Annotated in this window: 65 protein-coding genes (2 of these 65 running past the window's edge); 44 read left to right on the top strand and 21 right to left on the bottom strand. The window is 64.2% G+C overall.

From position 1 onward, the window contains the following. The 3 genes from MCUHO_RS09625 to MCUHO_RS09635 all read left to right on the top strand — a co-directional run. A protein-coding gene (locus MCUHO_RS09625; RefSeq protein ID WP_067078831.1) for an ABC transporter ATP-binding protein crosses the window boundary here: on the top strand, positions 1-685 show its 3' portion. It extends 32 nt beyond the left edge of the window; 685 of the gene's 717 nt are visible here — the last part of the coding sequence; its start codon lies beyond the left edge, outside the window; it ends in the stop codon at positions 683-685. Further along, positions 678-2,084, top strand: a complete 1,407-nt coding sequence (locus MCUHO_RS09630; protein WP_201786424.1) for a hypothetical protein — start codon at positions 678-680, stop codon at positions 2,082-2,084. Before MCUHO_RS09625 ends, MCUHO_RS09630 begins: the two co-directional genes overlap by 8 nt. A gap of 73 nt (positions 2,085-2,157) precedes the next feature. Beyond that, complete coding sequence (locus MCUHO_RS09635) at positions 2,158-2,550, top strand: hypothetical protein (protein ID WP_067077552.1); 393 nt, start codon at positions 2,158-2,160, stop codon at positions 2,548-2,550. Here MCUHO_RS09635 and MCUHO_RS09640 read toward each other — a convergent pair. The 3 genes from MCUHO_RS09640 to MCUHO_RS09650 are packed head-to-tail and all read right to left on the bottom strand — an operon-like array spanning position 2,540 to position 4,244. Continuing rightward, a complete protein-coding gene (locus MCUHO_RS09640) occupies positions 2,540-2,797 on the bottom strand; it encodes a YigZ family protein (protein ID WP_067077555.1) in 258 nt (85 codons plus the stop codon). The genes MCUHO_RS09635 and MCUHO_RS09640 overlap by 11 nt on opposite strands. Further along, positions 2,794-3,303 (bottom strand): dual specificity protein phosphatase family protein, encoded by a 510-nt coding sequence (locus MCUHO_RS09645; protein WP_067077558.1) that lies wholly within the window; start codon positions 3,301-3,303, stop codon positions 2,794-2,796. Before MCUHO_RS09645 ends, MCUHO_RS09640 begins: the two co-directional genes overlap by 4 nt. Further along, complete coding sequence (locus MCUHO_RS09650; RefSeq protein ID WP_067077562.1) at positions 3,300-4,244, bottom strand: ROK family protein; 945 nt, start codon at positions 4,242-4,244, stop codon at positions 3,300-3,302. Before MCUHO_RS09650 ends, MCUHO_RS09645 begins: the two co-directional genes overlap by 4 nt. A gap of 169 nt (positions 4,245-4,413) precedes the next feature. Between MCUHO_RS09650 and MCUHO_RS09655 the strand changes: the two genes are divergently transcribed. The 3 genes from MCUHO_RS09655 to MCUHO_RS09665 are packed head-to-tail and all read left to right on the top strand — an operon-like array spanning position 4,414 to position 6,798. Beyond that, on the top strand, positions 4,414-4,647 hold the full coding sequence (locus MCUHO_RS09655; RefSeq protein WP_048113041.1) for a FeoA family protein: 234 nt from the start codon (positions 4,414-4,416) through the stop codon (positions 4,645-4,647). Continuing rightward, entirely contained in the window at positions 4,644-6,359 is a 1,716-nt protein-coding gene (locus tag MCUHO_RS09660) for a ferrous iron transporter B (protein ID WP_067077565.1), read from the top strand. The genes MCUHO_RS09655 and MCUHO_RS09660 overlap by 4 nt, the downstream gene beginning before the upstream one ends. A 13-nt stretch (positions 6,360-6,372) precedes the next feature. After that, positions 6,373-6,798, top strand: a complete 426-nt coding sequence (locus MCUHO_RS09665) for a metal-dependent transcriptional regulator (protein WP_067077568.1) — start codon at positions 6,373-6,375, stop codon at positions 6,796-6,798. Positions 6,799-6,810: 12 nt separating this feature from the next. On the opposite strand, the gene MCUHO_RS09670 is transcribed toward MCUHO_RS09665, so the two are convergent. From MCUHO_RS09670 to MCUHO_RS09680, 3 genes are all read right to left on the bottom strand, one after another. After that, positions 6,811-7,050, bottom strand: coding sequence for a KTSC domain-containing protein (locus tag MCUHO_RS09670; protein ID WP_067077571.1), 240 nt, complete (start codon positions 7,048-7,050; stop codon positions 6,811-6,813). A gap of 46 nt (positions 7,051-7,096) precedes the next feature. Then, complete coding sequence (locus MCUHO_RS09675) at positions 7,097-7,309, bottom strand: KTSC domain-containing protein (RefSeq protein WP_067077574.1); 213 nt, start codon at positions 7,307-7,309, stop codon at positions 7,097-7,099. Between the two features lie 64 nt (positions 7,310-7,373). Beyond that, on the bottom strand, positions 7,374-7,772 hold the full coding sequence (locus MCUHO_RS09680) for a hypothetical protein (protein WP_067077577.1): 399 nt from the start codon (positions 7,770-7,772) through the stop codon (positions 7,374-7,376). A gap of 114 nt (positions 7,773-7,886) precedes the next feature. On the opposite strand from MCUHO_RS09680, the gene MCUHO_RS09685 reads away from it, so the two are divergent. Then, complete coding sequence (locus MCUHO_RS09685) at positions 7,887-8,171, top strand: DUF5661 family protein (RefSeq protein WP_067077580.1); 285 nt, start codon at positions 7,887-7,889, stop codon at positions 8,169-8,171. Between the two features lie 77 nt (positions 8,172-8,248). Further along, entirely contained in the window at positions 8,249-8,443 is a 195-nt protein-coding gene (locus MCUHO_RS09690; RefSeq protein ID WP_235808237.1) for a hypothetical protein, read from the top strand. A 150-nt stretch (positions 8,444-8,593) separates the two neighbouring features. On the opposite strand, the gene MCUHO_RS09695 is transcribed toward MCUHO_RS09690, so the two are convergent. Next, on the bottom strand, positions 8,594-9,172 hold the full coding sequence (locus MCUHO_RS09695) for a GNAT family N-acetyltransferase (RefSeq protein WP_067077586.1): 579 nt from the start codon (positions 9,170-9,172) through the stop codon (positions 8,594-8,596). After that, a complete protein-coding gene (locus tag MCUHO_RS09700; protein ID WP_084386026.1) occupies positions 9,169-9,753 on the bottom strand; it encodes a GNAT family N-acetyltransferase in 585 nt (194 codons plus the stop codon). The genes MCUHO_RS09695 and MCUHO_RS09700 overlap by 4 nt, the downstream gene beginning before the upstream one ends. A 284-nt stretch (positions 9,754-10,037) precedes the next feature. On the opposite strand from MCUHO_RS09700, the gene MCUHO_RS09705 reads away from it, so the two are divergent. The 6 genes from MCUHO_RS09705 (at position 10,038) to cgi121 (ending at position 16,158) form a co-directional block, all read left to right on the top strand. Beyond that, a complete protein-coding gene (locus MCUHO_RS09705) occupies positions 10,038-11,063 on the top strand; it encodes a type II glyceraldehyde-3-phosphate dehydrogenase (RefSeq protein ID WP_067077591.1) in 1,026 nt (341 codons plus the stop codon). A gap of 54 nt (positions 11,064-11,117) precedes the next feature. Then, positions 11,118-12,065, top strand: a complete 948-nt coding sequence (locus tag MCUHO_RS09710; RefSeq protein WP_067077594.1) for a tyrosine--tRNA ligase — start codon at positions 11,118-11,120, stop codon at positions 12,063-12,065. Positions 12,066-12,120: 55 nt separating this feature from the next. Next, positions 12,121-12,849 carry a serine protein kinase RIO gene (locus tag MCUHO_RS09715; protein WP_235808271.1) on the top strand — a complete coding sequence of 243 codons (729 nt, stop codon included), beginning with the start codon at positions 12,121-12,123 and terminating at the stop codon, positions 12,847-12,849. Between the two features lie 23 nt (positions 12,850-12,872). Next, the gene (locus tag MCUHO_RS09720) at positions 12,873-13,415 is read left to right on the top strand and encodes a KH domain-containing protein (RefSeq protein ID WP_067077602.1); all 543 of its coding nucleotides are present in this window, start codon (positions 12,873-12,875) and stop codon (positions 13,413-13,415) included. 76 nt (positions 13,416-13,491) lie between these two features. Continuing rightward, a complete protein-coding gene (locus MCUHO_RS09725) occupies positions 13,492-15,630 on the top strand; it encodes an ATP-dependent DNA helicase (RefSeq protein ID WP_067077605.1) in 2,139 nt (712 codons plus the stop codon). A 6-nt stretch (positions 15,631-15,636) separates the two neighbouring features. Continuing rightward, positions 15,637-16,158: a KEOPS complex subunit Cgi121 gene (gene cgi121 / locus MCUHO_RS09730; RefSeq protein WP_235808238.1), complete on the top strand. Its 522-nt coding sequence runs from the start codon at positions 15,637-15,639 to the stop codon at positions 16,156-16,158. On the opposite strand, the gene MCUHO_RS09735 is transcribed toward cgi121, so the two are convergent. Beyond that, a complete protein-coding gene (locus MCUHO_RS09735) occupies positions 16,149-16,646 on the bottom strand; it encodes a MogA/MoaB family molybdenum cofactor biosynthesis protein (protein WP_067077611.1) in 498 nt (165 codons plus the stop codon). The two genes, cgi121 and MCUHO_RS09735, sit on opposite strands and share 10 nt — an antisense overlap. 95 nt (positions 16,647-16,741) lie before the next feature. Between MCUHO_RS09735 and MCUHO_RS12660 the strand changes: the two genes are divergently transcribed. The 10 genes from MCUHO_RS12660 (at position 16,742) to pdxT (ending at position 25,576) form a co-directional block, all read left to right on the top strand. Beyond that, positions 16,742-16,942 (top strand): hypothetical protein, encoded by a 201-nt coding sequence (locus MCUHO_RS12660; protein WP_153020032.1) that lies wholly within the window; start codon positions 16,742-16,744, stop codon positions 16,940-16,942. A 965-nt stretch (positions 16,943-17,907) separates the two neighbouring features. Further along, positions 17,908-19,191 carry an ORC1-type DNA replication protein gene (locus MCUHO_RS09740; protein WP_067077614.1) on the top strand — a complete coding sequence of 428 codons (1,284 nt, stop codon included), beginning with the start codon at positions 17,908-17,910 and terminating at the stop codon, positions 19,189-19,191. A 4-nt stretch (positions 19,192-19,195) separates the two neighbouring features. Further along, positions 19,196-19,687, top strand: coding sequence for an Lrp/AsnC family transcriptional regulator (locus MCUHO_RS09745; RefSeq protein WP_067077617.1), 492 nt, complete (start codon positions 19,196-19,198; stop codon positions 19,685-19,687). Positions 19,688-19,697: 10 nt separating this feature from the next. After that, the gene (locus tag MCUHO_RS09750) at positions 19,698-20,858 is read left to right on the top strand and encodes an aminotransferase class I/II-fold pyridoxal phosphate-dependent enzyme (RefSeq protein ID WP_067077620.1); all 1,161 of its coding nucleotides are present in this window, start codon (positions 19,698-19,700) and stop codon (positions 20,856-20,858) included. 623 nt (positions 20,859-21,481) lie between these two features. Then, positions 21,482-22,492: an adenylosuccinate synthetase gene (locus MCUHO_RS09755; protein ID WP_201786425.1), complete on the top strand. Its 1,011-nt coding sequence runs from the start codon at positions 21,482-21,484 to the stop codon at positions 22,490-22,492. Then, entirely contained in the window at positions 22,489-22,674 is a 186-nt protein-coding gene (locus MCUHO_RS09760) for a methytransferase partner Trm112 (protein ID WP_067077625.1), read from the top strand. The genes MCUHO_RS09755 and MCUHO_RS09760 overlap by 4 nt, the downstream gene beginning before the upstream one ends. 8 nt (positions 22,675-22,682) lie before the next feature. Then, positions 22,683-23,207: a DUF7524 family protein gene (locus MCUHO_RS09765; protein WP_067078834.1), complete on the top strand. Its 525-nt coding sequence runs from the start codon at positions 22,683-22,685 to the stop codon at positions 23,205-23,207. Continuing rightward, on the top strand, positions 23,186-24,106 hold the full coding sequence (cbiB, locus tag MCUHO_RS09770; protein WP_067077628.1) for an adenosylcobinamide-phosphate synthase CbiB: 921 nt from the start codon (positions 23,186-23,188) through the stop codon (positions 24,104-24,106). Before MCUHO_RS09765 ends, cbiB begins: the two co-directional genes overlap by 22 nt. Positions 24,107-24,111: 5 nt before the next feature. Further along, positions 24,112-25,008, top strand: a complete 897-nt coding sequence (gene pdxS / locus MCUHO_RS09775) for a pyridoxal 5'-phosphate synthase lyase subunit PdxS (protein ID WP_067077631.1) — start codon at positions 24,112-24,114, stop codon at positions 25,006-25,008. Next, a complete protein-coding gene (gene pdxT / locus MCUHO_RS09780; protein ID WP_067077634.1) occupies positions 24,998-25,576 on the top strand; it encodes a pyridoxal 5'-phosphate synthase glutaminase subunit PdxT in 579 nt (192 codons plus the stop codon). The genes pdxS and pdxT overlap by 11 nt, the downstream gene beginning before the upstream one ends. 21 nt (positions 25,577-25,597) lie before the next feature. On the opposite strand, the gene MCUHO_RS09785 is transcribed toward pdxT, so the two are convergent. Then, positions 25,598-25,981 (bottom strand): ArsR/SmtB family transcription factor, encoded by a 384-nt coding sequence (locus MCUHO_RS09785; protein WP_067077637.1) that lies wholly within the window; start codon positions 25,979-25,981, stop codon positions 25,598-25,600. Positions 25,982-26,403: 422 nt separating this feature from the next. Between MCUHO_RS09785 and MCUHO_RS12805 the strand changes: the two genes are divergently transcribed. The 13 genes from MCUHO_RS12805 to MCUHO_RS09845 all read left to right on the top strand — a co-directional run bounded on the left by MCUHO_RS12805 (position 26,404) and on the right by MCUHO_RS09845 (position 36,374). Continuing rightward, on the top strand, positions 26,404-26,553 hold the full coding sequence (locus tag MCUHO_RS12805) for a hypothetical protein (protein WP_162492839.1): 150 nt from the start codon (positions 26,404-26,406) through the stop codon (positions 26,551-26,553). Positions 26,554-26,651: 98 nt separating this feature from the next. After that, positions 26,652-27,557 (top strand): permease, encoded by a 906-nt coding sequence (locus tag MCUHO_RS09790; protein ID WP_067077640.1) that lies wholly within the window; start codon positions 26,652-26,654, stop codon positions 27,555-27,557. 57 nt (positions 27,558-27,614) lie between these two features. Beyond that, a complete protein-coding gene (locus MCUHO_RS09795; RefSeq protein ID WP_011842872.1) occupies positions 27,615-28,694 on the top strand; it encodes a permease in 1,080 nt (359 codons plus the stop codon). A 10-nt stretch (positions 28,695-28,704) separates the two neighbouring features. Then, entirely contained in the window at positions 28,705-28,974 is a 270-nt protein-coding gene (locus MCUHO_RS09800; protein ID WP_011842873.1) for a hypothetical protein, read from the top strand. Next, a complete protein-coding gene (locus MCUHO_RS09805) occupies positions 28,971-29,204 on the top strand; it encodes a thioredoxin family protein (protein WP_011842874.1) in 234 nt (77 codons plus the stop codon). The genes MCUHO_RS09800 and MCUHO_RS09805 overlap by 4 nt, the downstream gene beginning before the upstream one ends. A gap of 33 nt (positions 29,205-29,237) precedes the next feature. Further along, entirely contained in the window at positions 29,238-29,480 is a 243-nt protein-coding gene (locus MCUHO_RS09810) for a thioredoxin family protein (RefSeq protein ID WP_067077643.1), read from the top strand. A 1-nt stretch (position 29,481) separates the two neighbouring features. Further along, positions 29,482-30,336 carry a putative zinc-binding protein gene (locus MCUHO_RS09815; protein WP_011842876.1) on the top strand — a complete coding sequence of 285 codons (855 nt, stop codon included), beginning with the start codon at positions 29,482-29,484 and terminating at the stop codon, positions 30,334-30,336. Positions 30,337-30,479: 143 nt separating this feature from the next. Beyond that, a complete protein-coding gene (locus MCUHO_RS09820; RefSeq protein WP_067077646.1) occupies positions 30,480-31,445 on the top strand; it encodes an ABC transporter ATP-binding protein in 966 nt (321 codons plus the stop codon). Next, entirely contained in the window at positions 31,442-32,197 is a 756-nt protein-coding gene (locus MCUHO_RS09825) for an ABC transporter permease (RefSeq protein WP_011842878.1), read from the top strand. Before MCUHO_RS09820 ends, MCUHO_RS09825 begins: the two co-directional genes overlap by 4 nt. Before the next feature lie 53 nt (positions 32,198-32,250). Further along, positions 32,251-32,655: a DUF2703 domain-containing protein gene (locus MCUHO_RS09830; RefSeq protein ID WP_067077649.1), complete on the top strand. Its 405-nt coding sequence runs from the start codon at positions 32,251-32,253 to the stop codon at positions 32,653-32,655. Between the two features lie 248 nt (positions 32,656-32,903). Continuing rightward, the gene (locus tag MCUHO_RS09835) at positions 32,904-33,986 is read left to right on the top strand and encodes an ABC transporter substrate-binding protein (RefSeq protein WP_067077652.1); all 1,083 of its coding nucleotides are present in this window, start codon (positions 32,904-32,906) and stop codon (positions 33,984-33,986) included. A 7-nt stretch (positions 33,987-33,993) separates the two neighbouring features. Then, on the top strand, positions 33,994-34,635 hold the full coding sequence (locus tag MCUHO_RS09840; protein ID WP_011842881.1) for a class I SAM-dependent methyltransferase: 642 nt from the start codon (positions 33,994-33,996) through the stop codon (positions 34,633-34,635). 2 nt (positions 34,636-34,637) lie between these two features. Further along, positions 34,638-36,374, top strand: a complete 1,737-nt coding sequence (locus tag MCUHO_RS09845; RefSeq protein ID WP_067077655.1) for a radical SAM protein — start codon at positions 34,638-34,640, stop codon at positions 36,372-36,374. On the opposite strand, the gene MCUHO_RS09850 is transcribed toward MCUHO_RS09845, so the two are convergent. From MCUHO_RS09850 to MCUHO_RS09860, 3 genes are all read right to left on the bottom strand, one after another. Continuing rightward, positions 36,371-37,204: an ABC transporter ATP-binding protein gene (locus tag MCUHO_RS09850; protein ID WP_067077658.1), complete on the bottom strand. Its 834-nt coding sequence runs from the start codon at positions 37,202-37,204 to the stop codon at positions 36,371-36,373. The genes MCUHO_RS09845 and MCUHO_RS09850 overlap by 4 nt on opposite strands. Next, positions 37,201-38,388, bottom strand: a complete 1,188-nt coding sequence (locus MCUHO_RS09855; protein WP_235808239.1) for a FecCD family ABC transporter permease — start codon at positions 38,386-38,388, stop codon at positions 37,201-37,203. The genes MCUHO_RS09850 and MCUHO_RS09855 overlap by 4 nt, the downstream gene beginning before the upstream one ends. A gap of 276 nt (positions 38,389-38,664) precedes the next feature. Further along, positions 38,665-39,354 (bottom strand): nucleoside-triphosphatase, encoded by a 690-nt coding sequence (locus MCUHO_RS09860; RefSeq protein ID WP_067077661.1) that lies wholly within the window; start codon positions 39,352-39,354, stop codon positions 38,665-38,667. 227 nt (positions 39,355-39,581) lie between these two features. Between MCUHO_RS09860 and MCUHO_RS09865 the strand changes: the two genes are divergently transcribed. The 3 genes from MCUHO_RS09865 to MCUHO_RS09875 are packed head-to-tail and all read left to right on the top strand — an operon-like array spanning position 39,582 to position 41,258. Beyond that, on the top strand, positions 39,582-40,253 hold the full coding sequence (locus MCUHO_RS09865) for a DUF5714 domain-containing protein (RefSeq protein WP_067077664.1): 672 nt from the start codon (positions 39,582-39,584) through the stop codon (positions 40,251-40,253). 38 nt (positions 40,254-40,291) lie between these two features. Beyond that, positions 40,292-40,777, top strand: coding sequence for a peptidylprolyl isomerase (locus MCUHO_RS09870; RefSeq protein WP_067077667.1), 486 nt, complete (start codon positions 40,292-40,294; stop codon positions 40,775-40,777). A gap of 10 nt (positions 40,778-40,787) precedes the next feature. Continuing rightward, positions 40,788-41,258, top strand: coding sequence for a ribonuclease III domain-containing protein (locus MCUHO_RS09875; protein ID WP_067077669.1), 471 nt, complete (start codon positions 40,788-40,790; stop codon positions 41,256-41,258). Here MCUHO_RS09875 and MCUHO_RS09880 read toward each other — a convergent pair. The 4 genes from MCUHO_RS09880 to MCUHO_RS09895 form a co-directional block, all read right to left on the bottom strand. Beyond that, on the bottom strand, positions 41,242-42,540 hold the full coding sequence (locus MCUHO_RS09880) for an L-lactate MFS transporter (RefSeq protein ID WP_067077672.1): 1,299 nt from the start codon (positions 42,538-42,540) through the stop codon (positions 41,242-41,244). The genes MCUHO_RS09875 and MCUHO_RS09880 overlap by 17 nt on opposite strands. Before the next feature lie 6 nt (positions 42,541-42,546). Then, positions 42,547-44,436 carry an acetate--CoA ligase gene (gene acs, locus MCUHO_RS09885; protein WP_067078836.1) on the bottom strand — a complete coding sequence of 630 codons (1,890 nt, stop codon included), beginning with the start codon at positions 44,434-44,436 and terminating at the stop codon, positions 42,547-42,549. A gap of 343 nt (positions 44,437-44,779) precedes the next feature. Beyond that, the gene (locus tag MCUHO_RS09890) at positions 44,780-46,804 is read right to left on the bottom strand and encodes a sodium-translocating pyrophosphatase (protein WP_067077684.1); all 2,025 of its coding nucleotides are present in this window, start codon (positions 46,802-46,804) and stop codon (positions 44,780-44,782) included. Between the two features lie 89 nt (positions 46,805-46,893). Further along, positions 46,894-48,297, bottom strand: a complete 1,404-nt coding sequence (locus MCUHO_RS09895) for a DNA-directed DNA polymerase II small subunit (protein WP_067077687.1) — start codon at positions 48,295-48,297, stop codon at positions 46,894-46,896. Positions 48,298-48,411: 114 nt separating this feature from the next. On the opposite strand from MCUHO_RS09895, the gene MCUHO_RS09900 reads away from it, so the two are divergent. Together MCUHO_RS09900 and cofH (MCUHO_RS09905) are read left to right on the top strand one after the other, a co-directional pair. After that, a complete protein-coding gene (locus tag MCUHO_RS09900) occupies positions 48,412-49,080 on the top strand; it encodes a S24/S26 family peptidase (protein ID WP_067077690.1) in 669 nt (222 codons plus the stop codon). Positions 49,081-49,108: 28 nt separating this feature from the next. Then, on the top strand, positions 49,109-50,188 hold the full coding sequence (cofH, locus tag MCUHO_RS09905; protein WP_067077693.1) for a 5-amino-6-(D-ribitylamino)uracil--L-tyrosine 4-hydroxyphenyl transferase CofH: 1,080 nt from the start codon (positions 49,109-49,111) through the stop codon (positions 50,186-50,188). 19 nt (positions 50,189-50,207) lie between these two features. Here cofH (MCUHO_RS09905) and MCUHO_RS12415 read toward each other — a convergent pair whose 3' ends face one another. Beyond that, a complete protein-coding gene (locus tag MCUHO_RS12415) occupies positions 50,208-50,384 on the bottom strand; it encodes a DUF1805 domain-containing protein (protein WP_084385989.1) in 177 nt (58 codons plus the stop codon). A gap of 109 nt (positions 50,385-50,493) precedes the next feature. Between MCUHO_RS12415 and cofH (MCUHO_RS09910) the strand changes: the two genes are divergently transcribed. Then, entirely contained in the window at positions 50,494-51,594 is a 1,101-nt protein-coding gene (gene cofH, locus MCUHO_RS09910; RefSeq protein ID WP_084385990.1) for a 5-amino-6-(D-ribitylamino)uracil--L-tyrosine 4-hydroxyphenyl transferase CofH, read from the top strand. A 125-nt stretch (positions 51,595-51,719) separates the two neighbouring features. Beyond that, positions 51,720-51,881 (top strand): DUF1328 domain-containing protein, encoded by a 162-nt coding sequence (locus MCUHO_RS12420; protein ID WP_011842905.1) that lies wholly within the window; start codon positions 51,720-51,722, stop codon positions 51,879-51,881. 137 nt (positions 51,882-52,018) lie between these two features. Here the strand turns inward: MCUHO_RS12420 and MCUHO_RS09915 are convergent, their stop codons facing one another. The 3 genes in view from MCUHO_RS09915 to MCUHO_RS09925 are tightly spaced (each overlapping or abutting the next) and all read right to left on the bottom strand, a layout consistent with a single transcriptional unit that may run on beyond the window. Further along, positions 52,019-52,570, bottom strand: a complete 552-nt coding sequence (locus MCUHO_RS09915; RefSeq protein ID WP_067077699.1) for a flavodoxin family protein — start codon at positions 52,568-52,570, stop codon at positions 52,019-52,021. Continuing rightward, positions 52,567-53,022 carry a GIY-YIG nuclease family protein gene (locus MCUHO_RS09920; RefSeq protein ID WP_067077702.1) on the bottom strand — a complete coding sequence of 152 codons (456 nt, stop codon included), beginning with the start codon at positions 53,020-53,022 and terminating at the stop codon, positions 52,567-52,569. The genes MCUHO_RS09915 and MCUHO_RS09920 overlap by 4 nt, the downstream gene beginning before the upstream one ends. Continuing rightward, positions 53,015-53,400, bottom strand: the 3' portion of a protein-coding gene (locus MCUHO_RS09925; RefSeq protein ID WP_067077705.1) for an MBL fold metallo-hydrolase. It continues 217 nt past the right edge of the window; the window shows 386 of its 603 coding nt (coding positions 218-603); the start codon falls outside the window, past its right edge; the stop codon is at positions 53,015-53,017. Before MCUHO_RS09925 ends, MCUHO_RS09920 begins: the two co-directional genes overlap by 8 nt.

The following is a 53,400-nucleotide window of genomic DNA, read 5'->3' on the forward strand; positions in this document are numbered from 1 at the left end:
CGGCAACGTCACCGCCGTGAACAGGGTATCGTTCTCTGTCACGGAAGGGGAACTCTTCGGCCTGCTCGGGCCGAACGGTTCGGGGAAGACGACGATGATCCGGATGCTGACCGGGCAGATTCCGCCGACGGCAGGATCGGCCCGGGTGATGGGGATCGATCCGGTGAAAGACCCCATCGGGGCCCGGGGGCTTGTCGGGATCATCCCCGAGCAGGAGACGCCGCCGAGTTTCCTCACCGCGGAGGAGTACCTGCGTTTCGTGGCCAGCATCCGAAACCTCGACGCCGTCGACGAGCGGTGCGACCGCTGGTTCGACCTCCTGGAGTTCCAGGACAAGCGGGACGTCCTCTGCAAGGATCTCTCGCGGGGTACCCGGCAGAAACTGATGTTTGCTCAGGCGTTCCTCCACGAACCGAAACTCGCCCTCATCGACGAGCCGCTCATAAACCTGGATCCTATCATGCAGCGGACGGTCAAAGACTTCCTCAAGGATTACGTCCAGGGCGGCGGAACCGTCTTCATCTCCACCCACATCCTCGAGATCGCCGAGGAGATATGCGACCGTATCGGGATCATCCACAACGGCAGGCTCCTCCACTCCGGCCCGGTCGAAGACCTCGTCGCGACGGGCAGGCATCTCGAGTCCTTCTTCCTCGATCTCGTGCGGGGTGACGCCGGTGCCTGACCTCTTTCGCGCGATGATGAAGGAAGAGTGGCGGATGCATTCGACGATCTTCGGGAGCCTCGGCTTCGCACTCTTCCCGGCGGTCATCGCAATCTTCGCCTTTCTCGGGTCGCTCACCCTCCCGATCTTCGCAGACGTCTTTCCGTTCGACGTGATCGCGCTCCTCATGCACGCTCTCTTCCTCCTCATGGGCGTGATGGTGGGGTCGTTCGGCCTCATGGGCCGGGAGTTCATGAACCGGCGGTTCGGGCAGGCAAGCCTCATCGCCTACGCTTCCCGGAGCCTCCCGGTCTCGGAACGGCGGATCTTCGCCGCGTTTCTCGCGAAGGATACCGTCTACTACATCCTGCTCTACGTCCTTCCCTTCGCCGCCGGGTTCACCGCAGCGACGCCGTTCACCGGCCTCGATCCGCTCCTGGGACTCCTCGCGTTCGTCTCCCTCGCGCTCGCCTTCCTCCTCGGGCTCTCCGCCGTCTGCTTCCTCTCGACCCTCTACACACGCTCCGTCGCGCTCCTCGCCGGAACTGCGGCGGTGCTTGCGGTTGCGGCCATCGCGGCGTTCCGCCTCGGGGCGATCACCGTCTCAGCCGTTCTTCCCCCCTACGCCTTCTTCCTCGACCCCGCCCCCGAACCGCTCGCGCTCGCGCTCCTCCTCATCCTGGTGCCGGCAACCGCATCCGTGCTCTTCGTCACCGTCGATTACCCGGATCGGACGAGGCGGTTTAAAAATCGTCTCGACCCTCTCGCGGGGAGGCTCCACGGCCTCGGGAGCGCACATTTCATCGCGAAAGACGCTCTCGACCTTCTCCGGAGCGAAGGCGGCGCCGGGAAAGTGATCTTCTCGTTCCTCCTCCCCCTCGGCCTCGTCTGGATCTGCCTTCAGGTTCTGATCCGGTTCATCCCGGGGATCGATCCGCTGGTGGTCTTCGCGGTTCTGCTCGGGGTGATATCGGCCACCATCTACAACTGGCTGACCGAGTTCGACTCCTTCACCTCCTACGCCTTCCTGCCGGTGGATGTCCCGGAGGTGATCGACGCGAAACTGAAGAGTTATGCGCTTGCAAACCTCCTCCCGCTCGGAGTGCTCGTGCTCGCGGCGGCGACCTCCGGTGCGGCGGGAACCTTCCTCCCGGCCCTTGCCGCGTTCGCCTCGGTCTCGGCCTACACCCTCGCGGTGACGCTCTACCTCACGGGGCTCCACCCGAACGTGATGCTCTATCACGCCTGGGTCTTCCTCCGCTACCTCCTCGCGATAAGCCCGGCGCTCCTGCTCCTCATCTTCGTCTCGATCGTCGACCCCGCGTACGCGGCGTTAAGCCTCCTCCTCGTCGCGCCGGCGGTGTTTCTCCTCGCCCGCGGGCGGAAGAAGTGGCAGGCGTGGGAGATGCCACAGTTTTAGAACCTCGTCGCATCTCTCACTTTCACCCCCCGCACGGCGCGGTTTTTAAACCCCCGCGGGCGACTCCGGGAGTATGCTAGAGAGAGCGGGCTACCTCCAGAACAACAGGTGCGCCGCGACCGACGAATGGGGGCGACCCTGCCAGATCGTCGAGATCGCCCTCGACGGCAGGCGGTTCGGAGCCCGGGTCAGCGATCTCCAGCAGGCGCTCGGCGGCCGGTACCCGGCCCGGGTCAGGCTGCTTCGCGACGACTGGGGCCCGGTTCTCGGGGACACGGTCGGCCGCGCGGAGCGGTCGCGGACAGGCAAAGCGGTCGTCTTCGAGCTCGTCACCGGCGAGCGCTACACGGTGCCGGCCGCGGCGCTCCGGGCCGTTCTTGCCCGGACTGCCGCTTTCGCTCCCGTCTCGGCAATCCTTCCCGCGGGAATCCCCGCCGCCCGGCAGCAGGCTCTCGTCACCGGGTAGTCCCTGCCTCGCGGATCGCCGCCTCCCCGGCATCGCGGAACGCCCGGCCGACCTCGGCGTCGTTCTTGAACTCCTCGAGAGCACCGCACCGGAATGCTGCGCAGTGATGGGCGGCCTTCCGGTAGGCCTCCCGGTGGCCGGCGAGAACCGCCGCGACGTCCTGTGGCCCTTCAACCCGGTAAAGGTGAGCGTAGAACCGCGATCGCCGGACCTCGATCGCGGCGGCGGCGAGGGGTTCCGCGGTCACGCCGCCAGCCGCCTCCTCGCGTACTCCTCCCAGTGCGCCATAAGAAAGCCCCGGATTCCCCGGCCGGGTTTATAGGGAGGGTATATCCTGCGGTAGGCCTCCTCGGCGTCGGAAAACTGCTCCTTCGGCAGGACGTCGGTGTAGGCCGCGAGGTAGAGAAGCCCGATCGCTGCCGACCGGGAGACGCCGAAGCCGCAGTGAACCAGCACCTGCCGCCCCTCCGAGAGACACCGGTCGATGAAGGCGAGAGCCGCATCGATCGCCTCCTGCGGAACGTCTTCGGGATCCCTCACATCGAGCAGGTTGAGCATCAGCCGGTTCCCCCGCCGGGCGACCAGGTGCTCGGGATGATCCGGCGGCACCGTCCCCAGAGGCGAGTAGGTGACCGCCAGGCAGTGGTAGGGGCTCCGGCAGGCGTGCACCACGCACCAGGTCTCGTGTGCCTCCACCGCGACCTCGTAGTCCTCCTGCGTCCCGATATACAGGTTCTGGTAGATCTCGATCACACCCCTCGCCCCCTCCTCATCGCCTCGAGCGCGTACGCCGCCGCCCCGAGAAGCGGCGCCTGTCCTGCAAGTTCGGAGACGACAAGCCGGGGAAGCGAGAGGTAGCGGTCGATGAACGGCTCCATATGCCGGATCACGATATCCCCGTAGTACCGGGCGAGCGGCCCGTCGAAGACGATCACCTCGGGGTTGTAGGCGACGATGACCGCCGAGACCCCGCGGCCGTTCATCTCTCCGAGCGCCTCCATGAAGGCAAGGGCGGCCGGATCCTCCGCCCGTGCCGCGTCGAAGATCTCCCGGGTGGAGGAGGGGTCGAAGACGACATGCCGGACGTCGGCCGCCTCCCGCCACGCCGCGAAGAACCCGGGGATGTTCTTTGCGGAGGCATAGGCCTCCCAGTGGCCGGCAAACCCGCACCCGCAGACGAGGTTGTAGCGGGTATCGACGGGGATATGCCCGATCTCCCCGGCGTTCCCATTCATCCCGAGGAGGAGGAGGGCGTTCACCACCGCACCGCCGCCGATGCCGGTCGAGAGGGTGATGTAGACGACGTTATCGGAGCCGCGTGCGGCGCCCGCCCACCGTTCGCCGAGGACGCCTGCCCGGGCGTCGTTGATGAGCGTGACCGGAAGCCCGAACCGCTCCCGGAGCGGCTCGACGATCTCCACGACCGGGAACGCGATGTTCGGGGAGTCGACGACCCACCCCCGGTCGGGGTCCAGCGGGCCGGCCGATGCGACGCCGATGGCCGCAGCCTCCTTCCCCTCCGGCAACGCGAGGAGGGCTTCCACCCGGGCGGCGATCGCGGCGGTGATCACCTCCCCGGACGATCCCGTAGTCGGCGTCGGGACGGCGTCATGGGCGAGTATCGTCGCGTCCGAGCCTACCAGGGCGGCGCGGAGGTTGGTTCCGCCGAGGTCAACGGCAATCACGGTCGTCATATGGGTCACTTCTCCGGGCAGCAGGTGCTCTTCTTCTCGGATTACGCGAACCACCGGGATAAACCTTGCTTCCGGCCGGGCCGGCGGATCCGGGAGAGAGACCGCGGCTACGGAAGTAAGGTATATCTACTTCCCGCACCAGATTTAGGTATACCTAAAAATGATCGCCATGGAAAAAACGTTGCTTGATCTGGAACCGGGCATGCAGGGAACCATCGCCCGATTTATCGGGAATCCGGGCTTTGTCCGGAAACTCAGAACCATCGGAATCAGGGAAGGCAAGAACCTCACCGTCGTCACCCGTCACCCCCTCGGCGGTCCGGTGGTGATCGAAGTGGATGGCCGGGAAGTGACGCTCGGCCGGGGAATGGCCGTAAGAGTCGTCGTGGACGTTGCCGCATGAAGACCGTCGTCCTGATGGGCAACCCGAACGTCGGGAAGAGCGGGATCTTCTCTCGGCTGACCGGCACCCGGGTCATCACCTCGAACTACGCCGGAACCACCGTCGACGTCTCCCGCGGGAAGATGCGTCTTCCGGACGGCCCCGCCGCGGTGATCGACGCACCCGGTACCTACTCCCTCACCCCCACGAACCCGGCCGAAGAGGTCGCCACGGAGATCCTCGGAGAGGCCGACGTCGTCGTCAACGTCGTCGATGCGACCAACCTGGAGAGAAACCTCTACCTGACCCTCGAGACCCTGGAGCGCGGGGTCCCGGCGGCCGTCGCGCTCAACCTCTGGGACGAGGCCGGCCACCAGGGGATCGCGATCGACGTCGACGGACTTGAAGCGCTCCTCGGGGTGCCGGTCGTCCCGACCGTGGGCCTTTCCGGGGAGGGGATCCGGGAACTCGTGAGGCGGCTCGGCGAGGCATGCCCCTCGGCGACGATACAGCCCATGAGCGAGGAGGAGCGGTGGGTGGCGGTCGGCCGGATCACCGGGGAGGTGCAGACGATCGCCCACCGGCACCACACCCTCGCCGACCGGCTCAGCGAGGCGAGCATCCGGCCGACCAGCGGCCTCTTCATAGCTCTCGCGGTCATCGCCGCCGCGTTCCTGGCGGTCCGGTGGATCGGCGAAGGACTCATATCGTTCGTCTTCGAGCCGCTCTTCGACCTCTATACCCCGATCGTCATGAGGGCGAGTGACCTCCTCGGCCCCGGGATCCTGCACGAGATCCTGATCGGGCACCTCATCGACGGCGAGATCGATTACGTCCAGTCGATGGGGCTCCTGACGACGGGGCTGTACGTTCCATTCGCCATGATCCTCCCCTACATCGTGGCGTTCTACCTCGTCCTCTCGATCCTCGAGGACACCGGCTACCTCCCCCGGCTCGCGACGCTGGCCGATACCTTCTTCCACCGGCTCGGGATGCACGGCTACGGCATCATCCCGGTCTTCCTCGGGTTCGGGTGCAACGTGCCGGGGGCGCTCGCCACCCGGGTGCTGGAGACGAAGAAGCAGCGGTTCATCGCCGCCACCCTCATGTCGCTTGCGATCCCGTGCATGGCCCAGATCGCGATGATCTTCGCGGTGCTCGGGCCTTTCGGTCTGCACTACGTAGTGATGGTCTTTGTGACCCTCGCGCTCGTCTACGTCGCCGCGGGCCTGATCCTGAACCGGGTCGTGCCGGGCGAGTGCCCGGAGATATTTTTAGAGATCCCGCCCTACCGGGCGCCGGATCTCCGGGCGACCGTCACGAAGACCTGGATGCGGGTTAGGGGCTTCGTCGGGGAGGCGATCCCCTACCTCTTTCTTGGTATCCTGCTCGTCAACCTGCTCTATTCGGTCGGGTTCCTCGACCTGCTCGCGGCCGCCTTCGCTCCGGTGATGGAGGCCTGGCTCGGGCTTCCCGCCGGGGCGGCCGTCGCGCTCCTCGTAGGTTTTCTCAGAAAGGATCTCGCGGTGGGGATGCTGGTGCCGCTCGGGATGAGCCCGGAACAGCTCGTGATCGCGGTGACGATGCTCACGATCTACTTCCCGTGCGTGGCGACGTTCGTTGTGCTCCTCCGGGAACTCGGGGCGCGGGGGATGCTCGCCGCCGCAGGCGTGATGGTGACGGCGGCGCTCCTCGTCGGGGGCGCGCTGCGGGTGATCCTGATCGGGTTTTAAGGAGGGAGGAGAGATGCGGAGGAAGACGACGGAAGAGTACATCGAGATCATCTGCCTGCTCGAGAGACAGGAGGGGCGGGCGCAGACCGGCAGGATCGCGGAAGCGATCGACGTCAAACCGCCGTCGGTCACGGAGATGCTCCGGAAACTGGAGCAGGAGGGGCTCATCGTCTACGAGTCCTACGCGGGCGCGACGTTGACCCCGGCAGGGGAAGAGATGGCCCGCGATCTCCAGAGAAGGCACAGGACGTTTGCGGATCTGCTGGAGCTCCTGGGGGTCGAGGGAGAGACCGCGGAGACGGACGCCTGCCAGTTCGAGCATCACGTGAGCCCGGAGACGATGGAGCGCCTCAGGCTCTTTCTCGAGTTCCTGAGCAAGAGCCCGGACGGCCGGCGGTGCCTCGCGGCGTTTGGGGAGTTCCAGAAACACGAACGGTGAGGCAGGTTCGCGTCAGACCTCCTCCCCCACCATCATGCAGGGAAACTTCTCCCGCGGGTACCTGCCCTCTATCGACTCGCGAACGAACTGCCCCCGCGACGGGGCCGCGAAGAGGGCGTCGTAGACCTCTTTTGGAACGCCGGCATAACGATAGGCGTCGGCGCTCTCGCAGATGACGAGGAGCGCCTTCGTCGTCGGGTCGTAGCCGACGGATCGTACGGCGCCGGAACGTCCGGCTGACTGTCGGGACATACGGGGGGGTTGTGGCGGGCGAAGATGATAGCGGTTGCGGCGGGTCTCACCGGACCTTCTCGTAGGGGTAGCGCAGCCGGATGAAGTCGCCGAAATACCGGCCTTTCGAGCGTGCCGCGAGCATTCCTTCGTAGACGTCGGGCGGCACCCCGACGTAGTGGTAGACTCCGCCGCTATGAAACTCAACCTCCAGAACCTCGTCTTCCGGGTCGTAGCCGACCGATTTTATGTTGGTGGACTCGACGATCTGGCGCTGCATGGGCGGGGGTAACGGGGGTTGTGGGGATAAGGATTGTGGGGGCACGCGGTAAGGGGGCGGGAACCTACATCGCCCTGGTGAAGGCCGCAACCGCCGCGAACGCGAGAAGGGTGAGAAACGCGAGTACCCCGGCCATCCAGACGACCATGAAGAGCACGGCCGAGACGAAGCGCATCTTTCGGAACGGGACGGTTCCCTCGTTCATTCGCCGCGCGGTCGCCAGGGCGTCGTAGACCGAAAAGATCCAGACGATCGCCCCGGGGATGAGCATCACAAGAAGCCCCGCGAGAACCCCGAAAAGCACCAGGATGCCCCTGCCCGTCTCTCCATTATAGACCTGACCGAGCCCCGGGAAGAGAAGGGAGAGACCCGCCGCAAAGATCGGATTCTTCTCCTCCCGCACCGGGGCATCGCCTCCCGCTTCCCGGACGCCTGCACCCGGGAGTTCAGCCGGTTCCGTCATGGTTCTCCGTACATACCGTCATCGCCGGGAAAATAAGGAAGTTTCGGCTCATCCGTCTCACGCCTCCGTCAGGCTCATATCCCCGGAGAGCTACCCTCCACCGGTGAGATCCACATGGCACGAAGAGACATAACCGCGGATGAAGCAAAGGCGATGGGCGAGCAGCTCGGCATCACCTGGGAGGAGTTCGACGTCGAACAGTTCCGGCGCGGCATGGTCGTGGAACTCGAGCACGGCCTCCGCGACCCGGCGACGAACGTCACCGACGACGACCTCTTTCTGACGGCAAAGATAGCGCTTGCCCACTTGAACGAGTTCCCGGACTACTACAACCGGCTCGAGGAGATGGAGGAAGAGGCGGAGGCTTACTGGGCGGAGCAGGCAGCGCAGGCGCCCTAGAGCCTGGCGGGCCCGGCAGTCGATACACAAGAACTATTATCCGCCCGCTGCAACGATAAAGCATGGATCGGAGGCCAATGCCCGATTGGATCGGAATACGACAACGTCGGGTCATCGACGAGAGAGAGTACTACGCCGAACGGCTCTACGAGACCCAGCAGGCCGCAAAAACCTACGCCCAGCAACTGGAGCACCGCGGGAAGGACGTCCACGTCCTCAGAACCGCCACCGAAGGCGGGTGCCGGGGCTATGCCGTCTTTTTCGAGAGATAGTGTCCGGAAAACCTTCAGACCGGCGGGCGGCCTTCGGCGGGGCGACAACAGAGTGGGGGGCGAACCCCGTCCACATTCCCCATTAAACCATCGTACCTGAGTCTAATATAATTCTCGTACGGCAGGAGCTCGAAGGTTGAACTCGCGGGTTCAGGGTTCCCGGATCGTCGGGGCCGTCCACCGCTCCCGCCAATCGTCGCTAAGAATCCCCCAGACCTCGACGTCCTCGAAGACTCCCCACTTCCTCGCGTGCTCCCGGAGGTGCGCCTCGTGCCCCATCCCGCACTTCTCCATTACCCGGCCCGAGGCCGGATTGCGGGAGAAGTGCGTGCCGTAGACCCGGTGCAGCCCGAGGATCGAGAACCCGTACTCGATCAACGCACGGGCGGCCTCGGTGGCATATCCCCGGCCCCAGCAGGATTTCGCAACCCAGAACCCGAGCTCCGCCCGCCCATGACCGTGGTCAATCTCCGTGAGCCCGACCGCGCCCACGAGTCCCGGCTCGCCGCGCCGGGTGACGGCGTAGACGATCTGAACCCCCTGCTCAAACCCGGGCGCGAGGGTGGCGATCCAGGTCTCCGCCGCTCCGTCGGGGTAAGGATAGGGTATATCGAGGGCGCGGGAGGCGATCTCGTAGTCGCCGGCGATCCGCTGCACCTCCGGGGCATCCGCGAGGGTGAACGGCCGCAGGAGCAGGCGATCGGTTGCAAGGACGGGCTGTCCGGTCATACGGGCACCCTCGACAGCGCCGGGGAGGCATACATTCTGGTAGGGGGGACCTGCTCGCTCAGAATCCCCCAGATATCGACATCCTCGTATACGCCCCATTTTTTTATGTGTCCGCGGAGCCGGCCTTCGTGCACCATCCCGCACTTCTCCATCACCCGGCCCGAGGCCGGGTTGCGGGAGAAGTGCATGGCATGGATCCGGTGCAGCCCGAGGACGGAGAACCCATACTCGATCAACGCACGGACGGCTTCGGTGGCATATCCCCGGCCCCAGCAGGTCTTCGCAACCCAGAACCCGAGCTCGCCGCGGGCGTGATCGGGCTCGATCCGAAGACGGGCACCGCCGATGAGGGTTCCGTCCCCGGCAAGGGTGACGGCGAAAGCCGCGGCGTTGCCGCGCTCGGTGCCTTCGTCAAGCGAGGCGATCCAGACCTCGGCGAGGCCGTCCGGGTACGGGTAGGGGAGAAGAGTCGTCGCCGAGACAGCGTAGTCTCCGCAGAGCCGCTGCACCGCACGGGCATCCGAGAGGGTATACGGCCGCAGGAGAAGGCGGTCGGTTGCGAGGACGGGCTGCTGATCCATGAATATATCCTCCATCGTCCCGATTGGATATAAGTCCTGCCGCACCGCGCCTCTGCCTCTCCGGGAGGGGAGCAGGGAAGAGAGCCGGCAGAAATCGTCCTGCCGTTCCCGGGTCCGCGCGAACCCTGCCGTGTTTATATCTTGGGGTTCCGTTCGCTTTGTTTGCACGGAGCTGCGGGTATTATCGGCCCCCACAAGAGCCGGTTTCCGATAAGGGTTTCTAATAGCCTTTCTATTTGCAAACCAGCAACCTTTATTAATTTTTGTTCTGTATTCCATCATGCATGATCAAAGTCGCGATCAACGGGTTCGGCACCATCGGTAAACGGGTCGCCGATGCGGTCACCGCACAACCCGATATGGAAGTCATCGGGGTCTCTAAGACGAGCGTCTCCGCTGAGGCATACATTGCAAAAGAGCGCGGATACCCCCTCTACATCGCTGACCTCGGGAAGAAGTCGGCGTTCGAGAAGGCCGGGATCGAGGTCGCCGGCGACGTCGAAGCGATGCTCAAGGCCGCCGATATCGTCGTAGACGCCACCCCCGGCGGCGTCGGCGAGAAGAACAGGCCAATCTATGAGAAACTCGGCAAAAAGGCGATCTTCCAGGGCGGCGAAGATCACGAGGTCGCCGGGTTCTCTTTCAACGCCCACGCGAACTACAACGAGGCCGAAAACCACCAGTTCGCCCGGGTCGTCTCGTGCAACTCCACCGGGCTCGTCCGGATCATCCACGCCCTGGACCAGGCCTTCGGCGTCGCACGGGTTCGGGCGGTGATGGTCCGGCGCGGCGCGGACCCCGACGACGTGAAGCGGGGACCGATCGATGCCATCGTCCTGAACCCGGCGTCCATCCCGAGCCACCACGGCCCCGACGTCAACACCGTCCTCCCGCACATCAACATCGTCACGCTCGCGATGATCGTCCCGACGACGTTTATGCACATGCACTCGATCCAGATGGACTTAAAGAAGGAGACCACCCGCGAGGAGGTGCTGAAGGTCTTTGAGAACCACAGCCGGATCGGGCTCGTCCGCAAGACCATGGGGATCAAGAGCAACGCCCAGCTCCGGGAGTACACCCAGGATCTCGGCCGGCCGAGGACGGATCTCTGGGAGAACGGGGTCTTCGAGGAGTCGGTCTCGATCCTCGACGGTAAAGAGTTCTACTGCTTCCAGGCGATCCACCAGGAGGCCGACGTCGTCCCCGAGAACATCGACTGCATCCGCGCCCTGATGGGAACGGTGAAGGATTCACAAGAGTCCATCCGGATGACCAACGAAGCGCTCGGTCTCGTCGCTATCGGATGAACGGAGAGCGGGGGAGGAAGAAGCATTAACTCCCCGGCAGACCCACTATTTTTAATGGATCCGTACGAACTGGCGACCCGGAATACCGTAGAGGTCGTCACCGACGAGGAACTGCGCGCGCTCATCGACCGTCCGGTCAGGCGGGTCTACACCGGCTACGAGCCGAGCGGAGAGATCCACCTCGGCCATATGGTGACGGTGAACAAGCTGATGGACCTGCAGCAGGCAGGGTTCGAGGTGACCGTGCTGATCGCCGACCTCCACGCGTTCTTGAACCGCAAGGGGACGATGGAAGAGATCCGGGAGACGGCCGAGTACAACCGCCTCTGCTTCGAGGGGCTCGGCCTCCGCGGCGCAAACTATGTCCTCGGCTCGGACGTGCAGCTCACGGCGGAGTACGAGCTCGCCGTCCTTGAACTCTCCCAGGCGATCACCCTCAACCGGGCGAAGAGGAGCATGGACGAGGTCGGGCGGCAGATGGATAACCCGACGGTCTCGCAGATGGTCTACCCCATCATGCAGATGGTCGATATCGCGACGCTTAAGGTGGACGCCGCCGTCGGCGGGATCGACCAGCGAAAGATTCACATGCTCGCGCGGGAACACCTCCCGTCGATCGGGTATCCGGCGCCGGTCTGCATCCATACGCCGATCATCAACGGCCTCGACGGAAAGAAGATGTCGTCGTCAGCCGGAAACGTCATATCGGTCGCCGATTCCGAGGAGGATATCAAGAAGAAGATGAAGAAGGCGTTCTGCCCACCGGAGATCGAGAACAACCCGGTGCTCGAGATCCTGCGCTACCACGTCTTCCCCCGGACGGATGCGGTTGCCATCCGCCGGCCGGAGAAGTTCGGCGGCGACCGGGAGTTTGCCGTCTACGAAGACCTCGAGCGTGCCTACGCCGCGGGCGAGGTTCACCCGATGGACCTCAAAGCGGCGGCAGCCGCGCACCTCATCGATATCCTCGCCCCCGTACACGATTACGTCTGCAGCAGGTGATCCGGCCGTGACCCGTGATGAAGAGCATGATCAGTTCGACCGCAAGATCGAGGCGATGGGCGTCAGGATAAAAGACGCCAACACCGTGAAGGTACGGGAGGATGTCTTCGACGAGGTCACCCTGATGGCCCTCTACAAGCTCGTCCAGAAGAAACTGATCTCGGTCATCGGCGGGCCTATCAGCACGGGAAAAGAGGCAAACGTCTTCTACGGCGAGCGTGACGGACAGGGGCTTGCCATCAAGATCTACCGCATCCAGACCGCGAACTTCAAGGCGATGAACGATTACCTGGCGGGGGATCGCCGGTTCTCGAGCGTCCGGGGAACGCGCAAGGCTCTCATCTTCGCCTGGACGAAGAAAGAGTACAGCAACCTCGCCCGGGCGCACGAAGCGGGGATTCCGGCCCCCGAACCGTTTGCGTTCGACCGGAACATCCTCTTAATGGAGTTCCTGGGCGAGGACGAGGTGCCGTATCCGCAGCTCCGGAACGCCGAGGTCGAGGATTACGGAGCGGTATACCGCGATATCCTCGGCTACGTGGAGCGGCTCTACCGGGAGGCACGCCTGGTTCACGCCGACCTCTCCGAATACAATATCCTCTACCACGAGAAACCATACCTGATCGATATGGGACAGGCGGTCACCCTGGATCACCCACGGGCGTCGGCGTTTCTGGTCCGGGATATCAAGAACCTCAATCGATATTTCTCCCGCTACTGCGACGTGGTCGACGAGCAGGAGATCATCGGAACGCTCGTCGGCACCGGACGCCGGGAGCCCTGACCACCGGAAGGAGGGATGCAACCATGACCATACAGGAGATGAAAGTTTCAACAGCGAGGATCGGTGTACTCATCGGGAAGAGCGGGTCCACGAAGCGCGAGATCGAGGAGAAGACCGGGATAACCCTCCGGATCGACAGCGAGGAAGGGCTTGTGACGCTCGAAGGAGAGGACCCCGTCGGCGTCATGACGGCGACAAACGTCGTCTCCGCGATCAACCGGGGGTTCTCGCCGGAGCGTGCGCTCCGGCTCCTCGACGACGAGGACATGATGCTCGACATCCTCGATCTCGCCGACCTCTCGGGGACGACCCGGCAGCTCGAACGGCTCCGGGGGCGGATCATCGGGAAGGCGGGCACCTCCCGCGCCCAGATCGAGGATATGACCACCACGGAGATCTCGGTCCAGGGCAAGACCGTCGCGATCATCGGTCTCCCCGACCAGGTCGAGACCGCGAGGAAGGCGGTGGAGATGCTGATCCAGGGCGTGCCGCACGAGCATGTCTACGGATTCCTCGACCGGAAGAAGAAGGAAGCCAAGCAGGCGATGCTGGAGTACTACTCGTGATGCGGCAGGGCCGGACCGACCCTGCCCATGACGATACGGAAGATATGCGGTTTGCAGTGGAAATGAAGGGGTACACATGGAGATAGCCGGCCTCCCCGTCCCGCCGGATCTTGCCCGGCGCTACATCGACGGCGGGATCACGGAACTCTACCCGCCGCAGGCCGCCTGCGTCGAAGCGGGCCTTTTTTCGGGAAAGAACCTTCTCGTCGCCATCCCCACGGCGAGCGGCAAGACCCTGGTCGCCGAGATGGCGATGCATCACCAGGTGGGGAAGGGCGGTAAGTGCCTCTACATCGTTCCTTTGCGGGCGCTCGCGAGCGAGAAGTTCGAGGAGTTCTCCGGAAAGGGTCTCCGCGTCGGGATCGCCACCGGCGACTTCGATCGAAGGGACGAGTATCTGGGAAGAAACGACATCATCGTCGCGACGAGCGAGAAGGTGGACTCACTCCTGCGGAACCGGACGCCGTGGCTCTCGGAGATCAGCCTGCTCGTCGTCGACGAGGTTCACCTGATCGACGATCCGTCGAGGGGAGCGACGGTCGAGATGGTGATTGCGAAACTCCGGCACAAGAACCCCGAGATGCAGATCATCGCTCTCTCGGCGACCATCGGCAACCCCGCCGACCTCGCCGGATGGCTGGACGCCGAACTCGTCGAGAGCGAGTGGCGCCCGGTCGACCTCCGCGAGGGGGTCTTCTTCGAGGACGGCATCCGGTTTGCCGACAGCACCCGGGAGGTCGAGCGAAAGAGCAAGTACGAGGACCTGGATCTCGTCCTCGATACGGTCGCGGAGGGCGGCCAGTGCCTGGTCTTCGTCAGTTCCCGCAAAAACGCCGAGGCGTTCGCGAAACGCGCGGCATCCGGCCTGAAACTTGCAAACCCCGCTCTCGCCGGCTACGCCGATAGGATACGGTCGAGCGCCTCGACCGATATGGGGAAGATCCTCGCCGCCTGCGTCGCGCAGGGGGCGGCATTCCACCACGCGGGGCTCTCGCGGGAGGAGCGCCAGATCGTCGAAGCCGGATTCCGTGAGGGGCAGATCAAGGCCATCTCCTCTACCCCGACGCTTGCCGCCGGCCTGAACCTCCCCGCCAGGCGGGTGATCGTCCGCGACTACCTCCGGTTCAACGCCGGGGAGGGGATGGTGCCGATCCCGGTCCGGGAGTACCGGCAGATGGCCGGGCGAGCCGGGCGACCGCGGCTCGACCCCTACGGCGAGGCCGTCCTGATCGCGAAGTCCGAGGAGATGGTCGACGAGCTCTTCGACTACTACATCGAGGCGGCGGCAGAAGATGTCCGGAGCCGGTGCGCGGACGAGGCAGTCCTCTGCACCCATATCCTCTCGCTCATCGCGACCGGCTTCGCCCGCGAGACGGGCGAGGTGCTCGGGTTCATGGACGGGACGTTCTACGCCCACCAGGGCGAGAGCCCGCGTGCGCTGAAACGGGCGGTCGACCGGGTGCTCGAGTTCCTGCGGGAGAGCGAGATGATCACCGAGGTGGGGGAGTGGCTCGAGACGACCGAGTACGGGTCGCTCGTCTCCCGGCTCTACATCGATCCCCGGAGCGCCGAGGTGATCGTGAACGCACTGACGCGCCAGAAGGACTACACCGATATCGGCTTCCTCCACCTCCTCTGCGCGACGCCGGATATGCCGACGCTCTTTGTGCGCAAAAACGATATGTATGCCCTCGACCGATTCCTCGCCGACCACCGGGACGAACTCTGGATGGAGATCCCCTGGGACGCGGGCGAGGAGTTCGACCGCAGCCTCAAGACGGCGCTCCTCCTTGCCGACTGGGCGGACGAGGTGGGCGAAGACGTGATCTGCGAGCGCTACAGTGTCGGGCCGGGCGACGTCTACGGGATGGTGGAGAGCGTGGCCTGGCTGGTTCACGCGAGCCGGCACCTCGCCGGACTCTTTGCCCCGCACCTCAAGGCCCCGATCGAGGAGATGGAACTCCGGACGAAGCACGGTATCAAGAAGGAACTCCTGCCGCTCATCAGGATCCGCGGGATCGGCCGGGTCAGAGCCCGCCGGCTCTTCAACAACGGTATCGACTCGATCGAGGCGCTCCGGGAGGCAGGATCCGAGAAGGTCGGCAAGATCCTCGGGCAGGGAATCGCCACCCAGATCTTCGAGCAGCTCGATGGTGTCCGGGACGAGATCGGGGGTGCCGCCGAGGAGCAGTCGACCCTCTTCCGGTTCGGGTGAATGAATATGACAGAGATACCCTGCGATATCTACCGGGCGGCTTTCACGGTCGATGACAACGCCGCTTTCCTCACAGAGATCCGAACGATCGCCGACGAGTTTGAGACCCACATCATCCTCTTCGACGCCGACCGCCTGACCGGACGGGATCACGTCGAGGCGGCGCTCCGGCACGCCCGGAGGTCCTGGGCCGGCGGTGAAGCGATCGCGAACTCACTTGAGATGGAGGCCCTCCTCTACGCTGCGGGAACCCGGCAGTGCCAGGTGGCCTCGTCGTTCGGGATTCACCCGGGCGAGAACCGGTCGTTTGTCGCCGTCTGCCCGCCGGCGCCCGGCGTCCGGGACCAGCTGGCGGGTCTCGTGAGGATCGTCAGCGATGAAGAGGATGGGGAAGAGATCGATCCCGCAAAAAGGGCGCGTCTTGCCGACCTCTTCTCGATCACCCCCGAGGAGGTTGCCGTGGTCGGCGAGGAGCGGTTCCGCGAACTCGTCCTCGAGCGGGTGGCGCTCCTCGACGTCTACCGCTGACCGGCCCCGGCGTGGCTGAGGATGTGCCGGATCTCGGGGATGATGATCTCTTTTGCGGCCAGGGTGACCGCCTTCGTCGAGCCCGGGATACAGAAGACCGCCCGGCCGCCGACGACCCCGGCGATCGCCCGCGAGAGGATCGCGGACGTCCCGATCTCGTCGTAGCTCTTCAGCCGAAAGAGTTCCCCGAACCCGTCGATCGTCTTTTCAAGGAGCGGTGCGACTGCTTCGATGGTCACGTCGTCGGCAGTGAGCCCGGTGCCCCCGGTAACGATGACGCAGTTTGCACGCGAAAGCGCTGTGCGAACCTCGGAGCGGATCCGCTCCTGGTCGTCGGGGATGACGCCATAATGGGTCACCTCGATCTCCGCGGCCGAGAGGAGGTCGATGAGCGTCTTTCCGCTGGTGTCGGTCTCGGGTTTCCGAGTCGAGGAGACGGTGATGACGGCACCGGTTACGGTGAGCGGTTTAAGATGACTGCTGTCCATAGGATCTTCCAGTACCCCTGTACCATGTATTTTACTTCATTCTATCTCCTGTTTTCAAGAGTTCGATCCCCGACCCCTTTGTTTCCCATGGAGAAATGAAGGGCGCTGCAGGCCAGGAGACGGAGAGGACAGAGAGGATGGGAGCTGGAATACAGGATTTCCGAAGAGGATCAGAACCGGAACACAGGATTTCCAGAGAGGAAATCCGTTTATCAGGAAGATTCGATGAGATCGCTCTCAGAGGACAGGTGGGCAGGATGGATCGAGGTGAACCGGATCAGGGCGAAACCAGGTGAGTCGGATCAGAGCGAAACCGGGTGAATCGGGTCAGGATGGAACGTACCAGGACAGGATTCGAGAGAGATGAAGATGAGATAAGTCGGATCAGGGCGAAACCAGGCGAATCAGGGCAGATGAAACGTAATTGGACGGGAGTTGAGAGAGATGAAGGTGAGATGAGCCGGATCAGGGCGAAACCGGGTGAATCAGGTCAGATGAAACGTACCAGGACGGGATTCGAGAGAGATGAAACGTACCAGGACGGGATTCGAGAGAGATGAAACGTACCAGGACGGGATTCGAGAGAGATGAAACGTACCAGGACGGATCTGGAGGGAGAAGAACCGGGATGGGACGAGGGGAAGCTGGGATGGATGAGGTGAGGTGACATGGATTGGAACAGTGATCGGGCAGAAATATGACTGGATCTCTGGCCAGCTGACCCGTTCCAGGGCTTCTGTTCTCATGTTCCAGAACTTTCTCTTCTCGTTATGCTCCTACTACGTATTTTCCATTAAACTGCTTATTACCGGTTATTTCAAAAATAATTGTTTCTTGACCCTTATTTCCGGTTTTTCCCTGCTTTTAGCCTTTTATTTCCCGTTTAATCCCTTAAAATCAGCTTTTAATCCGTTTTATCCCTTTTTCCCTGTTTTTTGTTTCTTTGTTACTATACGATATATCTTTATATCTTAAGTTTCAGAGGTACACATGACTATCGTCATCAGTTTTTGAGTGAGCGATACACCCGGTGTATCGTCATCAGGTTCCACTCGAAACAAAGGGGTCGGGGTGATCCCCATCAACTCCCCCGATCCCTCTCCCCTGGACTTCCCTCAACCTGACCGGTTCATCGGGATCTCCCGGCGATACAGCCTCCGGAGTTCCACTGGAAACGAAGGGGTTATCTGTCCCTAAAACGATCATATTAAGAGACCTCGACGCGAAAATTTCGTGTCCTGCCTCCCTCCCCGGTGACATCATGTCGGACGATAAAACGAGCCCAATGGGATTATTTAAAAAATACCTGACCAATAGACGTATATTCAAGAATAGGGAAGTCCTCCGGCACAACTATCGTCCCCAGATCCTTCCTCACCGGAAGCCCCAGATCGACGAACTTGCCTCTATTCTCGCACCCGCTCTCACAAACGAGACTCCCTCAAACATCCTCATCTACGGCAAGACGGGAACCGGGAAGACGGCGTCTGTCCGGTACGTGGGAACGGAACTCGAGAACGCAAGCGCCCTCGCCGGGACGAAGTGCACGATCGTTCACCTCAACTGCGAAGTGATCGACACCCAGTACCGGGTTCTCGCCCAGATCGCGAACGGTCTCGACAACGCCGACGAGCACCCGAGCGACAGCACGAGGAACCACATCCCCATGACCGGGTGGCCGACCGATCAGGTCTACATGGAGCTCAAGAACCAGCTCGAGAGCAACGGCGGGGTCATGGTCATCATCCTCGACGAGATCGACAAACTCGTGAAGAAGAGCGGCGACGACACCCTCTACAACCTCACCCGGATCAACTCCGACCTCAAGTTCGCAAAGGTGAGCATCATCGGGATCTCGAACGATCTCCGGTTCACCGACTTCCTGGATCCCCGTGTCCTCTCTTCGCTCTCTGAAGAGGAGATCGTCTTCCCCCCTTATAACGCCCCGCAGCTCTGCGACATCCTCCAGCAGAGAGCAGAGATGGCGTTCGTCGACGGCGCGCTCGACGAGACGGTCATCCCGCTCTGTGCGGCGCTCGCGGCCCAGGAGCACGGCGACGCACGGCGGGCGCTCGACCTGTTCCGGGTATCGGGCGAACTCGCGGACCGCGAGAACGCCGCGGGTGTGACCGAGAAGCACGTCCGGATGGCTCAGGAGAAGATCGAGACCGACAGCATGGTCGAGTGCATCTCCACCCTCCCGACCCAGAGCAAGGCGGTCCTCTACGCGATGCTGATTCTCGAGCAGATGGGCAAGAGGATCTTCACGAGCGGCGAGGTCACGGTGGTCTACCGCGAGATCGCCCGGATCATCGACCTCGACGTCCTGACGCACCGCCGGATCACCGACCTCATCTCCGAACTCAACATGCTCGGCGTCATCAACACCCGGGTCATCTCGCGGGGCCGCTACGGCCGGACGAAGGAGATGTGGTTCGACGCAACGACGAGCAAGATCGAGGAGGTCGTCACGCGCGATCCGAGGCTCGACGACGCGAGGCTCAAGAAACTCGACATCAACCGACTGAGAGCAATGTTCAGGTGAAGTTATGGACGAAAAGGATCGTATCCTCCTCCATCTCCTGGAGGAGAACTGCCGCACCCCGACAGAAGAACTTGCGGTGCTGGCCGAGATGAGCGAAGAGGACGTAAGAGACCGAATCGGCCGGCTGGAAACTTCAGGCGCCATCCGTCGCTACGGGGCGGTCGTCGACTGGGAGGGGGCCGGCGACGGAAACGTCGTCGCGGTGCTCGAACTCAAAGTCTCGCCCGAGCGGGACTTCGGCTACGACCGGATCGCCGAGCGGATCACCCGGTTCCCGCAGGTCCGGTCGCTCCGCCTGATGACCGGCGCGTACGACCTTCAGCTCCTGGTCACCGGGCCGAGCATGCACGAGATCGCGCGGTTCGTCTCCGAACAGATCGCCCCGATGGACAGGATCCGGGAGACGGCGACGCACATCATCATGAAGACCTACAAGGAGAACGGCACCACCTTCGCCGAGCGCGAAGAGGTCGAGCGGCTCCCCTACTCGTTCTGAGGTGAGACGTTTGAGGGATTTCGTCTCGAAACGGGCCCGCGCCATACCACCCTCGGGTATCCGGAAGTTCTTCGATCTCGCCCAGACGATGGAAGATGTCATATCCCTGGGCGTCGGGGAACCGGACTTCGTGACTCCCTGGTGCGTCTGCGAGGCGTCCATCTACTCCATCGAGCAGGGATCGACCGCCTACACCTCGAACAAGGGGACGCCGCAGCTCCGGGACGCCATCAGCCGCTACCTCGATACCCGGTTCTCCACCCGGTACGATCCCGAGGCGGAGATCATCGTCACCTGCGGCGTCTCGGAGGCGGCTGATATCGCCATCCGGGCCGTCGCCGACCCCGGTGACGATATCCTGGTCGCCGAACCCTGCTACGTCTCCTACAGCCCCTGTGTCTCCCTTGCCGGAGGAACCCCGGTGCCCGTCCTCTGCCGGGCGGAGGACGAGTTCCGGCTGACGGGCGACGCGCTTGCGGAGAGCATCACCCCGCGGACGAAGGCGCTGATTGCAAACTTCCCGAACAACCCCACCGGCGGGGTGATGGAGGAGGCGGACTGGCACGCGATCGCCGATCTCCTCGTCGACCATGACCTCCTCCTCATCAGCGACGAGGTCTACGCCGAGCTCACCTACGACGGCGACCACTTCTCCCCGGCAAGGATCCCGGAACTTCGCGACCGGACGATCACCTTGAACGGGTTCTCGAAGGCCTTTGCCATGACCGGGTGGCGGATCGGCTACCTCTGCGCCCCGCCCGAGATCACCGCGGCGGCGTTGAAGATTCACCAGTACGTCGCGCTCTGCGCTCCCGTCATGGGGCAGATCGCGGCATACGAGGCACTCCGAAACGGGGAGGCCGAGAAGGATGCGATGGTCAGGGAGTACCGTCTCCGGCGCAACCTCTTCGTCGACGGGCTGAACAAGCTCGGTCTTGCCTGCCACGTCCCGAAGGGTGCGTTCTATGCCTTCCCGTCGGTGGAGAGCACCGGGATGACCGATGTCGAGTTCGCGGAGGGGCTCCTCCGGGAGCAGCACGTCGCGGTGGTTCCGGGGAGCGCTCTCGGCCCCTCCGGCGCCGGGCACGTGCGGTGCGCCTACGCCGTCTCGCGCGACGATCTCAAGGAGGCGCTCTCCCGGATGGGAGCCTTCCTGGAATCGTTAAAATAAAAATACCTCCATAAATATCTTCAAACGGAAATCGAAACTCTTTTATGAGAGATCCCTGCCCGGGCAACCGATAGTTTGGTGTCCGACAGAGGAATGACGGGTGGAGAACCCCATTACTTCCACTGGAGATGTGGATTTATTCGGGGATTTTGGCCGGTCGGGATCGCGTCGCGCCTGTATCGGTCATACATACTCTATCCTCAAAACCCTGACCGGATCTTCGGGTTCACACCCGTGCTCCGGTGGAACGATCTGGCTACAGATCGGCATCCCGCTCCGGAGGAAAAACCCGGTGTGTCAGCCGGTAATGCTTCTAGGACGGAAATTCCACTGGAAACAAAGGGGTCAAGATCCCGACGGTGATCGTACCGGGGGTGACCCGCAGGAGTCCGGGTTGATCTACACCTTCCGCTGTCGCCGGAAATAGGAGGATAGGCGAATATCGGGGTGCGGCGCCCTGCCCGGCGGGGATGTCTCCTGCGCCTCTTCCCGGGCGCGGAACGGTGGAGCGGGGGATGCAGGTGTTGCTGAAACCCGGTTGCCTTTATACGGGGTGGCCGTTCTCCCGGTATCACATTGTAACGTTTATCAGGATGTATCGCTCCATCCTACTTGATAGAACAATGAGTTGTACTATTATCGTCGGCGGGTTCTTTGGTGACGAGGGAAAAGGAAAGATCGTGGCCCATATCGCTCACCAGGACAGACCATCCATCATCTCCCGGGGCGGCGTCGGCCCGAACGCTGGGCATACCGTCCTCATTGGAGAGAAGGAATACGGGGTTCGGATGGTTCCCTCAGGGTTCGTCTACCCGGAAGCGCGCCTCATGATCGGGAGCGGCGTGCTCGTCGATCCTCGTGTCTTTCTGCGGGAAGTCGACCTGGTCGGCGTCCGGGACAGGATCTTTGTTGATGGACGGTGCGGTGTCATCGAAGAGGATCACATCGCGCGGGACAAGGGAAGCGATCACCTCAGCAAGAAGATCGGGAGCACCGGAACCGGGTGCGGCCCGGCAAACGCGGATCGTGTTCTCCGGACGTCGCGGCAGGCGAAGGACGTCCCGGAGCTCGCGGGTTTCATCACCGACGTGGCCGAGGACGTCAACTCTGCTCTCGATAACGACGAGGTGGTTCTCCTCGAAGGAACCCAGGGTTTCGGGATCTCGCTCTACTTCGGAACCTACCCGTTCGTGACGAGCAAGGATACCTCCGCCTCGCAGATCGCCGCCGACAACGGCGTCGGTCCGACCAGGGTCGACGACGTCATCGTCGTCTTCAAGGCCTACCCGACCCGGGTCGGCGAAGGCCCCTTCTCCACCGAGATGTCGTCGGCGCGGTCGCACGAGCTCGGGATCGAGGAGTTCGGCACCGTCACCCATCGCCAGCGCCGCATCGGCACCTGGGACGGGAAGATGGCGCGCTACTCGGCGATGATCAACGGCTGCACCCAGGCGGCGATCACCGGTATCGACCGGATCGACCCGGCCTGTTTCGGCGCGACGGAGTACGATCAGCTGACGAAGGCGGCACGGGACTTCATCGCGCAGGCCGAAAAAGACATCGGCAAACCCGTCACCCTGATCTCGACGGGTCCCGAGATGTCCCAGATCATCGATCTTCGGAGCGAACTATGAGAAAGAACCTGATGGAGATACTCTGCTGTCCGGTCTGCAAGGGGGAACTCGAACTGACCGTGACCGAAGAGAGCGGTGAGGAGGTGCTGGAGGGGACTCTCCGGTGCGCGGCGTGCAGCGTCGACTACCCCATCAGCGAGGGCATCCCGAACCTCCTCCCGGAGACCGCCTGCGAGGACTGATTGTGCCGATGACGGAGATCCAGCTCAACCGCCGGGGGATCAACTCCATCGAGGTTCCTGCCGAGGTAGAGGCAACGCCGGGGAGCGACCTCGTTCTCCGGATCGTCAACCACGGATCGCCGTTGCATATCACCCTCGCCTCCTCGAACTCCTCAGCCTTCACCAGCTTCTTCCATGAGAACCTCTACGTGAACGGGCCCGAGGAGTTCGCCATCCCCATCCGGGGTAACGTCTACCCCGGCACCTTCAATATCGAGGTCATCGCCGGATACGGCGCTAGAAAGGCGGAGTTCCGGGTCGTCGTCAGGGAGCGGGCGGCACCGGAGCCCGAACCCGTCGAGATTCCGGCAACTCCCGCCGTTCCGGCGAGATCGCTACGGTGGCGGTCGTCCGCCCCGACTCTTCTCCTCACCGCCGCCGCCCTGGTGCTCTACGGTCTGTGGCTGGTCTACCGGGTGGATCTCTTGAACGCCGCGTCGTTCGCGGCGCTCCTCCTCGGGGTCATCCTCGCATGGCTGCGGCAGCGGTCGTAGTCGCCGCGTCGCTGCTGGTGGATCGGCTGATCGGCGACCCGCACTCACGCTACCACCCGGTGGCGCTCCTCGGCCGGTTCATCGGGTGGTGGGGGGTTCCGGCCCGCTACCCGGCCCGCATCCAGCGGGTTGCCGGGGTTGCGGGAGCCGTCCTGACCGTCGCGCTCTTTGCCGCACCCTTCGCGCTCGTCGAGCTCGCCGCACCCTGGTATCTCTACCTCCTCCTCGCGCCCCTCCTCTTGAAGGCCTGTCTTGCCTGGCGGGCGCTCGAGGAGCATGCCGCGGCCGTGGTTCAGGCGCTCGGGGAGGGGGGAGTCGATGCGGGGCGCGCCCGGGTCGGGATGATGGTGAGCCGGGATACGGCGCGCCTCGATCCCGAGCACGTCCTCTCGGCCGCGTACGAATCGATGACCGAGAACCTGGTGGACAGCATCGTCTCTCCGCTCTTCTACTTCGGGCTCTTCGGGCTCGCCGGGGCTGCAGCCTTCCGGGCGGTCAATACCCTGGACGCCATGCTCGGCTACCGCGACGAGCGAGCCCGGATCGGATGGTTCTCGGCCCGCGCAGACGATGTTGCAAACTTCATCCCGGCGCGGCTGACCGGCCTCATCCTTCTCGCCTACTTCGCAGCGAAGGGCCGGTTCGCCCCGGCCTGGACGGCGCTCCGGCGCGATGCGAAGAAACGCCCCGGATTCAACGGGGGGATCCCGATGGCCGTCATCGCCGGCGGCGTCGGTATCCGGCTCGAGAAGCCCGGTGCCTACACCCTCGGGGACGCGGAACGGACGCTCGCGGAAGGGGGCGCCGGGATCGTCTCTGCGGTTCGGGCGGCGACGATCATCTTTGTGATCTTCGAGATCGCCGCACTATTTTTATTGGGGTCAGTGAGCTATACATAAGAGTAATGAAACTCGAGGAACTGAGATTTGGCACCGAGCTGATCAAGCGCGGCTTTGCGTCGATGCAGAAGGGCGGCGTCATCATGGACGTCGTCAACGCAGAGCAGGCCGAGCTCGCCGAAGAGGCCGGTGCCGTCGCCGTCATGGCGCTTGAGAGAGTCCCTGCCGATATCAGAGCGGCCGGTGGCGTGGCCCGCATGGCCGACCCGCAGAAGATCGTCGAGATCATCGATGCGGTATCCATCCCGGTGATGGGGAAGGCCAGGATCGGCCACTTCGTCGAGGCGCAGATCCTGGAAGCTCTCGGCGTGGACATGGTCGATGAGAGCGAGGTGCTGACCCCGGCCGACGAGCAGTTCCACATCGATAAGACCGGGTTTGGCGTCCCGTTCGTCTGCGGCGCCCGGAACCTCGGGGAGGCGCTGCGCCGTATCAACGAGGGAGCGGCGATGATCCGGACGAAGGGCGAGGCCGGAACCGGCAACGTCGTGGAGGCCGTCCGCCATATGCGGGCGATCATGGGCGGGATCCGGGCTCTCTCCGGCCTCTCCAGTCAGGAACTCGTCGACTGCGCCCGCGATATCGAGGCGCCCGTGGATCTGGTCATCGAGTGCGCACAGCGCGGCCGCCTCCCCGTGGTGAACTTCTCCGCGGGCGGGATCGCGACGCCCGCCGACGCGGCGCTGATGATGCAGCTCGGCGCCGATGGGGTCTTCGTCGGGTCGGGCATCTTCAAGTCCACGAACCCCGAGGCGACCGCCCGGGCGATCGTGGAGGCGGTCAACCACTACGACGACGCAAAGGTCATCGCCGAAGTGAGCAAGGGTCTTGGAGAGGCGATGAAGGGCCTCGACGTCCATCTCCTCCGCGAAGACGAGGTGTTGCAGAACCGTGGGCGTTAAGGTCGGTGTTCTCGCGCTCCAGGGCGACGTCGCCGAGCATATCGCGGCGTTCCGGGAGGCTCTCGCGGAGAGGCCGGGCTCATCGGTCACGGCGGTCAGAAGGGCCGCGGATCTCGCGGGGCTCGATGCGCTCGCGATACCGGGCGGGGAGTCCACCACCATCTCCCGGTTGATCGAGAAGAACGGGCTCTATGAGCCGCTCGTGGGGTTCGAGGGCGGGATATTCGCCACCTGCGCGGGGATGGTTCTCATCTCGGATCAGGTGGACGATCCCAGGATCCGGACGCTCTCCCTCATCCCGATGCACGTGGCGAGGAACGCCTTCGGGCGGCAGGTCGACTCCCGCGAGACGATGCTCGAGGTTGCCGGGCTTGCCGAACCTTTTCGCGCGGTCTTCATCCGGGCGCCGGTGGCGACGGATGCCGGGGATGGCGTCGAGGTGCTTGCCCGCATCCCGGAGGGGATTGTCGCCGTCAGGAGCGGCCGGCACATGGCGTTCGCCTTCCACCCGGAGCTCGGCGGGGATCTCCGCCTGCACCGGATATTTTTAGAGGGGCTCGGGGTATAGGCCCCGGCATCCACCTATCTTTCAACTTCCATCGTCATCCACGATCTGTTGCGCCCACGCTTCACCTTCGGTCGTCAGGCGGTAGATGATCCAGTTCCCCTGTGCCTCGCCGGTGATCAGGTTCGCTTTCTTCAGGACACCGAGGTGGTAGGAGAGTTTCGAGTCTGCAATGCCGAGCACCGCCTTGACGATGCAGACGCAGAGCGGCTGCACGGAGAGCATCATGAGAATCTTGAGACGAAGCGGATCACCGAGCGCGCGGTGGACGCCGCTCTCCCGCTCAAGCAACGCATCGTCCGGCAACTGATCTACGAGCCCTGCAATCCCGCCACACTGACAGAGCGACTCTTCGACTCCGGGAGGGAGGGGCAGGGATGTCTCCTGATACTCTTCGCCTCCTGCCATCCGACCATCACACCCTTCTTTTGAGATAATGGGGGACGAAAGTACCTATAACCTTTCGCTGCTACCGCGCGAGGTACGAACTAGCCATTCGACAGCTGAGGAGAAAAGAGCATGGACGTCATAACCGCCGATTTGCTCGTCTGTTCTCACGGTTCGGGGCCTGCTTCCGGTCGCCACCGGTACGGGCTCCCCGCCCCTGCCCGGTCGGAGAACCTCACTGACGCTGTTGTGAATCCCGCCCCCGTCAGCCGATCGCCGCCGGCGAGGAGAGTATCCGTGAGATCTATCCGGCGAGCCTGAAGGGGTTCTACTGCAAGCCCGCCGGTTGACCCCTCGGTTCAACTCTTTTTGAAACCAGAACATTTATCGGGTGGCGTCACTACACTATTTCAAATAATGTTGAAACGATGAGGCGTAACACCATGACGGACGACACCAGCAAAAATCGGAAGGAAGGCATCGCCGGACGGATCAAGAACCTTTTTGCACCGGAGAGCGACTGCGGCTGCGGCGGCGGCTGCTGCGGCAACGTGAAGATTGTGCCGAAGAAGACGGACGAGAAGAAGGAGTGACCGGACGCGCAGCATGGCAGGCGGATGGGTCGAGGAAGCCCGTGCCCCGACGGCGTACGAACCTCAGGAGAGGGAACGGGGCAGGTGAGTGAACGGCCATGGATGCCGCTTCGAACCTGATCACCGCCGGAGAGTTCTTCGTCGTCATTGCCGGGGAACTGATCCTGCTCTTTGTCGGGATCACCTTCCTGGTCGGGCTGCTGCAGGCCTACATCCCGGAAGAGCGGATCCGAAGCGTGCTTGCCGGGAGGCGGCAGGGTGTCGGGAATGTCCTTTCTGCCGGGTTCGGAGCGTTCACCCCGTTCTGCTCCTGCTCGACGATCCCGATCCTGCTCGGCCTCCTCGACATCGGGGTCCCGTTCGGCGTCTGCATGTCGTTCCTGCTCGCCTCCCCGCTCCTGAACCCGGTGATCCTCGCCCTTCTCGTGGCGCTGGTGGGAATCGTCCCGACCGCCATCTACGCCGCCCTTACCTTCACGGCCGCGGTCGTCATAGGCTGGCTCCTCGGACGGCTCGGCTACGCCCGCTACGTGAAAGACGTCATGGTCGAAAGCCGGCCGGAACCGTGCGGCTGCAACAGCAGCCACGGGACGCGGATTCGCGGTGCGTTCTCCTTCGCCGTCCGTCTCTTCCGGCAGGTCTTCCCCTACCTCATCCTCGGAGCGGGGATCGGGGCGTTCATCTACGGGTTCATCCCCGGAGACCTGATCGTCTCTCTCGCGGGGCCGGACAACCCCCTCGCCATCCCGGTCGCGGCGGTCATCGGCATCCCGATGTACATCCGGGCGGAGACGCTCATTCCCGTGAGCGCCGTCCTCCTCGAGAAGGGGATGGGCATCGGCGCCGTGATGGCACTGATCATCGGCGGTGCAGGAGCGAGCATCCCGGAGGTGACGCTGCTCGCCGCGATCTTCGAGCGGAGACTGGTCGCCGCGTTCGTCGCGGTCATCCTCGGCGTCGCCGTCCTCGCCGGCGCGGCCTTCCAGGTCCTCGCCGTCATCTGAGCTGCAGATTGAGGGAACGATAAGAGAACACCAGAGTACAACAAAAGGGAACAGACCATGATCGAGATACTCATCGGCGCTCTTGCGTCGGGGCTCGCGGCAGTGCTCGACTACCTCTCGGCGCACGTCCTCACCTGCCTGGTCCCGGCGTTCTTCATCGCCGGCGCCATCGCGGCTTTCGTCAAGAAGGATGCGATCCTGAAGTACTTCAGCCCGGACGCACCCAGGCACATCTCTTACGGGATCGCATCGGTCTCGGGGACGGTTCTTGCCGTCTGCAGCTGCACCATCCTCCCGATATTCGCCGGGATCCTCAAGAAAGGGAGCGGGATCGGTCCGGCAACGACGTTCCTCTTTGCCGGCCCCGCCATCAACATCCTCGCGATCATCTACACCGCATGGGTGCTCGGCTTCGACCTGGGTATTGCCCGGGCAGTCTCGGCGGTTCTGCTCGCCATCGTCATCGGGCTTGCCATGGCGCTGATCTTCCGGTCGACGGACGTCGAGACCCTGAAGCGGAAGGCGATGGCGCCGAGCGTCGCCGGGGCGTGCGAGGAGGAGAAGCCGCGCTGGGTCACGCCGGCGTTCTTCGCCCTCCTCGTCGGGGTGCTGGTCTTCGGGGCCTCGCCGCTCGACTGGACGCTCCGGCTCTCGATCGTCTACATCCTCACCCTCGCGATCGCCATCCTGCTCATCTACTACTTCGACCGGGACGAGGTGACCGACTGGGGGATGGAGACCTGGGATCTCACGAAGAAGATCTTTCCGATCCTGATCGCCGGGACCTTCCTCGTCGGGATCATCGCCTTCTTCCTCCCGCCCGAGACCTTCCAGCCCTACTTCGGGAACAACTCGCTCGGCGCGAACTTCCTTGCGGCCGTTGTCGGGATGATCCTCTACATGCCGACGCTGCTTGAAGTCCCGATCATCGGCACGACGTTCGGCTACACCAGCGGGCACATGGCCGCAGGGCCGGCGCTCGCCCTCCTGCTCGCGGGCCCGACGATCAGCCTCCCCTCCGTCCTCGTCATCTCCCGGATCGTCGGGGCGAAGAAGACGGCAGCCTACGTGGGGCTGGTGGTCGTCTTCGCGACCATCGCCGGGTTCCTGTACGGGAACGGGATGCTGCTTATCTAGGAGAGGACCCATGGAGACAGAGAAGCGAGAAAAACCCTGCTGCGCTGCCGAAGCCCTGCGCCGCGTCCGCCGGATCGAGGTCGGCGGGGTCGTCGTCGGGCTCGCGATGCTCGACGATATCCTGGCCGATACGGTTGCCCGTAACCTCTCCGGCGAGACCGCCATCGGCGACGAACTCATCAAACAGGTGAAGATCTACAACTACATCCCGAAGGGGGCCGAACCGCTCTACCGGGCGGCGCTCCTCTGTGAGTACCAGAACGAGGTGAAGAAACAATGAAGATTGAAGTGCTCGGAACCGGCTGCGCCAAGTGCAAGCGGCTTGCAAAGAACGTTGAAGCGGCAATCAAGGACCTCGGCATCGAGGCCGAACTCGTCAAGGTCGACGACATCACCGAGATCATGGACCGCGGCGTGATGCTGACCCCCGCCCTCGCCGTCGACGGCGAACTGAAGGTCTCCGGCCGGGTGGCGGACGTCAAAGAGATCAAGGAGATCCTGCAGGGGTGAGACCCCTTTTTCCCCTGCAGTGGAGTCTGAGAGATGGTGCTGGTTGAAATCTTCGGAACCGGCTGCGCCAGGTGCAAGCGGATGAACCGGAACGTCGAGATCGCGGTCGGGGAGCTCGAGATCGATGCGGAGATCCGCAAGATCGAGAGCCTCGATGCGATGATCGAGCGGGGCGTGATGCTGACGCCGGCGCTCTACGTCGACGGCGAGGCCAAGGTCGTCGGCCACGTCCCCTGCGTCGAGGATATCAAACAGATATTGCTTGGAGAGAAGTGAGATGACGGAACAGAACACACCCCGGTGCGCCTGTGAATCCGGGATAGAGCCGGAAGGCGGAACGAAACGGATCATCTTCGCCTGCGCCGGCGCATCGAAGGCCGGACAGCTCACAAACGAGGCCGCTGTCCGGTTGACGAAGGAAGGATACGGGAAGATCGCCTGCACGGCCTCCCTCGCCGTCTCTACACCCTCGATCACGAAGAAGGTCGAGGCGGCGGACGAGGTGGTCGTCATCGACGGCTGCCCGGTCGGCTGCGCCCGCCAGATCGCTGAGAAGGCAGGCATCACGCCCGACCAGGAGATCGTGGTCACGGACCTCGGGATCGAGAAAGGCGGGGGCCTCGACCTCTCCGAAGAGGACGTCGAGACGGTCGTCTCCGCCGCCTGGGAGGGCAAAGGGAGAACGGAGGAGGAGAAGGGGCGCAGGCCGTCCGGTGGATGCGGCTGTGGTTGCGGGGGCTCGATGGATACTCTCGTCATCGAATGGCGGCATATCGGAAGAGACATCGAGAACACCTGCGAGCGGTGCGGCGCGACCGGGCGGGCGGTGATGGACGTCGTCGAGCAGATCCGCCCCATCCTCGAGGAAGAAGGCATCGCGGTCCGGGTTGTCGAGACGGTTCTCGAGAACGAGGCGATAACGGAGTCGAACAGCATCCTCTTCAACGGCGTGGCGCTCGAGATCCTCATCGAAGGCATGGAGGTTACCAGCACGCCCTGTGCCTCCTGCTCCTGCATCACCGGGCAGGACGACGTCGAGTGTCGTGCGGTCGAGTATAACGGCGAGCGTTACGAGTCGATCCCGCCGGAGCTGATCGCCCGGGCGGCGCTGAAGGCGCTCGGGCTGGAGTGATCGTGGCGGAGACGCGCTCTCCGCCTGCACACACAACGTCGAAGTTGTCCCCGAGGCCGGAATAGCGAACGGCTTGCAGCCCGGCCGATAAGATGCACCTTTAATACTCCCTCCCTCAAACATATTGTTCGGGACGGAACGCCGTGATCAAAGAGAACAGTGACGATCCGTCGGCCGGTGGGCCGAACGTAATCGAGGTCGAGAACCTCACGAAGACTTTCGGCGCCGTCACTGCCGTGGACCGCGTCTCGTTCGAGGTTCGGCGGGGCGAGATCTTCGGGTTCCTCGGGCCGAACGGCGCCGGGAAGACCACCACCACGCGGATGCTCACCGGCGTCGTCCCGATGGACGGCGGGAGCGTGAGGATCTTCGGCCACGATATCCTGAAGGAACCGGTCCAGGCGAAACAGCGGTTCGGCGTCGTGCCCGAGACCTCGAACGCCTACGTCGAGCTCACCGCGTGGCAGAACCTCATGCTGATGGGCGACCTCTACGGGCTCGACCGCGCCCACTCGGAGCGGCGCTCACGCGAACTCCTCGAAACCCTCGGTCTCTACGGGAGGAGGGACCAGAAGGTGCGGGGCTACTCGAAGGGGATGAAACAGCGGCTCGTTCTCGCCATGGCGCTCCTCCACGAGCCCGAGCTCCTCTTCCTCGACGAACCGACGAGCGGGCTCGACGTGCAGAGCACGCAGATGATCCTCGTCCTCCTGCGCGAGCTGAACACGGACGGAACCACCATCTTTCTGACCACCCACAACATGGAGGAGGCGAACCGGCTCTGTGACCGCATAGGCATCATCCGGGCCGGAAAGATCGTCGCGATCGATGCCCCCGAGAGGCTGAAGACGGCGATCGACCGCATGCACCGGCTTGAGGTGAGCTTCGACCGGCCGGTGCCCGCCGACGCCCTCGCGGGACTCGACGGCGTGGCCGAAGCGTACCGGACGGGGGATAAGTGGCGGATCGTTACGGAGGATCCGGATCTCGTCATCCGGTCGCTCGTGGCCTTCAGCGGCGATTGCAGTGCGGCGATCCTCACCTTAAATACCCTCGCCCCGTCGCTCGACGAGGTCTTCCTGCGGCTGACCGGGGAGGAGCAACCGTGAACCCGGCGGCGTACGGTGAGCAGGCGCGGCGGGCTTGGGCGATTGCGAGGAAAGACATCCGCGTCTACTACCTCAAGGGCCCGGTGCTCATCTTCGGGATCTTCATGCCGGTCTTCCTCTTCCTCGCCTTCTTCCTGGGCGGCCGGGACCTCCCGCTCGCGTTCCTCCTCTCCGGGCTCGTGGGGATGACCCTCTTCTTCACCGCGACCGCCGTCTCGCCGGCGATCTTCCCCTGGGAAGGGCAGGCAAGGACGCTCGAACGCCTTGCCGCCTGCCCCGTCACCATCGAGGCGATCGTCCTCGGGGACATGATTGCCTCCGTCCTCTTCGGGATCGGGGTCACGGCGGTCACCATTCTCCTCGCGCTCGGGCTCGGCCTGCCCCTCCTGCACGGCATCGTGCTTGGCATTGCCGTCCTCATCGCTGCATGCTGCTTCTCGGCAATCGGCGTCCTCCTTGCCGTCCCCCCGACGAACGTGCCCTCGAACATCATGATGCTCTCCACCCTCCTGAAGTTCCCGCTCGTCTTCATATCCGGCATCTTCGTCCCCCTGGAGCAGATGCCGGCGTGGGGGCTCATGCTTGCGGCCTGCTCGCCGCTCACCTACTTCACGGACGTCGTCCGCTACGCGTTTTCCGGCGCACACCACTTCCCGGTGGTGGTCGATATTGCGGCGCTCACGCTCTTTGCCCTGGTCTTCACCGCCGCCGCGATGTACCTGCACAGGCGGAGCATGCCGCGGAGGATCTGATCCGGTGCAGCGACAGGAAGATGTCCTGTCAATGTCAACAGTGGAGGTGCACCATGAAGAAGGAACTCGTCATCGAATGGAAGCACGCTGAAGGGAACATCGAAAAGACCCCTGAGGAGTTCGAGGAGACCGGGATGACGCTTGCGGCGGTCCTCGCGGAGATCCGGATGCTCCTTGAGATGGAGGGGGTCGGCGTCCGGGTGGTCGAGACGGTCCTCCCCGACGATGCCGCCGCAGAGTCGGAGTCCCTCCTCTTCAACGGGATCCCGGTCGAGCAGCTCCTCGAAGGGGTCGAGGTGACCGCGACGGCCTGTGCCTGTGCATCATGTGAATCCTGCGAGACCTGCGGGGAGGAGGAGGCGGAGTGCCGGACGCTCCGCTACAACGGCGAGGAGTACGAGGCGATCCCGCCGGAACTGATCGGTCGGGCCGCCGCAAAAGCGCTCGAGATGGAGTGAGGCGGGGCTGTCGGGCCGCCGTCGCCGGTTCCCTCTCATGCTGGGAGCCGGAGGTTTCCCGAACGCCGGAGTACACGGGGCCGGTTCCCGTAGCGGGGCGGGGGAGACTTTTTCAATCTGTTTTCAATGTATTGTACTTAACATTAACATAAAGTTAAATGACTATTTTTAATAAGGGCCGCGTTCCAACCACGATACCGTAAGCCTCCGATACCTCCCCGGAGCGTACCGGAGAGGACCGAACGGACGTGGTAGCCATTACAAGACGTTGTCATCTTCTGCTCACCCTCCTCTGCATCTGCGGGGTGCTCCTCTGCACCTCCGCCGCCTGCACGACCGTCCGGGGGACGGATTCCCCTGCGGAAAGCCGCACGATCACCGATATGGCGGGCCGGACCGTCGCCGTCCCGTCGGAGATCGAGAGCATCGCCTGCACCTCGCCGCCGTCGACGATGCTCGTCTACATGGTCGCGCCCGACCGGCTCGCGGGCTGGAACTTCGCGCCCGAAGAGGGCTACATCCCCGAGCGGTACATGGCACTCCCGGTCGTCGGGGGCTGGTTCGGGAAAGAGACCGGCAACTACGAGACCTTCATCTCGATGCACCCCGACATCGTCGTCGAGGGCTACACCACCGACGGCGGGGCGGCGCACGTCACCGTCGCGGAGCGGCAGCAGAAGATGGGTTCCATCCCGGTCGTCGCCGTCGAGGACACCACCAACGCCACCCGCTACTCGGGTCCCATCAGGTTCATGGGCGGCCTCCTCGGGGAAGAGGAGCAGGCCGAAGCGATGATCGCCTTCTACGAGGGCGTGCTCGCCACGGTGACGGAGCGGGTGGCCTCGATCCCCGACGACGAGCGGGTGGCGGTCTACTATGCCGAGGGGCCGAAAGGGCTCATGACCGACCCCTCGGGTTCGCCCCATGCCGAACTCATCGACCTCTGTGGCGGGAGGAACGTCGCCGAATGCGCGATTACGCCGGGAATGGGGATGACGGAGGTCTCGATGGAGCAGGTCATCGCCTGGAACCCGGACGTCGTTCTGGTCCACGACCCGGGATTCTACGCCACGGTCCGGACCGACCCTCTCTGGCAGGAGATCACCGCCGTGAAGACGGGCCGGGTCTACCTCATCCCGCAGACGGCTTTCTGCTGGTTCGACCGTCCGCCCGGGATCAACCGGATCGTCGGGATCCCCTGGACCGCCAAAGTCCTGTATCCGGACCTCTTCGCGGATATGGATCTCGAATCCCTCGTCCGTGAGTACCACGAGACCTTCATTCACGTATCGCTTTCCGACGACCGGATCCGGGAGATCCTGAACCCCTGAGGTCAAGATGGGATACGTACCAGGCAGATTCGACCGCGACGGGGCGGAGGATATGGACCGGATTGCAAAGACGATCTTCGCCCCGATCTATCCGGTGATTGCGCAGCAGATAATCGAGCGGTGCGGGATCTCCCGCGGCAGGTGCCTTGATATCGGCAGCGGCCCCGGCTCGCTCGGGATCGCCCTTGCGCAGGCGAGCGCGTTAGCGGTCACGCTCCTCGACTCCTCCCCGGAGATGATCGCCATTGCAGGAGGGAACGTCCGGGAGGCCGGGCTTTCGGGGCGCGTCGCGCTTCTATCGGGCGACGTCCACGAGATCCCACTTCCCGATAGGTCCGTCGATCTCGCGGTCAGCCGCGGTTCGCTCTTCTTCTGGGAGGATCTCCCCCGTGCGTTCTCCGAGATCCACCGGGTTCTCGCACCGGGCGGGACGGCCTACGTCGGGGGCGGGTTCGGTACGGCCGAACTCCGGGACACCATCGCAGCCACGATGGAGAGGGCGAACCCGGACTGGAGGAGTTTCCGGGACAGGAACCTCGGCGCGGATAACCGGGAGCGGGTCGCCGGGATCCTCGCGGCCCTCGGGTTCCGTCACCGGCTCGTCAGCGACGACTCGGGGTTCTGGGTTGTGATGGAGAAGGAGGGTTGAGCATGCGCTGCTCAATCTGCGAGAACCGCTGCGCCGTCCCGCCCGGGGGCGTCGGGCGGTGCAGGATGTATACGAACGAGGGCGAAGCGATCGTCGAGCGGTTTCCCGACCGCTACATCGCAGTCATGCCGATCGCGATCGAGACGATGCCGATCTGCCACTACCACCCCCGTGGGACGTTCCTGCAGGCGAGCGGTATCGGATGCACCTTCTCCTGCGGGGGGTGCATATCCGAGACGATCGCCTTCCACGCGGAGGCGGTCTCCGGGGCCCTCAGGCATATCCCGTCCGACGCTCTGGTCAAGCGCGCCTTAAAAGAGGGGTGCCGGGGGATAGCCTTCTGCCTCAACGACCCGACCGCCATGCACCAGACCTTCCTCCGGGTGGCCCGGGCTGCGCACGACGCCGGCCTCCTCGTTGGGTGCGCGACGAACGGCTACTACACGGAGGAGTCCCTCCGCGACCTCGCGCCCGTCGTCGACTTCGCGAACATCGGGCTGAAAGGAGCGTCGGATGCGCGTTACCGTGCGTGCGGTGCGCTCTCGGCGGAACCGGCCTTCCGGACGGTGAAGACCCTTCACGAAGCAGGCGTCCATGTCGAGGTCTCCTGCATCCACGCCCGGGGGTGCGACGACGAGATCCGGGCCGCGGCCGCCCGGGTTGCGGAGATCTCCCCCGATATCCCGTTCCTCGTCATGCGGTTCATTCCGTTCGGCGACGAACCGCCGGAGAGGGAACCGACGATTGCGGAGTCGGAGCGGATCTGCGACGATCTGCGGCGGACACTCCGCTACGTCTACCTCTTCAACTCGCCCGGGACCGGGTACCTCGATACGGCGTGCCCGTCCTGCGGGAAGACCGTCGTCCGGCGGGAGTTCTTCGGGCCGATGGGGGCGCGGACGATCGCGATCCCGCCGGATGCCCGGTGCTCCTGCGGTTGTTCTCTCCCCGTGACCGGGAGCGTCGCGGAGACGCCCTACGCCGAGCCGGGGATGATGGGCGGTTACCGGTTCACCCGGGCGCTGGAGATGGTTCACGCCGTCCTGGTCTGCCTCGGTGTCGAGTCCGATGCCGACCTCGCCCGTATCTGGGCCGGGGTCATCCGGGACGACTACATCCGGGACCTCCACGGGAAGATCCAGACAATAGACGGCTACCTTGATCTCGTCCGTGAACTCGGGGAGCGGGCCGGCCGCACCGGGGCGGCGGAGAGGCTGGCCGGCTACATCGGCGACCGGGTGGCGGCGGTCTCGTCGGCGGTCGAGGGCTGCCGCCGGCCGCGGGTCTACTACTCAATGGGGTCGCCGCTCTTTGCCCTGAACGCCGACCGGTTCGAGATGGACCTCGTGGAAGCGGCCGGCGGCGACCCCGTTAACCACGGGATCGTCCGGGCCGGAAAACCGGGCGTCAACATAACGCCGGAAGAGTTCGCCGCATTCAACCCCGAATATATCTTCATATCCGGGTTCCTCTCGGCACCCGCCTCCGATTACATCGCGGCGTGCCGGAGGATGGGGCTCTCTGCCGACGCCGTCGAACACAGCCGTGTCTACACCCTTCCGCCGGGCTGGGACTTCGGCAACCCCCGCTGGGTGCTCGGCCTCTCTGCCATCGCAGGCACCCTCCACCCGGAGCGTGCCGTCTTCGACCTTGCCGCGGAGCAGGATCGGTTCTACCGGACGTTCTACGGGACCGATGCGGCCGCGATCACGGGGAACCGGTCGTTCTACCGTCCTTAGGTGCCGTGGGGTTTTGTCCCGGCGGTATTCGCCCTTCCCCCGCCACGGCAGCCGCACGGGTTCATCGGGATGCAGACCGTCCGCCCGGCCTCCTTGATGTAGTGGACGCAGATATCGATCCCGTAGGCTTCACGGAGGTTCTCCTTCGTGATGACGTCCTCGGCCCGGCCCTGCGCGATCAGCCTGCCTTTATTGAGGATGGCGGCCGAATGCGAGATCAGGAACGCGTGGTCGGGGAAGTGGGTGCACATCAGGATGGCGATCCCGTCGGCGGCGAGCTGGTCGATAGTCGCTATCGTCTTCATCTGGTTGCCGATATCGAGATGCGACGTCGGTTCGTCGAGGATGAGCAGCGACGGCTCCTGGGCGAGGGCGCGGGCGATCATCACCATCTGCGACTCCCCGCCCGATATCTCGGAGATGGACTTCTCCCGGAGATGGGTGATCCCGATCCGCTCAAATGCCTCCTCCGCCTTCTCGTAGTCCTCTTCGCCCGGAACCGAGAAGGCCGATATATGGGGGGCTCTCCCCATGAGGACGAAATCGAGCGCCGAGAACGGGAAGACAGCCTGGTGGGCCTGGGGGACGTAACCGACCTGCCGCGCGACTTCCTCGGGCCGCATATCGGCGACCCGGCGGCCGTTGATCTCCACCTCCCCACCCTGGAGCCTGAGGATGTTTAAGATGCACTTGATCAGGGTCGATTTTCCGGTCCCGTTCCTCCCGAGGAGGGAGAGGACCTCTCCTCTCCGGAGGGAGAGGGAGATCTCTTCGAACTGTTTTGTGATGCCGTCGTACGAGAACGAGGCGTTGTTGACGTTCAGAATCATGATATCCAGCCTACCTTTTTGCGTGTTAAGAGGTATGCGAAGAATGGCGCACCGATGAGCGACGTCAGGATGCCGAGCGGGATCTCGGCTGCGGTCAGGGTTCTTGCGATATCGTCAACGATCAGGATGAAAGAAGCCCCGATAACGGCCGATACGGGGATGAGTTTCCGGAAGTCAGGGCCGACGAGCATCCTTCCTATGTGGGGGACGACGAGGCCGACCCAGCCGATGATCCCGCTGATACAGACCGCGGAGGCGGTGATGACCGTCGAGGCGATGATGAGCACCACGGTCATCCTCTTTGTGTCCACCCCGAGCGCCCGCGCCTCCTCTTCGCCGACCGCGAGGAGGTTGATTCGCCACCTGACGAGGTAAAGGCAGAGAGCGCAGAGAAGGATCGGCGGGGCGACCGCGATGACGTCGGCGTTCGAGACCGTAGAGAGGCTTCCCATCAGCCAGAAGACTATCGCGGGCAGGGTGTCGTAGGGGTCGGCGACGTATTTGGTGAGGGATATGAAGGCGGAGAAGAGTGATCCAACGATGATCCCCCCGAGGACGAGGACGAGGGTCGAGCCCTTGCCGACGGCCCGACCGATGCCGTAGGTGACGGCGACCGCGAGGATCCCGAAGAAGAAGGCGGAGACCTGGATGACCCAGGGGTTGCCGGAGAGGAGGATCCCGACGGCTGCCCCAAACCCTGCGCCGGCGGACACGCCGAGGATATCGGGCGAGACGAGGGGGTTCCTGAAGAGTCCCTGGAACGAGGCCCCGGCGATGGCGAGTCCTCCCCCGATGAGCATCGCCGCAATCAACCGCGGGAGCCTGATCCGGAAGACGACCACCTGTTCCGATGCTCCCCAGGTCTGCTCGAAGGAGGGGAGGAGGACCGGGTGACCGGAGACGGTCGAGAGCAGGGACGACGCACCGCCGAAGCATGCGTTCGCCGACCCGATGATGAGGATCCGGAAGGTCTCCACCGGGTCCATCATGTATCTCCCGAAGAAGAGGGAGAAGAAGAAGAGGGCAACCGGGAGGAGGTAGATGGCCTTCCCTGCCGGCATCAGCCGGAGAACGGCTTCGCGGATCGGCATCTCTTTCCGGGAGGCGGATCGCAGAAGATCGATCGCAACGCTCTTTTGGGGCTCCTGCCCAATCTCCATGGTCGTCTCTTCTCTGTGGGTCATCCGGCGCACCGTGCATACCGGATATGTAAGGTTTTTTATTTAATTTTATGGCAATGTAAATGACATAACCTTTACAACGGTGGTAAAAAGGTTCGGTAGACCTCGGTTCTGCTGCAATCAAAGATCGGGGTCTGAGGATCGAACGTGCGGCCCGGCGGCTATCGTTCGATGCGGTGGTGCGGGTGAGACGGTCCTGCGGCGGGTTCAGGCGTGAGAGAAAAAAGAGGCGCGGAGTGTTTTCCGGCAAGTGGCCGTTCCGGATCGGGGGGGGATCTCTCACTCCTCAGGGCCGTAGCACCGCCGGAGGATGACCGGAGTGTTCCGTGGCGCTCCGGCGGCGGTATCCGCAAAGAGCGCTGGAGCGGCGATGCGATCTCCCGGGGTCGGAGGCGCCGGAACCGGGGAGAACGCCTGTGCCTCGCGCCACTCCCAGACGGCATCCATCACGGCCTCCGCCGTCGCCATGACGCTCGCGGCTCCGACGTCCACCACGACGGCGTTCGTGATCTTCCACCGCTCTACGACCGTATCGAGCAGCCGGCGCCGGACCGTCCAGACCATCGGTGGGTGCGGATGCGCGAGCAGGTGGTCGAGCTGCTCCGCCCAGACCGCGCCCTGGAGCTCGAATCTCCCCACCTCGTCGATGACCATGAGATCCGTCTCCCGCGGGTCCGGCGGCGCGAGCGCCCGGCGGCCGAACACGAGCCCCTCGGGGCGGAAGTAGAACCGGCCGTGGGCCTCGCACCGCGGGTCGGGGTCGATCGAACAGAGTTCCTCGTGCTCGCCGGTGGCGAGGTCGACCAGGGTGAACCCCGACCTCCGCCCGTCCCGCACGTGTCCGGGGGCGATGACCCCGCGGACCCGGACGTTCAGCCCGACGATGAGCCCGAGAACCAGGTGCAGGAACGTCGTCTTGCACTGGCCCTGCCCGCCGGTGATGATGAAGACCGGTGCCCGGTGGTTCATCCGTGGACCCCTCCGCTTTTGAAGAACGGATCAGGGGCTACCGGTCTGTCCCGGTCTCCTCCGGGGAGGGAAACCCTGGAGACGTTCACTCGGGAGTACATGGGTATACATTGCGACCTCGGGTATAAAACACTTTTACTAATTTGATTTGTTAATATCGAAACATTTACCGTGTGGCTACCGCGGGGCCCGCAACCCTTATGCGAGGTCCGGTGCCTGGGGTGCCCATGAACCAGGAGAGGGCCTGTTCAGCCTGCAGGAAGAACCTCGTCCCGCGTGAGAGGGGGTCGGAACCGGCGCCGCCGGGAGAGGAGACGCTCTCGAACCTCGACCTGATCGAGCGGATCTGCCTGACGACGACCGAGACCGATCCGCTCGCGCTCGCCTGCACGATCATGCGGCACCCACAGATCAGCCTTCACGGCCCGGAGCACCACTTCCTGGTGCCGGCCGTCCTGCTTGCGGCTTACTACAACCACCGCGGGAGCCCGGAGAAGAAGGAACCGGCCCTCCGGCAGGCGAGGAAACGGGCCGAGGCCGTTCAACCGGCCTTCTGCGGCACGCACGGGACCTGCGGCGCGGCGATCGGCACCGGGATCTTCATGAGCCTCATTACGCACTCCGGCCCGCTGAAGAAGGAGGAGTGGTCGCTCTCCAACCAGATGACGGCACGGAGCCTCACGGCGATAGCCGTGAGCGGCGGGCCGCGTTGCTGCAAACGCGATTCGTGGCTCGCGATCGGCGAGGCGGTGAAGTTTCTCGCCGAGAAGTGCGGTATCCGTCTACCGGTGACGGAGCATATCGCGTGCGAGTACGCGACCGTAAGCAGCGACTGCACGGGTTACGAGTGCCCGTTTTACCCCGGTGAGGAGTCCGGCCCGCGCCCTCCATCAGTATAAGTAGCAACGATGAACAATACCATACGGAGCTAATGATTATGGCTGAGAAGAACGTCGTGCTCCACACGACCATGGGAGAGATCACGATCCGCCTCTACGACGACATGCCGGTTACCGCGGGGAACTTTGAGAAACTCGCGAAGTCCGGGTTCTACGACGGCACGATCTTTCATCGCGTGATCGCGAACTTCATGATCCAGGGCGGCGATCCCACCGGCACCGGGACGGGCGGGCCGGGCTACACCATCACCGACGAGTTCGTGAAGGGCCACTCGAACCAGCGGGGCACGATCGCGATGGCGAACACCGGACGCCCGAACTCCGGCGGCAGCCAATTCTTCATCAACCTGGTGAACAACGACTTCCTCGACTGGGACAACCCCAGGACACCGAGCGCTCATCCGGTCTTCGGTGAGGTGGTGGAGGGGCTCGACATCGTCGACAAGATCGGGAAGGTGAAGACGGGCTCCGCGGACAAGCCGAAGGTTCCCGTCCGGATCGAGAAGGCGGAAGTCCGGGAGTAATCCTTTTTTTATGCGCCATAGTGACGCCGGCCGCAGGGACCCGGGCGTGATCGAGGAGCGGATCGGCTATACCTTCAATGACCGCGCACTCCTCGAACGGGCGCTCACCCGCCTCGCCTACACCCTGGAGGCGGGCCTTCCCCCCGAGACTCACATGGACGCCCTCGCCACCCTCGGCGATGCGGTCATCAACGTGGTCGTCGTGGAGGCGGTGGTCATGGGCGGGGCGCACGACAAGGGCGCGATCACCAACAGGAAGATGAACCTGGTGAATATGACCCGGCTCCGCGGGCTCGCAGAAGACCTCGACCTCGGGAACTACGTCCGCTGGGGGAAGGGGGAGGCCGCCCAGAGGGTCTGGACATCCGGCCGGGTCCTCGCCGAGTGTCTGGAGGCGCTCGTCGGCGCCGTCTACCTGGACGGCGGGATGGAGGCGGCCGCAGGAGTGCTCCGGCGGCTCGGGCTTACGGAGAAGGCGTAACCCCTTCTTCTCTCTCCTCCCCCGGTGCCGGAACGCCGGCCGGCGGCCGCATCAGGAGCCAGGCGACGGCGAACCCCGCCGCCGCGAGGGCCGCGACCCACGGGAAGACGCCGAGATACGTCCCGGTCGCCGTCCGGATGAACCCCGCGAGCTGCGGCCCGGCGATGGCGCCTGCACCGTAGGCGAGGAAGACGACCCCGTAGCAGCGCGGGTAGTCGCACGTCCCGAAGTAGGACGCCGTCGCCGTCGGCGCGATCGCAAGCCAGCCCCCGAGGCAACCCCAGAGGACGGCGAACGCGACGATGTAGGCCGGCACGCCGGGCGCAAGCCACATCAGGACGGATGCCGCCGCGATCAGCGCAAACGTTAGCATCGCCGTCTTCTGCGCCGATATCCGGTCGGCAAGCCCACCGAACGCCGGCCGGCCCAGCCCGTTAAAGACGGCGAAGAACCCGACGAGGAGCGTCGCGAGCCCTGCATCCACCCCGGCAAGTTCGGTTCCGACCGGTTTTGCGATCGAGATCGCCATCAGCCCCGCGAGGCAGCCGACGAAGTAGCAGGCGAAGAGCCCGTAGAATGTCCCCGTCCGGAGCATCCCTCTCCGGTCGCACTCGCAGACCGGCGTCGTTCCGACCCCGGGCGCGGGCGCCGACCATCCCGCCGGCCGCCACCCCTCCGGCGGGAACCGGAGCGGCAGGGCCGAGAGGACCAGCACAGCGATCAGCGCGGCGCCGAAGATCCGGAACGTCGCCATCACCCCGTAGGCGGCGATCAGGGCACCTGCCGCGTTCGCGGTGACGAAGGCCGAGAACCCGAACCCGAGGAGAGCAAGCCCGACGGCAAGCCCCCGCCGGTCCGGGAACCACCGGGCGGCCACGGCGACCGGTGCCCCATAGGCGATCCCGACCCCTAGACCGCCGATCACGCCGTAGACGACATAGAGCGCCTCGACGGACGTCGCCGTCGAGGCGAGGAGCCACCCGAGGCCGGTGAGGAGCCCGCCGACGATCGTCACCTTCCGCGGGCCGTAGCGCTCGATGTACTTCCCAGCGAGCGGCATCGCTATCGCGAAGAAGGCGAGGAAGACCGAGAACGGGAGGAGGGCCTCCGCCGCCGTCACCTCCCGGCCGAGCGTCGCGGTGAAGTGCGCCGCGAGCGGCGCCACGAAGACGCTCCAGGAGTAGATGCTCCCGAGGCAGAGGTTGACGACGAGGCCGAGGGCGACGAGCCCCCATCGCCCCTTCTCAGCGGGCAGCCCGAAGATCGTTGGTGTATCCGGCATGACCGTCTACTCCTCGAGCGTTGAGATGTCGCCCGGGTCCATGCCGAGCTCGCGGGCTTTCAAGACCCGGCGCATGATCTTGCCGCTCCGGGTCTTGGGGAGCCTCTCCATGAACTCGATCTCGGCCGGAACCGCGACCGGCCCGAGGCTCTTTCGGACGTGCCGGGCGAGGTCGTCGGTGAGGCCGTCGCCGGGGCTCACCCCCACGCAGAGGGTGACGAATGCCTTGATGACGTTCCCTTTCAGCGGATCGGGTTTTCCGATGACCGCGGCCTCAGCCACCGCATCGTGGGAGACGAGCGCGCTCTCGACCTCGGCCGTCCCGATGTTGTGCCCGGCGACGACGATCAGGTCGTCGGCCCGGCCGATGACCATGATGTAGCCGTCCTCGTCCTTCACTGCGAGATCGCCTGCGGTGTAGCACCCCGGGATGGTGCTCCAGTAGGTGCAGTAACGCTCGTCGTTGCCGTGAACCGTCCGGAGCATCGCCGGCCAGGGCTCCCGGATCACCAGGAACCCGCCGGTTCCGGGTGGAACGGGTCTCCCCGTCCTGTCGACGACGTCCACGACGGCGCCCGGAACGGGTTTGCCGGCAAACCCCGGCTTCATCGCCTCGCCGACCATCGTGGTGATCATGTGCATCCCGGTCTCGGTCTGCCACCAGGTGTCCACGATCGGGCACCGCCCGCCGCCGATCGAGCGGTAGTACCACTCGAACGCCTCCGGGTTGAGTGGTTCGCCGACCGAGCCGAGCACCCGGAGCGTCGAGAGGTCGTACTTCGCCGGCCACTCGTCGCCGTAGCGCATGAACATCCGGATGGCCGTCGGCGCGGTGTAGAAGATCGTCACCCCGAGCTCCTGAACCAGCTTCCAGTAGGCGCCCGGATCCGGGTAGTCCGGCGTTCCTTCGGCGAGGACGACCGTCGTGCCGACCTCGAGCGGGCCGTAGACGATGTAACTGTGGCCGGTGATCCACCCGGTGTCGGCGGTGCACCAGTAGACGTCGTTTTCTTTGATATCGAAGACGTGACGGGTGGTGTAGTAGGTCCCGACCGCGTAGCCGCCGCAGGTATGCACGATGCCTTTCGGGGCACCGGTCGAACCGCTCGTGTAGAGGATGAAGAGCGGGTCCTCCGAGTCCATCGCCACCGCCGGGCAGTCGGGTGCGGCACGGGCCATCAGGTCGGCGTAGTCGACCTCCGTCCCGGGGTCGAGTTCGACGGCCGGTATCTCGCGCCGGAGGACGACGACCTTCTCGACACCCGGTGTGCGAGTGAGTGCTTCGGTCGCGAGTTCCCGGAGCGGGACGGTCTTTCCCCGGCGGTAGCCGACGTCCGCGGTGACGAGAACCTTCGCCTCGGCGTCGTTGATCCGCATCGCGAGCGCGTCCGGCCCGAACCCGCCGAAGACCACCGAGTGAACGGCTCCGATCCGGGCGCAGGCGAGCATCGCGACGACCTGCTCGGGGACGAGCGGCATGTAGATGCAGACGCGGTCGCCCTTGTTGACCCCGAGGGACTTCAGGCCGTTTGCAAACTGCATCACCTCGCGGTGCAGGGCCTCGTAGGTGAGGATCCGCGCCTCTCCGCTCTCGGCGTGCCAGACGATCGCCGGCTTATCCTTCCGGCCGCCGGCGACGTGCCGGTCCAGGCAGCTCGTGGTGATGTTCAGTTTTCCGTTGACGAACCACTTTGCGTAGGGGTAGTTCCACTCCCTGACCCTGTCCCAGGGCTCGAACCAGTCGAGCTCGCGGGCGACGTTCTCCCAGAACCCTTCGGGGTCGCGCAGGAACGTGCTGTAGGCCTGGGTGTAGTCCGGTGTCCAGGCATTCGTTCTGCACCGGGGGTCCGGGAGGTAGCGTTTCTCCTCCAGTTTCACGGCAAAAGTTTCTGCCATATCTCCAACGTCCTGCATGATTAATCATGCCGGATTCCGCCGGTCGGAACCCGTGCGGGTTCTAACTCCGTGCAGAAACGGCTGATCGTTCCGTCCGGCGGCCTCCGGCCTCCGGTTCGTGGTCGCTCTCTCATGCGTGCGGCCGCCAGCACCAGGTCGGCAGCCGCCGGGGTCGTAACCGTTCCGGGTTCCTCCTCCCGTCCGGCCGCCCTCCAGATTATACATGATCGATCATGTATAATTTTACATGATCAATAATGTAGGATCTGCAATAAATATTGCGGTGACCGCCGAAGTGGTGCAGTTGCCCTGCCCGGTGGGCGTATGAAAAAAAGGAGTCGGATTAGATGACCAGGATCAGCGGCGCGAAGACCAGCGCGACCATGGACATCAGCTTTAAGAGAATGTTGATGGCGGGGCCCGATGTGTCCTTGAAGGGGTCGCCGACGGTGTCGCCGACGACCGCTGCCTTGTGGGCGGGGGAACCCTTTCCGCCGAGGTGGCCCTGCTCGATGTACTTCTTCGCGTTGTCCCAGGCTCCGCCGGAGTTCGCCATCGTGACGGCGAGGAGGAACCCGGCCGCAAGCGAACCGACGAGCAGGCCGCCGAGCGCTTCCGTGCCGAGGACGAACCCGACGATGAGCGGCGCGGCGACGGCAAGGATGCCGGGCAGAATCATCTCGCGCAGCGCCGATTGGGTGGAGATGGCGATGCAGGAGGCGTAGTCAGGGTCGGCCTTGCCTTCCATGAGGCCGGTGATCTCCTTGAACTGGCGGCGGACCTCGTGGACGATGCTGTATGCCGCCTTCCCGACAGCCATCATCGTGATGGAGCAGAAGAGGAAGGGCAGCATCGCGCCGATCAGGACGCCGATGAAGACGTTCGGGACCGAGACGTCGATGACCGAGAGGCCGACCGCCTGGGTGTAGGCGGCGAAGAGGGCGAGCGCCGTCAGCGCCGCAGAGCCGATGGCGAACCCCTTGCCGATGGCGGCGGTGGTGTTGCCGACGGCGTCGAGGGTGTCGGTGATCTCGCGGACTTCGGGCTTCTGGTGGGACATCTCGGCGATACCGCCGGCGTTGTCGGCGACCGGGCCGTAGGCGTCGACGGAGAGGGAGATCCCGAGCGTCGCGAGCATGCCGACGGCGGCGATCGCGATACCGTAGAGTTCGGCGACCTGGTAGGAGACGAAGATCGCGACGGAGATGATCAGGACCGGCCAGACGGTGCTCTCCATCCCCTTTGCAAACCCGGTGATGATGGTGGTCGCGGCCCCGGTCTCGCTCGACTTGACGATGGCGAGGGTCGGGCTCCGGTCAAAGGAGGTGTAGAACTCGGTGATCAGGCCGATGGCGAACCCTGCGACGAGACCGGCGACGGCCGCGTAGAAGACGCCGATGTACTCCGCTCCGAGGAGCTGGGTCACGAGGAAGTAGGTGGCGGCGACCGTCACGACCATCGCGGCGAGCAAACCCTTGTTGAAGGCCAGGTGAATGGCGCTGCTCTCGGTCTTGTTCGTCCGCACAAAGAGCGAACCGATGATGGACGCGACGATACCGACCGCGGCGATCAGCAGCGGGAGGAGGATCACGTTCATGAGTTCGGCGTTCGGGAACGCCGTGGCCGCGACGGCGACACCGAGAACCATTGCCGCGATGATCGAGCCGACGTAGGATTCGTAGAGGTCGGCACCCATGCCGGCGACGTCGCCGACGTTGTCACCGACGTTGTCGGCGATGACGGCCGGGTTCCTCGGATCATCCTCGGGGATTCCCGCTTCGACCTTGCCGACGAGGTCGGCACCGACGTCAGCGGCCTTGGTGAAGATACCGCCGCCGACACGGGCGAAGAGAGCGATCGAACTTGCACCGAGACCGAACCCGGTCACGATGGTGAGGACTTCGGCTTGAGCCAGCCCCGTGAAGTTGCTGACGACCAGATAAGCGATCGAGAGCCCGAGAAGCCCGAGACCGACCACGGCCATCCCCATGACCGAACCGCTCGCGAACGAAACTTTGAACGCATCGGCGATTCCGCGCCGCGCGGCGTTCGTCGTCCGGACGTTTGCTGCCGTGGCGGTGAACATGCCGATGTAGCCGGCAGTCGCCGAGAGCGCCGCGCCGAGCACGAAGCAGGCCGCGGTAAGTGGGTTGATCCAGACGCCGAGGACGACGGCAAGCACGATGACAAATATGGCTATAGCGCGATACTGTCTGTTCAGGTAGACCATTGCTCCCTCATGAATGGCGGCAGCAATCTTCTGCATCAGGTCGGTACCTGTCCCCTCACGCCTGATACTCATATACGAGTATCCTGCGAACAGGAGAGCGAGAACGGCACCGATGGGTGCCAGATATACCAGATCCATCTCTTTGCATTCCTCCGGTTGAGTACCATATACAGAGGAATTCAACATTTTTAAATATGTGGAAAAGATCTGGTGTATCTGGTGGAAAATCAGCTGAAATCGATCACTTCGGGCTGAAGCGTCTGGAGATCGACGACAAACGCACGCGCGGGCGTGGGGTTGATGTTCATCTGTTTCTGAAACGCGGTCTGAGCCTGCCAGGTACCGGCGTTCACCCCGAGGACGCCCCGGTAACGGGTGATGCCGCAGATGTGGACGTGCCCGGTGAGAAGGATCTCGGGGAGCGGGTCGATGACGAGCCGGTCGGTCTTCATTGCGGCGATCGGTGTCCGCATCCCGTAAGGAGAGGCGAGAAGCCGGCGTTTGAGCATCTCATCCATGATCTCGCCGGGCCGCTCGTAACTCGCGCCCGGAATCAGCCCGATCATGTCGTCGATCGATCGGCCGTGATACATCAGGACCCGGACACCCTGGAGGTTCAGGAGACAGGGGTTCTCGACGAGGGTGCAGTTTTCCGGGAACTTCGCGGTGAACTCCGGCGGGATCGCCGGCTGCGGTTCGGCCATCCTGACGACGTCGTGGTTTCCCGGCGCGGCGACGATCCGGATCCGGGAGGGCAGGTCGCGGAGCATCCCCGCAAAGACGTCGTACTGCTCGTAGATGTTCTTGATCGTCAGTTCGTTCTCCTGCCCGGGATAGATCCCGATGCCGTCGACGAGGTCGCCCGCGATCAGGAGGTATGCGGCATCGGAGTCCTGGAGCCAGTCGGCGAACCGGTTCCACGCATCATCGAGGAATGTGTCGCTCCCGACATGCACGTCGGAGATGAGAATCGCTTTCCCCGGCCGGTCGCTCTTGAACGGGGCGTTGTTGATGGGGACGTCCGGGCGAAAGAGTTGCTCGGCGAAGAAGAGGCCGCCGTCGCTTGAGAGTTTTCCCTTGACCCCGAGCACCTCGTCGGGGAGGATCCGCTCCGCCTCCGCAAACGAGTCGTCCTTCCCTCTGTTGAAGAGCACCCTGATTGCCCCGGTGGGGTCTTCCACCTCGACGAGCCGGTGTCCCTTCGCGGTCGTCCGGACGTCGGCCACCATCCCGATGATGCTGCACTCTTCATCGCGGTAACGGTGGGGAGACTTCAGCAGCGCCTCGACCGGCATCGTGGTCATCCGGCTCCGGATCATCGAGGAGAGGCAGTTGTAGCGGTTTCGGAAGTAGTGGACGGCGTCCTCGTGGCCGCTGACGCTTCCTGTGGTTCCGGCGCTCCCCATGATCACCTCGAGTTCGGGGTCGACGAGGAATCGCGTCCCGTCCCGGACCTTCTTCAAGCCCGGGATATGCTCTGAGGAGACGACCAGGGTGCCGTCGGGGACCCCCGCCGCAATCCGGTCGATGAGGGAGGGATCGTCCTGTTCACGGATGTAACTCACCACGTCGGGATGAACCTGGTGTTTCAACTCGAGGAACCGGCGTACGATCTCGGCGTTGGCGAGCATGGACCCCAAGATATTCTCCCCCCGGCAATATGGGTTTATCTTTTCGCGCTCCGTTCCCGGTCCGGGCATCCGGAGAACCTATGTATATGAAGGATAGCAATCTCTTTAGAACAGATGTCGGATACCACCTGGCTGCAGCGTGCAGCATCGGCCCTTACGGCGTTCCGGGAGAGCGACCGCCCGGTCGTCTCGCTCGCCCGCGACCTCCTCTGGGTCGCCGCGGTCGTGGGGGGTATCGCCCTCGCCCTCTTCCTCTTCTCCGGAACCTGGCCGGCAGTGGTCACGATCGAGTCGGAGAGCATGGTTCCGAACATGAACGTCGGCGACCTGGTGCTCGTCGTCGACGAGGACCGGTTCGGCAGCCTGACGACCTGGGCCGAGGGACAACGAACCGGGCACGCGTCCTTCGGGAACTACGGTGACGTGATCGTCTATCGGCCGAACGGTGCCGACTCCGTCCACCCTATCATCCATCGCGCGATGACCCACGTCGATACCGCCGCCGTGGTTGAGTCGGGGCTCGGGGCCTACTACGCCGACCCGCACGGTGGCTACATCACCAAAGGCGACAACAACCCCTATACCGACCAGCCGAACCTCCGGATCGGGGGTGTCGGAGTGATCGAGCCGGTGGAGAAGGAGTGGATCGTCGGCAAAGCCCTCTTCGCGGTGCCGCTCGTCGGCTACCTGCCCCTGCACCTCGTTGAGTTCGCCGTCGTCGTCATTCTGGTCATCCTCATCCACGACTTCGTCCTTGCGCGCAAAAAAGAGAAAGACGAATAAATCCACGACTACAAGAGAGCTGTTTACGATGCCCAACTCGCTGCATACCCTGCTCGACGATACGCTTGCCGGCCACCGGCTCACGGAGGAGGAGGCCGTCACGCTCCTCTCGACGCGCGGCCGGGACGTCTGGGCGATTGCCGCCGCCGCAGACGAGCTCCGCGAGCGCAAAGTCGGTGATACCGTCACCTATGTCCGGAACCAGAACATCCACGTCACCAACATCTGCAAGAACCTCTGCGGGTTCGGGCGGCGGGCGGACGATCCGGAGGCATTCTACGACGATATCGATGCGATCCGGGAGAAGGCCCGGACGGCAGCGACACGGAACGTCACCGAGATCTGCCTCCTCTCCGGCGTCCACCCGGACTATACCCTCGACTCCTACGTCGACCTCATCTCCTGCGTGCGGGAGGAGGCCCCCGGCACGGATATCCATACGGCAAGCCCCGACGAGATCGCCTGGGCCGCGAAACAGAGCGGCGTCTCGACGAAGGAGGCGATCGAACGCCTGCGTGACGCGGGGCTCGGAACCGTGCAGGGGACCGCGGCCGAGATCCTGGTCGACGACGTCCGTCGCGTGATCTGCCCGAGCAAGTGCGATACGACAACCTGGGTTCGGATCATCAAGGAGGCGCACCGTATCGGCCTCCGCTCGACGGCGACGATCATGTACGGCTCCTCTGAGAGCGAGGCGGATCGCGCCCGGCATCTTAGCGTCCTCCGCGAGATCCAGGATGAGACCCGCGGGTTCACCGAACTGGTTCCCCTCTCCTTCCTCCACGAGAACACCGCCCTTTACCGGAACGGTCTCGCGCCCGCGGGAGCCACCGGCAGAGAAGATCTCCTCCTCTTTGCGGTCTCCCGTCTCTTCCTCGACAACTTCGACCACATCCAGATCTCCTGGGGCAAGGTCGGGACGAAGATGGCAGAGCTCGGGCTTCTCGCGGGCGGCGACGACCTCGGCGGGACGATGTTCTGCGACGACGTCAGCACGGATGCCGGCGGCGAGGGCGCCGACTACCTCGATCCGGCGGAGATGCGGCGGATCGCCGAAGATCTCGGCCGGACGCTCCGCCAGCGGACGACGACCTACGAGCTGGTATAACCTGTCCGGATAGGCCGCGTCACATCCGGTTCAGCGCCTCCCTCCCCGGCATCCCGATCTCGACGCGGCGCTGCACGGCGGGGAGGTTCGCCGCCTTCACCTCGGCGTCCATCAGGGAATCGAGGTCATCGAGGGTCGACTCTTCCGAGGCGCCGACGATCGCCGCAGGAACTCCGGCGTTCGCGAGCGCCTCGATATCTCATCCCATCGTCCGGGAACCGATACGTGTATGCACCACCACCGGGCGCGCCCGAAGGTTCTTGTCCTGACCGGGCCAGATCAACGTATCCCATACGGGGGGACGGATGAGGTGCATGACGCCGCCGCTATCAGAGGTTCTTGACGACGTGCTTGCCGGTCACCGGCTCACGGAGGAGGAGGCCGTCCGTCTCCTCTCGACCCGCGGCCGGGACGTCCTCGCCATCGCCGCCGCCGCGGACGAACTCCGCGAGCGAAGAGTCGGTGATATCGTCACCTATGTCCGGAACCAGAACATCAACGTCACCAACATCTGCGTGAACGCCTGCGGGTTCTGCGGGTTCTCGCGCAAGCCTGGCGACGCCGATGCCTTCTTTTACGGCGAGGCCGCGGTGCGGGAGAAGGCGCGGGCGGCACGCGAGCGCGGCGTCACCGAGGTCTGCACGGTGAGCGGGCTCCACCCGGAGTTCGACGCCCGGTCATACGCCGATATCTACTCCTGGATACGGGACGAGGCGCCGGGCGTCCACATCCACGCGAGCAACCCGATGGAGGTGGCGTATGCCGCAGAAAAGAGCGGCATCTCCACCCGGGAAGTCCTCGGGATGATGAGGGACGCGGGTCTCGCCACCCTCTGCGGGACGGCGGCCGAGATCCTGGTGGACAGCGTCCGTGCCGTGATCTGCCCCGACAAGATCGACACGGCGACCTGGGCGCGGATCATCAGGGAGGCGCACGGTCTCGGGATCCGGTCGACGGCGACGATCATGTACGGCCACTCCGAGAACGAGGCGGATCGCGCCCGGCATCTTGGCGTCCTCCGCGAGATCCAGGACGAGACTCACGGGTTCACGGAGTTCGTACCCCTCTCGTTCATCCACAGAAACACCCCCCTCTACCGGGCGGGGCAGGCCCGGCCCGGAGCGGCCGGGAGAGAAGACCTCCTGATGCTTGCGGTCGCCCGACTCTTCCTCGACAACTTCGATCACATCCAGGCCTCATGGGTGAAGGTCGGGACGAAGATGGCGCAGATGGGGCTTCTTTCGGGCGCGGACGACCTTGGAGGGACACTCTTTGAAGAGAGTATATCCCGGGAGGCGGGCGCCCGGGATACCGACTACCTGGATCCGGCCGAGATGCAGCGGATGGCCGGGGATCTCGGCCGGGTACTCCGGCAGCGGACGACGACCTATACCCGTCTTGGCTGATCACCGGGAAGAGCCGGATCGATTCGCCGGCTCATCCAAACAATATCCGGAAAAATATAAATACGCCCGGATAGATTGTGGCTCCTCAACGCCGGCCGGGTGCTGGCGGTTGGGAGGAGAACACTATGCTTGGTGGTGGCCTTGTAGGTCTTGCAATCCTCTTCTTCGTGCTGGCACTTATCTTCGCCATACTCGGAGCACGAGGCGTTGCAGGAATGTCAATGTCGGTCGCGAAGTGGCTGGTTATCATCTTCATTGTCCTCGCGATCATATCGCTGCTGCTCTGACTGCAGCCGGGCGGGAGGAGATGGCGGGCGGCAAACACCCCGCCCTTCCCTGAGACACCCCGCTCGCGAGGGCCGAGGGTCGGGAGCGCGGCTCTGATAGGCGACCGACCGCCGGAGAGGTGTGGGGGTTCGGGTTCTCAGTCCTCGGGCTGAAGGTACCTGACGATCGTATCCGCGACCGTCCTGGCCTTCTTCATCGCCCGTTCGTCTTTATGAATATCTCCCGGCGCGTAGCCTTTCCCGCAGACGTAGCCGAGATACGAGAACTCGTGGGTGTTTAAGAACCCCTCCACGGTCTCGAGCGCGCGCTCGCATCCCCGGTCGGCGCAGACGGCGACGGCGACGGCTCTCCTCCCCGAAAGCCTCCGGTCGTGGTAGAGCGAGTAGGTCCGGTCGATCAGGTTCTTCGTCTGGCCGTTGATGTCGTAGTAGTAGGTCGGGGCACCGAGGACGAGCACCTCGCAGTCGACCATCTTCTGCGCAACGAGGCCCCAGTCGTCATCCTCCGTCACGCACCACTTCGCGTCCTTGCAGGCTTCGCACCCGGTGCAGGGCCGGATATCCATATCGGCGAGTGAGAGATACTCGGTCTCGATGCCTGCCTCCCGCACCCGATCAAGGATGGTGGTGACGAGAGTCGCGGTATTGCCGTTTTTACGCATGCTTCCGGAGATACCGAGAACGTTCATACCCTATGCTGGTTCCCCTCGTTCTTGATTCTTGTGATCCGGGCATCGAGACCGAGACCCCGGAATGCTGCGGCGACCTCGGGAACCGGGTCGCCGGGACGGTAAAAGAGGTGGGAGGGGCAGGCGCAGTCGCTGCACCCGAACCCCGGGACGGAGGATCCGGCGACGGCACGGGCGAGATCGCACTCGCAGTCCCGGTCGGTGGCGGCGGTGACGACGGCGGCGGGGAAGAAGTGCGGGTCGAGGAGGAGGTAGTCGATGTGCCACCGGGGCGGGCGGTCGCGGCGGAGGGCGAGCCGCAGGTGCCGCAAAACCCGGGCAAGGCCGCCGCTCCCCCGGGCGGATCCCACGTAGACGTGGCTGCCGCGGGGAAACTCCCGCTCCCCGAGAGCGCCGACCCGGACGATGCAATTGTTGTTCTCAAGGATGAGGGCGTAGACACCTTTATCCATAGAACCGGAGCGCCTCCCGGGCGGCCGCGATATGCCGCCCGCCGCCCCGGGCGACAGGCTCGCCGTGGCCGGGGTAGAGCCCCTCGACATCGAGGGCGCCGAGGCGCTCGATGGATGCCGCAAGCGCCGTCCGATCGCCGCCCGGGAAGTCGTAACGCCCGAAGGATCCGCCGGTGAAGACGGTGTCCCCGGAGAAGAGCAGTTTTTCAGCCTCGGCGTAGAGGCAGATCCCGCCCGCGGTGTGGCCGGGGGTGTGGATGACGCGGAGGTTCCCTACCCGGTCGCCGTCATGGAGAAGAACGTCGGCAACGATCCCGGGCGAGCGGGCCCCGAAGACCATCGAGAGGCTCCGGGCGTCGTCGGCGAGGCCGGGCGCGT

This window comes from Methanoculleus horonobensis, assembly GCF_001602375.1.
In the GTDB taxonomy this organism is placed as follows: domain Archaea; phylum Halobacteriota; class Methanomicrobia; order Methanomicrobiales; family Methanoculleaceae; genus Methanoculleus; species Methanoculleus horonobensis.

What these genes read in the sequence shown, in the direction of transcription:
- MCUHO_RS09740 (WP_067077614.1), top strand. Translation starts at nt 17,908, where the DNA reads ATGTCGGACGATAAAACGAGCCCAATGGGATTATTTAAAAAATACCTG.
- MCUHO_RS09800 (WP_011842873.1), top strand. Translation starts at nt 28,705, where the DNA reads ATGGAGACAGAGAAGCGAGAAAAACCCTGCTGCGCTGCCGAAGCCCTG.
- MCUHO_RS09760 (WP_067077625.1), top strand. Translation starts at nt 22,489, where the DNA reads ATGAGAAAGAACCTGATGGAGATACTCTGCTGTCCGGTCTGCAAGGGG.
- MCUHO_RS09785 (WP_067077637.1), bottom strand. Translation starts at nt 25,981, where the DNA reads ATGGCAGGAGGCGAAGAGTATCAGGAGACATCCCTGCCCCTCCCTCCC.
- cbiB (WP_067077628.1), top strand. Translation starts at nt 23,186, where the DNA reads ATGGCTGCGGCAGCGGTCGTAGTCGCCGCGTCGCTGCTGGTGGATCGG.
- MCUHO_RS09690 (WP_235808237.1), top strand. Translation starts at nt 8,249, where the DNA reads ATGCCCGATTGGATCGGAATACGACAACGTCGGGTCATCGACGAGAGA.
- MCUHO_RS09680 (WP_067077577.1), bottom strand. Translation starts at nt 7,772, where the DNA reads ATGACGGAACCGGCTGAACTCCCGGGTGCAGGCGTCCGGGAAGCGGGA.
- MCUHO_RS09745 (WP_067077617.1), top strand. Translation starts at nt 19,196, where the DNA reads ATGGACGAAAAGGATCGTATCCTCCTCCATCTCCTGGAGGAGAACTGC.
- MCUHO_RS09700 (WP_084386026.1), bottom strand. Translation starts at nt 9,753, where the DNA reads ATGGATCAGCAGCCCGTCCTCGCAACCGACCGCCTTCTCCTGCGGCCG.
- MCUHO_RS09875 (WP_067077669.1), top strand. Translation starts at nt 40,788, where the DNA reads ATGCGCCATAGTGACGCCGGCCGCAGGGACCCGGGCGTGATCGAGGAG.
- MCUHO_RS09790 (WP_067077640.1), top strand. Translation starts at nt 26,652, where the DNA reads ATGGATGCCGCTTCGAACCTGATCACCGCCGGAGAGTTCTTCGTCGTC.
- MCUHO_RS09685 (WP_067077580.1), top strand. Translation starts at nt 7,887, where the DNA reads ATGGCACGAAGAGACATAACCGCGGATGAAGCAAAGGCGATGGGCGAG.
- MCUHO_RS09860 (WP_067077661.1), bottom strand. Translation starts at nt 39,354, where the DNA reads ATGAACCACCGGGCACCGGTCTTCATCATCACCGGCGGGCAGGGCCAG.
- cofH (WP_067077693.1), top strand. Translation starts at nt 49,109, where the DNA reads ATGCCCAACTCGCTGCATACCCTGCTCGACGATACGCTTGCCGGCCAC.
- MCUHO_RS09715 (WP_235808271.1), top strand. Translation starts at nt 12,121, where the DNA reads ATGGGCGTCAGGATAAAAGACGCCAACACCGTGAAGGTACGGGAGGAT.
- MCUHO_RS09810 (WP_067077643.1), top strand. Translation starts at nt 29,238, where the DNA reads ATGGTGCTGGTTGAAATCTTCGGAACCGGCTGCGCCAGGTGCAAGCGG.
- MCUHO_RS09650 (WP_067077562.1), bottom strand. Translation starts at nt 4,244, where the DNA reads ATGACGACCGTGATTGCCGTTGACCTCGGCGGAACCAACCTCCGCGCC.
- MCUHO_RS09915 (WP_067077699.1), bottom strand. Translation starts at nt 52,570, where the DNA reads ATGAACGTTCTCGGTATCTCCGGAAGCATGCGTAAAAACGGCAATACC.
- acs (WP_067078836.1), bottom strand. Translation starts at nt 44,436, where the DNA reads ATGGCAGAAACTTTTGCCGTGAAACTGGAGGAGAAACGCTACCTCCCG.
- MCUHO_RS12660 (WP_153020032.1), top strand. Translation starts at nt 16,742, where the DNA reads ATGAAGGGCGCTGCAGGCCAGGAGACGGAGAGGACAGAGAGGATGGGA.
- cgi121 (WP_235808238.1), top strand. Translation starts at nt 15,637, where the DNA reads ATGACAGAGATACCCTGCGATATCTACCGGGCGGCTTTCACGGTCGAT.
- MCUHO_RS09725 (WP_067077605.1), top strand. Translation starts at nt 13,492, where the DNA reads ATGGAGATAGCCGGCCTCCCCGTCCCGCCGGATCTTGCCCGGCGCTAC.
- MCUHO_RS09655 (WP_048113041.1), top strand. Translation starts at nt 4,414, where the DNA reads ATGGAAAAAACGTTGCTTGATCTGGAACCGGGCATGCAGGGAACCATC.
- MCUHO_RS09795 (WP_011842872.1), top strand. Translation starts at nt 27,615, where the DNA reads ATGATCGAGATACTCATCGGCGCTCTTGCGTCGGGGCTCGCGGCAGTG.
- MCUHO_RS12420 (WP_011842905.1), top strand. Translation starts at nt 51,720, where the DNA reads ATGCTTGGTGGTGGCCTTGTAGGTCTTGCAATCCTCTTCTTCGTGCTG.
- MCUHO_RS09660 (WP_067077565.1), top strand. Translation starts at nt 4,644, where the DNA reads ATGAAGACCGTCGTCCTGATGGGCAACCCGAACGTCGGGAAGAGCGGG.
- MCUHO_RS09755 (WP_201786425.1), top strand. Translation starts at nt 21,482, where the DNA reads ATGAGTTGTACTATTATCGTCGGCGGGTTCTTTGGTGACGAGGGAAAA.
- MCUHO_RS09850 (WP_067077658.1), bottom strand. Translation starts at nt 37,204, where the DNA reads ATGATTCTGAACGTCAACAACGCCTCGTTCTCGTACGACGGCATCACA.
- pdxS (WP_067077631.1), top strand. Translation starts at nt 24,112, where the DNA reads ATGAAACTCGAGGAACTGAGATTTGGCACCGAGCTGATCAAGCGCGGC.
- MCUHO_RS09920 (WP_067077702.1), bottom strand. Translation starts at nt 53,022, where the DNA reads ATGGATAAAGGTGTCTACGCCCTCATCCTTGAGAACAACAATTGCATC.
- MCUHO_RS09705 (WP_067077591.1), top strand. Translation starts at nt 10,038, where the DNA reads ATGATCAAAGTCGCGATCAACGGGTTCGGCACCATCGGTAAACGGGTC.
- MCUHO_RS09890 (WP_067077684.1), bottom strand. Translation starts at nt 46,804, where the DNA reads ATGGATCTGGTATATCTGGCACCCATCGGTGCCGTTCTCGCTCTCCTG.
- MCUHO_RS09675 (WP_067077574.1), bottom strand. Translation starts at nt 7,309, where the DNA reads ATGCAGCGCCAGATCGTCGAGTCCACCAACATAAAATCGGTCGGCTAC.
- MCUHO_RS09845 (WP_067077655.1), top strand. Translation starts at nt 34,638, where the DNA reads ATGCGCTGCTCAATCTGCGAGAACCGCTGCGCCGTCCCGCCCGGGGGC.
- MCUHO_RS09840 (WP_011842881.1), top strand. Translation starts at nt 33,994, where the DNA reads ATGGGATACGTACCAGGCAGATTCGACCGCGACGGGGCGGAGGATATG.
- MCUHO_RS09880 (WP_067077672.1), bottom strand. Translation starts at nt 42,540, where the DNA reads ATGCCGGATACACCAACGATCTTCGGGCTGCCCGCTGAGAAGGGGCGA.
- MCUHO_RS09635 (WP_067077552.1), top strand. Translation starts at nt 2,158, where the DNA reads ATGCTAGAGAGAGCGGGCTACCTCCAGAACAACAGGTGCGCCGCGACC.
- MCUHO_RS09670 (WP_067077571.1), bottom strand. Translation starts at nt 7,050, where the DNA reads ATGTCCCGACAGTCAGCCGGACGTTCCGGCGCCGTACGATCCGTCGGC.
- MCUHO_RS09895 (WP_067077687.1), bottom strand. Translation starts at nt 48,297, where the DNA reads ATGCTCGCCAACGCCGAGATCGTACGCCGGTTCCTCGAGTTGAAACAC.
- MCUHO_RS09735 (WP_067077611.1), bottom strand. Translation starts at nt 16,646, where the DNA reads ATGGACAGCAGTCATCTTAAACCGCTCACCGTAACCGGTGCCGTCATC.
- MCUHO_RS09710 (WP_067077594.1), top strand. Translation starts at nt 11,118, where the DNA reads ATGGATCCGTACGAACTGGCGACCCGGAATACCGTAGAGGTCGTCACC.
- cofH (WP_084385990.1), top strand. Translation starts at nt 50,494, where the DNA reads ATGAGGTGCATGACGCCGCCGCTATCAGAGGTTCTTGACGACGTGCTT.
- MCUHO_RS09815 (WP_011842876.1), top strand. Translation starts at nt 29,482, where the DNA reads ATGACGGAACAGAACACACCCCGGTGCGCCTGTGAATCCGGGATAGAG.
- MCUHO_RS09900 (WP_067077690.1), top strand. Translation starts at nt 48,412, where the DNA reads ATGTCGGATACCACCTGGCTGCAGCGTGCAGCATCGGCCCTTACGGCG.
- MCUHO_RS09830 (WP_067077649.1), top strand. Translation starts at nt 32,251, where the DNA reads ATGAAGAAGGAACTCGTCATCGAATGGAAGCACGCTGAAGGGAACATC.
- MCUHO_RS09855 (WP_235808239.1), bottom strand. Translation starts at nt 38,388, where the DNA reads ATGACCCACAGAGAAGAGACGACCATGGAGATTGGGCAGGAGCCCCAA.
- MCUHO_RS09720 (WP_067077602.1), top strand. Translation starts at nt 12,873, where the DNA reads ATGACCATACAGGAGATGAAAGTTTCAACAGCGAGGATCGGTGTACTC.
- MCUHO_RS09665 (WP_067077568.1), top strand. Translation starts at nt 6,373, where the DNA reads ATGCGGAGGAAGACGACGGAAGAGTACATCGAGATCATCTGCCTGCTC.
- MCUHO_RS09865 (WP_067077664.1), top strand. Translation starts at nt 39,582, where the DNA reads ATGAACCAGGAGAGGGCCTGTTCAGCCTGCAGGAAGAACCTCGTCCCG.
- MCUHO_RS09870 (WP_067077667.1), top strand. Translation starts at nt 40,292, where the DNA reads ATGGCTGAGAAGAACGTCGTGCTCCACACGACCATGGGAGAGATCACG.
- MCUHO_RS09695 (WP_067077586.1), bottom strand. Translation starts at nt 9,172, where the DNA reads ATGACCGGACAGCCCGTCCTTGCAACCGATCGCCTGCTCCTGCGGCCG.
- MCUHO_RS09805 (WP_011842874.1), top strand. Translation starts at nt 28,971, where the DNA reads ATGAAGATTGAAGTGCTCGGAACCGGCTGCGCCAAGTGCAAGCGGCTT.
- MCUHO_RS09765 (WP_067078834.1), top strand. Translation starts at nt 22,683, where the DNA reads ATGACGGAGATCCAGCTCAACCGCCGGGGGATCAACTCCATCGAGGTT.
- MCUHO_RS12805 (WP_162492839.1), top strand. Translation starts at nt 26,404, where the DNA reads ATGACGGACGACACCAGCAAAAATCGGAAGGAAGGCATCGCCGGACGG.